The 56,054-nt window shown below is 71.1% G+C and carries 52 protein-coding genes and 1 pseudogene (1 of these 53 running past the window's edge); 24 read left to right on the top strand and 29 right to left on the bottom strand.

Translation table 11 applies throughout. The annotated features are described in order from the left end of the window. The 4 genes from ABZ880_RS11025 to ABZ880_RS11010 all read right to left on the bottom strand — a co-directional run. Positions 1–863: the 5' portion of an LLM class flavin-dependent oxidoreductase gene (locus tag ABZ880_RS11025; RefSeq protein ID WP_361260061.1), read on the bottom strand. The gene continues 256 nt to the left of window position 1, outside the view; 863 of the gene's 1,119 nt are visible here — the first part of the coding sequence; it begins with the start codon at positions 861–863; its stop codon lies off the left edge, out of view. A 124-nt stretch (positions 864–987) separates the two neighbouring features. Beyond that, a complete protein-coding gene (locus ABZ880_RS11020) occupies positions 988–1,758 on the bottom strand; it encodes an SDR family oxidoreductase (RefSeq protein ID WP_361260059.1) in 771 nt (256 codons plus the stop codon). An 11-nt stretch (positions 1,759–1,769) separates the two neighbouring features. Then, positions 1,770–2,717: a TIGR03619 family F420-dependent LLM class oxidoreductase gene (locus ABZ880_RS11015; protein ID WP_361260057.1), complete on the bottom strand. Its 948-nt coding sequence runs from the start codon at positions 2,715–2,717 to the stop codon at positions 1,770–1,772. Then, entirely contained in the window at positions 2,714–3,952 is a 1,239-nt protein-coding gene (locus tag ABZ880_RS11010; protein WP_361260055.1) for an amidohydrolase family protein, read from the bottom strand. Before ABZ880_RS11010 ends, ABZ880_RS11015 begins: the two co-directional genes overlap by 4 nt. Positions 3,953–4,185: 233 nt before the next feature. Here ABZ880_RS11010 and ABZ880_RS11005 point away from each other — a divergent pair, with 233 nt between their 5' ends. Together ABZ880_RS11005 and ABZ880_RS11000 are read left to right on the top strand one after the other, a co-directional pair. Next, positions 4,186–7,137, top strand: coding sequence for a BTAD domain-containing putative transcriptional regulator (locus ABZ880_RS11005; protein WP_361260053.1), 2,952 nt, complete (start codon positions 4,186–4,188; stop codon positions 7,135–7,137). Positions 7,138–7,355: 218 nt separating this feature from the next. Beyond that, positions 7,356–7,541, top strand: coding sequence for a hypothetical protein (locus ABZ880_RS11000; RefSeq protein WP_361260051.1), 186 nt, complete (start codon positions 7,356–7,358; stop codon positions 7,539–7,541). Between the two features lie 70 nt (positions 7,542–7,611). On the opposite strand, the gene ABZ880_RS10995 is transcribed toward ABZ880_RS11000, so the two are convergent. Beyond that, the gene (locus ABZ880_RS10995; RefSeq protein WP_361260049.1) at positions 7,612–9,174 is read right to left on the bottom strand and encodes a FadD3 family acyl-CoA ligase; all 1,563 of its coding nucleotides are present in this window, start codon (positions 9,172–9,174) and stop codon (positions 7,612–7,614) included. A 93-nt stretch (positions 9,175–9,267) separates the two neighbouring features. On the opposite strand from ABZ880_RS10995, the gene ABZ880_RS10990 reads away from it, so the two are divergent. From ABZ880_RS10990 to ABZ880_RS10980, 3 genes are read left to right on the top strand one after another with little or no spacing between them, the layout of a single operon-like run. Continuing rightward, positions 9,268–10,416 (top strand): lipid-transfer protein, encoded by a 1,149-nt coding sequence (locus ABZ880_RS10990; RefSeq protein ID WP_361260047.1) that lies wholly within the window; start codon positions 9,268–9,270, stop codon positions 10,414–10,416. A 6-nt stretch (positions 10,417–10,422) separates the two neighbouring features. Then, on the top strand, positions 10,423–10,839 hold the full coding sequence (locus ABZ880_RS10985) for an OB-fold domain-containing protein (RefSeq protein WP_361260045.1): 417 nt from the start codon (positions 10,423–10,425) through the stop codon (positions 10,837–10,839). Next, positions 10,836–11,615 (top strand): enoyl-CoA hydratase/isomerase family protein, encoded by a 780-nt coding sequence (locus tag ABZ880_RS10980; protein ID WP_361260043.1) that lies wholly within the window; start codon positions 10,836–10,838, stop codon positions 11,613–11,615. Before ABZ880_RS10985 ends, ABZ880_RS10980 begins: the two co-directional genes overlap by 4 nt. Here the strand turns inward: ABZ880_RS10980 and ABZ880_RS10975 are convergent, their stop codons facing one another. The 3 genes from ABZ880_RS10975 to ABZ880_RS10965 all read right to left on the bottom strand — a co-directional run bounded on the left by ABZ880_RS10975 (position 11,616) and on the right by ABZ880_RS10965 (position 15,601). Beyond that, positions 11,616–12,206, bottom strand: coding sequence for a hypothetical protein (locus tag ABZ880_RS10975; RefSeq protein WP_361260041.1), 591 nt, complete (start codon positions 12,204–12,206; stop codon positions 11,616–11,618). 135 nt (positions 12,207–12,341) lie between these two features. Then, positions 12,342–14,687: a serine/threonine-protein kinase gene (locus ABZ880_RS10970; protein ID WP_361260039.1), complete on the bottom strand. Its 2,346-nt coding sequence runs from the start codon at positions 14,685–14,687 to the stop codon at positions 12,342–12,344. Between the two features lie 170 nt (positions 14,688–14,857). Beyond that, complete coding sequence (locus tag ABZ880_RS10965; RefSeq protein ID WP_361260037.1) at positions 14,858–15,601, bottom strand: VOC family protein; 744 nt, start codon at positions 15,599–15,601, stop codon at positions 14,858–14,860. Between the two features lie 123 nt (positions 15,602–15,724). Between ABZ880_RS10965 and ABZ880_RS10960 the strand changes: the two genes are divergently transcribed. Then, positions 15,725–16,372 (top strand): TetR family transcriptional regulator, encoded by a 648-nt coding sequence (locus tag ABZ880_RS10960; RefSeq protein WP_361260035.1) that lies wholly within the window; start codon positions 15,725–15,727, stop codon positions 16,370–16,372. Between the two features lie 61 nt (positions 16,373–16,433). Here ABZ880_RS10960 and ABZ880_RS10955 read toward each other — a convergent pair whose 3' ends face one another. Beyond that, a complete protein-coding gene (locus ABZ880_RS10955) occupies positions 16,434–16,886 on the bottom strand; it encodes an Lrp/AsnC family transcriptional regulator (protein WP_361260033.1) in 453 nt (150 codons plus the stop codon). Between the two features lie 82 nt (positions 16,887–16,968). On the opposite strand from ABZ880_RS10955, the gene ABZ880_RS10950 reads away from it, so the two are divergent. After that, positions 16,969–17,592, top strand: a complete 624-nt coding sequence (locus ABZ880_RS10950) for a LysE family translocator (protein ID WP_361260031.1) — start codon at positions 16,969–16,971, stop codon at positions 17,590–17,592. Between the two features lie 76 nt (positions 17,593–17,668). Beyond that, positions 17,669–17,947: a hypothetical protein gene (locus ABZ880_RS10945; RefSeq protein WP_361260029.1), complete on the top strand. Its 279-nt coding sequence runs from the start codon at positions 17,669–17,671 to the stop codon at positions 17,945–17,947. A 9-nt stretch (positions 17,948–17,956) separates the two neighbouring features. On the opposite strand, the gene ABZ880_RS10940 is transcribed toward ABZ880_RS10945, so the two are convergent. Next, the gene (locus ABZ880_RS10940) at positions 17,957–18,427 is read right to left on the bottom strand and encodes a nitroreductase/quinone reductase family protein (protein WP_361260027.1); all 471 of its coding nucleotides are present in this window, start codon (positions 18,425–18,427) and stop codon (positions 17,957–17,959) included. Next, a complete protein-coding gene (locus ABZ880_RS10935) occupies positions 18,424–19,665 on the bottom strand; it encodes an acyl-CoA dehydrogenase family protein (RefSeq protein WP_361260025.1) in 1,242 nt (413 codons plus the stop codon). The genes ABZ880_RS10940 and ABZ880_RS10935 overlap by 4 nt, the downstream gene beginning before the upstream one ends. A gap of 93 nt (positions 19,666–19,758) precedes the next feature. Between ABZ880_RS10935 and ABZ880_RS10930 the strand changes: the two genes are divergently transcribed. Beyond that, on the top strand, positions 19,759–20,931 hold the full coding sequence (locus ABZ880_RS10930; RefSeq protein WP_361260526.1) for an acetyl-CoA acetyltransferase: 1,173 nt from the start codon (positions 19,759–19,761) through the stop codon (positions 20,929–20,931). A 7-nt stretch (positions 20,932–20,938) separates the two neighbouring features. Here the strand turns inward: ABZ880_RS10930 and ABZ880_RS10925 are convergent, their stop codons facing one another. Then, complete coding sequence (locus ABZ880_RS10925; RefSeq protein ID WP_361260023.1) at positions 20,939–22,252, bottom strand: hypothetical protein; 1,314 nt, start codon at positions 22,250–22,252, stop codon at positions 20,939–20,941. 91 nt (positions 22,253–22,343) lie between these two features. Here ABZ880_RS10925 and ABZ880_RS10920 point away from each other — a divergent pair, with 91 nt between their 5' ends. Next, positions 22,344–23,009, top strand: coding sequence for a pyridoxal 5'-phosphate synthase (locus ABZ880_RS10920; RefSeq protein WP_361260021.1), 666 nt, complete (start codon positions 22,344–22,346; stop codon positions 23,007–23,009). A 3-nt stretch (positions 23,010–23,012) separates the two neighbouring features. Here ABZ880_RS10920 and ABZ880_RS10915 read toward each other — a convergent pair whose 3' ends face one another. From ABZ880_RS10915 to ABZ880_RS10900, 4 genes are read right to left on the bottom strand one after another with little or no spacing between them, the layout of a single operon-like run. Then, positions 23,013–23,873, bottom strand: coding sequence for a GNAT family N-acetyltransferase (locus tag ABZ880_RS10915; RefSeq protein WP_361260019.1), 861 nt, complete (start codon positions 23,871–23,873; stop codon positions 23,013–23,015). Positions 23,874–23,913: 40 nt separating this feature from the next. Beyond that, on the bottom strand, positions 23,914–24,510 hold the full coding sequence (locus ABZ880_RS10910; RefSeq protein WP_361260017.1) for a GNAT family N-acetyltransferase: 597 nt from the start codon (positions 24,508–24,510) through the stop codon (positions 23,914–23,916). A gap of 23 nt (positions 24,511–24,533) precedes the next feature. Next, a complete protein-coding gene (locus tag ABZ880_RS10905; protein ID WP_361260015.1) occupies positions 24,534–24,926 on the bottom strand; it encodes a Zn-ribbon domain-containing OB-fold protein in 393 nt (130 codons plus the stop codon). Continuing rightward, positions 24,923–25,375, bottom strand: a complete 453-nt coding sequence (locus tag ABZ880_RS10900) for a DoxX family protein (protein WP_361260013.1) — start codon at positions 25,373–25,375, stop codon at positions 24,923–24,925. The genes ABZ880_RS10905 and ABZ880_RS10900 overlap by 4 nt, the downstream gene beginning before the upstream one ends. Before the next feature lie 194 nt (positions 25,376–25,569). Between ABZ880_RS10900 and ABZ880_RS10895 the strand changes: the two genes are divergently transcribed. The 3 genes from ABZ880_RS10895 (at position 25,570) to ABZ880_RS10885 (ending at position 30,178) form a co-directional block, all read left to right on the top strand. Next, positions 25,570–27,177 carry a subtype B tannase gene (locus tag ABZ880_RS10895; protein WP_361260524.1) on the top strand — a complete coding sequence of 536 codons (1,608 nt, stop codon included), beginning with the start codon at positions 25,570–25,572 and terminating at the stop codon, positions 27,175–27,177. Between the two features lie 154 nt (positions 27,178–27,331). Beyond that, entirely contained in the window at positions 27,332–28,519 is a 1,188-nt protein-coding gene (locus ABZ880_RS10890; RefSeq protein ID WP_361260011.1) for an NAD(P)/FAD-dependent oxidoreductase, read from the top strand. Positions 28,520–28,672: 153 nt separating this feature from the next. Then, complete coding sequence (locus tag ABZ880_RS10885; protein ID WP_361260009.1) at positions 28,673–30,178, top strand: FAD-dependent oxidoreductase; 1,506 nt, start codon at positions 28,673–28,675, stop codon at positions 30,176–30,178. 77 nt (positions 30,179–30,255) lie between these two features. On the opposite strand, the gene ABZ880_RS10880 is transcribed toward ABZ880_RS10885, so the two are convergent. Beyond that, a complete protein-coding gene (locus ABZ880_RS10880) occupies positions 30,256–32,043 on the bottom strand; it encodes a hypothetical protein (RefSeq protein ID WP_361260007.1) in 1,788 nt (595 codons plus the stop codon). A 258-nt stretch (positions 32,044–32,301) separates the two neighbouring features. Here ABZ880_RS10880 and ABZ880_RS10875 point away from each other — a divergent pair, with 258 nt between their 5' ends. The 5 genes and pseudogenes from ABZ880_RS10875 (at position 32,302) to ABZ880_RS10855 (ending at position 36,675) form a co-directional block, all read left to right on the top strand. Continuing rightward, a complete protein-coding gene (locus ABZ880_RS10875) occupies positions 32,302–34,527 on the top strand; it encodes an acetate--CoA ligase family protein (protein WP_361260005.1) in 2,226 nt (741 codons plus the stop codon). Further along, positions 34,524–35,309, top strand: a complete 786-nt coding sequence (locus ABZ880_RS10870; protein WP_361260003.1) for an enoyl-CoA hydratase-related protein — start codon at positions 34,524–34,526, stop codon at positions 35,307–35,309. Before ABZ880_RS10875 ends, ABZ880_RS10870 begins: the two co-directional genes overlap by 4 nt. 40 nt (positions 35,310–35,349) lie before the next feature. After that, positions 35,350–35,985, top strand: a complete 636-nt coding sequence (locus tag ABZ880_RS10865; protein WP_361260001.1) for a flavin reductase family protein — start codon at positions 35,350–35,352, stop codon at positions 35,983–35,985. A 177-nt stretch (positions 35,986–36,162) separates the two neighbouring features. Continuing rightward, positions 36,163–36,372: pseudogene (locus ABZ880_RS10860) on the top strand (type II toxin-antitoxin system RelE/ParE family toxin); the annotation flags it as partial. Positions 36,373–36,375: 3 nt separating this feature from the next. Then, positions 36,376–36,675, top strand: a complete 300-nt coding sequence (locus tag ABZ880_RS10855) for a helix-turn-helix transcriptional regulator (RefSeq protein WP_361259999.1) — start codon at positions 36,376–36,378, stop codon at positions 36,673–36,675. Between the two features lie 10 nt (positions 36,676–36,685). Here ABZ880_RS10855 and ABZ880_RS10850 read toward each other — a convergent pair whose 3' ends face one another. Beyond that, on the bottom strand, positions 36,686–37,993 hold the full coding sequence (locus ABZ880_RS10850) for an MFS transporter (protein ID WP_361259997.1): 1,308 nt from the start codon (positions 37,991–37,993) through the stop codon (positions 36,686–36,688). Between the two features lie 71 nt (positions 37,994–38,064). Here ABZ880_RS10850 and ABZ880_RS10845 point away from each other — a divergent pair, with 71 nt between their 5' ends. Further along, on the top strand, positions 38,065–39,060 hold the full coding sequence (locus ABZ880_RS10845) for a helix-turn-helix domain-containing protein (protein WP_361259995.1): 996 nt from the start codon (positions 38,065–38,067) through the stop codon (positions 39,058–39,060). A 33-nt stretch (positions 39,061–39,093) separates the two neighbouring features. Here ABZ880_RS10845 and ABZ880_RS10840 read toward each other — a convergent pair whose 3' ends face one another. The 3 genes from ABZ880_RS10840 to ABZ880_RS10830 form a co-directional block, all read right to left on the bottom strand. Further along, a complete protein-coding gene (locus ABZ880_RS10840) occupies positions 39,094–40,143 on the bottom strand; it encodes a Zn-dependent alcohol dehydrogenase (RefSeq protein ID WP_361259993.1) in 1,050 nt (349 codons plus the stop codon). Next, positions 40,143–41,291: an acyl-CoA dehydrogenase family protein gene (locus ABZ880_RS10835; protein ID WP_361259991.1), complete on the bottom strand. Its 1,149-nt coding sequence runs from the start codon at positions 41,289–41,291 to the stop codon at positions 40,143–40,145. Before ABZ880_RS10835 ends, ABZ880_RS10840 begins: the two co-directional genes overlap by 1 nt. 108 nt (positions 41,292–41,399) lie before the next feature. After that, the gene (locus ABZ880_RS10830) at positions 41,400–42,314 is read right to left on the bottom strand and encodes an SDR family oxidoreductase (protein WP_361259989.1); all 915 of its coding nucleotides are present in this window, start codon (positions 42,312–42,314) and stop codon (positions 41,400–41,402) included. 84 nt (positions 42,315–42,398) lie between these two features. On the opposite strand from ABZ880_RS10830, the gene ABZ880_RS10825 reads away from it, so the two are divergent. Continuing rightward, positions 42,399–43,334, top strand: a complete 936-nt coding sequence (locus tag ABZ880_RS10825; RefSeq protein ID WP_361259987.1) for a cyclase family protein — start codon at positions 42,399–42,401, stop codon at positions 43,332–43,334. A 392-nt stretch (positions 43,335–43,726) separates the two neighbouring features. Here ABZ880_RS10825 and ABZ880_RS10820 read toward each other — a convergent pair whose 3' ends face one another. The 4 genes from ABZ880_RS10820 to ABZ880_RS10805 form a co-directional block, all read right to left on the bottom strand. Continuing rightward, on the bottom strand, positions 43,727–44,188 hold the full coding sequence (locus tag ABZ880_RS10820) for an ATP-binding protein (RefSeq protein ID WP_361260522.1): 462 nt from the start codon (positions 44,186–44,188) through the stop codon (positions 43,727–43,729). 486 nt (positions 44,189–44,674) lie between these two features. Next, positions 44,675–45,604, bottom strand: coding sequence for an acyl-CoA dehydrogenase family protein (locus ABZ880_RS10815; RefSeq protein ID WP_361259985.1), 930 nt, complete (start codon positions 45,602–45,604; stop codon positions 44,675–44,677). A gap of 3 nt (positions 45,605–45,607) precedes the next feature. Beyond that, the gene (locus ABZ880_RS10810) at positions 45,608–46,741 is read right to left on the bottom strand and encodes an acyl-CoA dehydrogenase (protein ID WP_361259983.1); all 1,134 of its coding nucleotides are present in this window, start codon (positions 46,739–46,741) and stop codon (positions 45,608–45,610) included. Continuing rightward, complete coding sequence (locus tag ABZ880_RS10805; protein ID WP_361259981.1) at positions 46,741–47,934, bottom strand: amidohydrolase family protein; 1,194 nt, start codon at positions 47,932–47,934, stop codon at positions 46,741–46,743. The genes ABZ880_RS10810 and ABZ880_RS10805 overlap by 1 nt, the downstream gene beginning before the upstream one ends. A gap of 151 nt (positions 47,935–48,085) precedes the next feature. Here ABZ880_RS10805 and ABZ880_RS10800 point away from each other — a divergent pair, with 151 nt between their 5' ends. Further along, the gene (locus tag ABZ880_RS10800) at positions 48,086–49,609 is read left to right on the top strand and encodes an AMP-binding protein (RefSeq protein WP_361259979.1); all 1,524 of its coding nucleotides are present in this window, start codon (positions 48,086–48,088) and stop codon (positions 49,607–49,609) included. Here the strand turns inward: ABZ880_RS10800 and ABZ880_RS10795 are convergent. Both ABZ880_RS10795 and ABZ880_RS10790 read right to left on the bottom strand, forming a co-directional pair. After that, positions 49,593–50,105, bottom strand: coding sequence for an EF-hand domain-containing protein (locus ABZ880_RS10795; protein WP_361259977.1), 513 nt, complete (start codon positions 50,103–50,105; stop codon positions 49,593–49,595). The two genes, ABZ880_RS10800 and ABZ880_RS10795, sit on opposite strands and share 17 nt — an antisense overlap. Positions 50,106–50,273: 168 nt before the next feature. Beyond that, the gene (locus ABZ880_RS10790) at positions 50,274–50,654 is read right to left on the bottom strand and encodes an STAS domain-containing protein (RefSeq protein WP_361259975.1); all 381 of its coding nucleotides are present in this window, start codon (positions 50,652–50,654) and stop codon (positions 50,274–50,276) included. A 314-nt stretch (positions 50,655–50,968) separates the two neighbouring features. Between ABZ880_RS10790 and ABZ880_RS10785 the strand changes: the two genes are divergently transcribed. Both ABZ880_RS10785 and ABZ880_RS10780 read left to right on the top strand, forming a co-directional pair. After that, entirely contained in the window at positions 50,969–51,550 is a 582-nt protein-coding gene (locus tag ABZ880_RS10785; RefSeq protein WP_361259973.1) for a sigma-70 family RNA polymerase sigma factor, read from the top strand. Next, entirely contained in the window at positions 51,547–52,926 is a 1,380-nt protein-coding gene (locus tag ABZ880_RS10780) for a zf-HC2 domain-containing protein (protein ID WP_361259971.1), read from the top strand. Before ABZ880_RS10785 ends, ABZ880_RS10780 begins: the two co-directional genes overlap by 4 nt. A 168-nt stretch (positions 52,927–53,094) precedes the next feature. Here ABZ880_RS10780 and purU read toward each other — a convergent pair whose 3' ends face one another. Both purU and ABZ880_RS10770 read right to left on the bottom strand, forming a co-directional pair. Further along, positions 53,095–53,979, bottom strand: coding sequence for a formyltetrahydrofolate deformylase (purU, locus tag ABZ880_RS10775; RefSeq protein WP_361259969.1), 885 nt, complete (start codon positions 53,977–53,979; stop codon positions 53,095–53,097). Between the two features lie 46 nt (positions 53,980–54,025). Further along, positions 54,026–54,526: a hypothetical protein gene (locus tag ABZ880_RS10770; RefSeq protein WP_361259967.1), complete on the bottom strand. Its 501-nt coding sequence runs from the start codon at positions 54,524–54,526 to the stop codon at positions 54,026–54,028. A 117-nt stretch (positions 54,527–54,643) separates the two neighbouring features. On the opposite strand from ABZ880_RS10770, the gene ABZ880_RS10765 reads away from it, so the two are divergent. Then, positions 54,644–55,951 (top strand): ABC transporter substrate-binding protein, encoded by a 1,308-nt coding sequence (locus tag ABZ880_RS10765; RefSeq protein ID WP_361259965.1) that lies wholly within the window; start codon positions 54,644–54,646, stop codon positions 55,949–55,951. Positions 55,952–56,054: the final 103 nt, after the last annotated feature.

The raw sequence follows: 56,054 nt of genomic DNA, 5'->3' as shown, positions 1-56,054 counted from the left end.
GTCTCCGGCCACACGGGGAACCCCTCGGGCCGCGGGAACGTGTCGTGGTACCGGAAGACGAGTGACGGCAGGTAGTGCAGGCCGCCGTTGACGGCGATCTCGATCGCCTCGGCGTGAGTGGGCGCACAGATCGCGGTCGTCGTCACCATCACGTTGTCGTTGACGAACTCCCCGACCGGCTCCGCGTTCACGACCGCCGTCTTGTACTGCTCCAGCACCCACTCCATGTCGGACACCTTCTGGATGCTGAACCCGAGCACCCCGAGCCCCTTCTGAGCGGCCATGGCGTACGACGGCGGCGACCCCGCCGCGTACCACATCGCCGGATGCGACTTCCCGTACGGCTTCGGCAGGACCTTCCGCGGCGGCAGCTGCCAGTGCTTGCCCTTGAAGCCGACGTACTCGTCCTGCATCCACATCTTCGGGAACTCGGCGATCGTCTCCTCCCAGATCTCCTTCGTGTAGTTCATGTCGGTGATGCCGGGAAGGAAGCCGAGGATCTCGTGCGAACCCGCACCCCGCCCGCTGCCGAACTCGAACCGGTTCCCGGACAGGTGGTCGAGCATGGCGACCTTCTCGGCCACCTTCACCGGGTGGTTGACCTGGGCGAGGGGGTTGAAGATGCCCGAGCCCAGGTGAATGCGCTCCGTCGCGTGGGCGAGGTACCCCAGGAACACATCGTTGGCGGAGAGATGCGAGTACTCCTCCAGGAAGTGGTGCTCGGAAGCCCACGCGTACTTGAAGCCCGACCGGTCCGCCTGGATGACGTACTCGGTCTCCTCCATCAGCGCCTTGTGCTCGGCGAGCGGGTCGGTCTCGGCGCGCTTGCCCACGTATCCCTGTACAAAGAGCCCGAATTCCAAGGCCGTTCACCGTCCCCGGTTCCGATGGTTTCTGACGCTCCGTCAGTTTCGATGGCCAGACTGTCGCACCACCCGCGTGGAGGGTCAATAGCTGATGGACAGTCAGATGGGTCGTCGTCCGTGTTCAGAAGACGCTGACCCCGGCCAGCCAACCCCCGTCGATCACGAACGGCTGCCCGGTGATGTAGGACGAGTCGTCGGAGGTCAGGAACAGCGCGAGCCGGGCCACCTCCTCCGGCCTGCCGATCCGCCCGAGCGGCACGAGCTTGCGGTACAGCTCGTCCAGCGCCCGGCCCGTCTCCTCCGCGTCCGCCCTCGGGTCCAGCTGGGCCGGGTTGGACATCGCGGTGTCGATCGCGCCGGGACACATGGCGTTGACGCGGATGCGCCGGTCGGCCAGTTCAAGCGCGGCGACACGGGTGAGGCCGAGGATGGCGTGCTTGGTGGCGGCGTACGTGCCGACTGCCGCCATGCCCGTCACGGCCGTGTACGAGGCGGTGTTGACGATCGTGCCGCCGTCCTCCATGACCGGCGCGACGGTCTTGATGCCGAGGAAGCAGCCGACCTGGTTGACCCGTACGACCTGCATGAACTCGTCCAGGGGCGTGTCGACGAGGGAGTTGAAGCGCAGGATGCCGGCGTTGTTGACGAGTCCGTCGATACGGCCGTACGCGTTCTTGACGGTGCTCACGGCGGACCGCCACTGGCCCTCCTCGCCCACGTCGAGGTGGATGTACCGGCCGCCGATGTCGCGGGCGAGAGCCTCGCCCTGGTCGTCGAGGACGTCGGCGACCACGACCTCGGCCCCTTCCGCTCGGAACAGGCGGGCCTCCTGCTCGCCCTGCCCGCGCGCCGCTCCGGTGACCAGGACGACGCGTCCGTCCAGCTTGCCCATGCCGTAACTCCTCAGAGGTCGGGGGCCACTTCCGCCCCGAAGGCCGCCATCTGGTCGGTGAGTTCGGTCCGGCTCCGGCAGCGGAACCGCACCTGGATCTGGTGCACGCCCATCTCCCCGTACGCCCGCAGCGACTCGGCGAGTTGCTCCGCACCGCCGGTGAGGGTGCGGCGGCCGACGTCCCAGGTGGGCGTGCCGAGGTAGAGGGGTTCGGTGATGGCGCCGATCACGAAGGGGGCCTCGCCGTATCCGGTAGCGGCTCCGCCGCCGGCGGCCTCCGCACGCAACCGCCGTATCCGCTCGATCTGGGCCGGCAGCCGCTCCCGCGGATCCCCCTGCGGCAGCCACCCGTCCGCCTTCAGTGCGGCCCGGCGCACGGCGGCCGGCGAGGAGCCGCCGACCCACAGGGGGACGTGCTCCTGGGCAGGTCTCGGCAGCTGCCCGAGGCCCTCGAAGTCGTAGAGCTTGCCGTGGTGTTCGGGGAACTCATCGGGGCCGAGGGCGGCCCGCAGCGCGTCGATGCACTCGTCGAGCACGGCCCCGCGCCGCTCGAAGTCCACCGCGAGCGCCTCGAACTCCTCCTGTACGTGCCCGGCCCCGACGCCGAGGACCAGCCGCCCTCCGCTGAGGTGATCGAGGGTGGCGTACTGCTTGGCGGTCAGCAGCGGGTGGCGCAGGCCCACGACGGCCACATGGCTGAGGAGCCGGACGCGCTCCGTCACGCCCGCCAGGAAGGCGAGGGTGGCGACAGGGTCGTACCAGACGGTGCTCATCGCGGCGGCCAGGCGGCGCGGTACGGCCACGTGGTCGCAGCTCGCGACGTAGTCGAAGCCGGCGCGGTCGGCGGTGCGGGCGATCTCGGCGAGGTCGTCCGGGCCGGCTGTCGCCTCCCAGGGCTCGGCGTAGATCGTGCTCTGGGACTGGACGGGCAGTTGTATGCCGTAGGTCAGGGCGGTCATGACCGCCAGAGCCCCTCGGGGGTGAGCCCCAGCAGGTCGATGGCGTTGCCGCGCACGATCCGCTCCACGACCTCCGGGTCCAGGTGGCCCATCTGCGCCTCGCCGACCTCGCGGGACTTGGGCCAGGTGGAGTCGGAGTGGGGGTAGTCGGTCTCGTAGAGGACGTTGCCGAGGCCGATCGCGTCGAGGTTCTTCAGGCCGAAGGCGTCGTCGAAGAAGCAGCCGTAGACGTGCTCGGCGAAGATCTCGGACGGCGGTCGGTGGACCTTGTCGGCGACGCCGCCCCAGCCGCGGTTCTCCTCCCACACCACGTCGGCGCGCTCGAGGATGTACGGGATCCAGCCGATCTGGCCCTCCGCGTACATCACCTTGAGGTTCGGGAAGCGCTCGAACTTGCCGCTCATCAGCCAGTCGACCATCGAGAAGCAGCAGTTGGCGAAGGTGATCGTCGAACCGACCGCGGGCGGGGCGTCCTTGGAGGTGGACGGCATCCTGCTGCTGGAGCCGATGTGCATCGCGACGACCGTGCCGGTCTCGTCGCAGGCGGCGAGGAAGGGATCCCAGTCGTCCGAGTGGACGGACGGCAGGCCCAGGTGCGGGGGTATCTCGGAGAAGGCGACGGCGCGGACCCCGCGGGCGGCGTTGCGCCGTACCTCCGCGGCCGCCAGCTCGGCGTCCCAGAGGGGGATGAGCGTGAGGGGTATGAGCCGGCCCCGGGCCTGCGGCCCGCACCACTCCTGGACCATCCAGTCGTTGTAGGCCTGCACGCAGAGCAGGCCCAGCTCGTGGTCCTTGGCCTCGGTGAAGGTCTGACCGCAGAAGCGCGGGAACGTCGGGAAGCAGACGGCGGACTGGACATGGTTGACGTCCATGTCGGCGAGGCGCTGCGGGACGTCGTAGGAACCGGGGCGCATCTGCTCATAGGTGATGACCTCGAGCTTGATCTCGTCCCTGCTGTAGCCCACGGCGGTGTCCAGGCGGGTGAGGGGCCGCTGCAGCTCCTCGTACAACCACCAGTCGCCCAGCGGTCCTTCGTCGCCGGGGGCACCCATCACGGGACGGAAGCGGCCGCCGAGGAAGGAGATCTCCTTCAGCGGCGCTCGGACCACGCGCGGGCCGGTGTCGAGGTACTTCTTCGGCAGGCGGCTCTGCCAGACGTCGGCGGGCTCCACCGTGTGGTCGTCGACGGAGATGATCAGCGGGAACTCGGTCTGCACTGTCGTCTGGGTGTCCATGGCGGCCACGGTAGCGCTGATCTGACGGTCCGTCAGCTACGCGGATACGGGCTTCTTTCTGCTCGGGTCTGTGCGGCTGCAGCCACTGGCGGCTCCGCCGCGGGGTGCGAAGACCGCGTGAGGGCCTTGTGATATCCCGCGCGCCTGGCTGTGACCGTGCCCTCCACAGCTGACGCATCGGCCTCGGACAAGGCAGACTGACGGAGTTGCACACTGTGTCTAGGGGGGCGGCGATGGACGTACCGCGAGTGCCCGAGCAGAGGCGTCCGGGCTCCTCTGCGGAGTCGGAGGCCCTGCACTTCGGCGTGCTCGGTCCGGTGCGTGCCCGGCGGGGCGAGGAGCGGATCGCCACCGGCTCCCCGATGCAACGTGCCCTGCTCGCCGCCCTGCTGCTGCGCGAGGGCCGGATGGCGACCGCGGCCGAGCTGATCGACGCCCTGTGGGGCGAGGAGCCGCCCTCGCAGGCCCTGGCGGCGGTGCGGACCTACGCCTCGCGGCTGCGGAAGGTGCTGGACCCCGGGGTCCTGGTGAGCGAGTCCGGCGGGTACGCGGTGCGGGGGCTGGCCGAGGGCGCCCTCGACCTGGCGGTCGCGCAGGAGCTCGCCGCCGAGGCGGAGAAGGCCCGCAACGCCGGGGACCTGTGCCACGCCCGCGAGGTGCTCGGCCGGGCGCTGGCGCTGTGGGACGGGGAGGTGCTGGCCGGCGTACCGGGGCCGTACGCGGAGGCCCAGCGGGTCCGCCTGGAGGAGTGGCGGCTCCAACTCCTGGAGTCCCGCCTGGACATGGACCTGGAGCAGGGCTGCCACGCGGAGGCGGTCTCGGAGCTGACCGCCCTCACCGCGGCCCACCCGCTGCGCGAGCGGCTGCGCGAACTGCTGATGCTCGCCCTGTACCGCAGCGGCCGGCAGGCGGAGGCGCTCGCGGTGTACGCGGACACGCGCCGGCTGCTGGCGGAGGAGCTGGGCGTGGACCCGCGGGCTGGGCTCAGGGAGCTGCAGCAGCGGATCCTGCAGGCCGACCCGGGTCTCGCGGAACCCTCCGCCCCGCAGGCCGAACCGGCCGCCGCCCCCGTCCGTCCGGCCCAACTCCCGGCCACCGTCCCGGACTTCACCGGCCGCAAGTCCTTCGTCAACGAACTCGGCGAGGTGCTCGCCACCGCCGAGGGCCGCGTGATGGCGGTGTCGGCGCTCGCGGGCATCGGCGGTGTCGGCAAGACGACCCTGGCCGTGCACGTCGCCCACCAGGCCCGGACGGCGTTCCCGGACGGCCAGTTGTACGTCGACCTGCAGGGCGCGGGACCGCGTGCGGCGGAACCGGAGACGGTACTGGGCTCCTTCCTGCGGGCCTTGGGTACGGCCGACTCGGCGATCCCGGAGTCCCTGGAGGAACGGGCCGCGCTGTACCGCTCGGTGCTGGACGGCCGCCGGGTCCTGGTGCTGCTGGACAACGCCAAGGACGCGGCGCAGGTACGTCCGCTGCTGCCGGGCACCGAGGGCTGCGCGGCCCTGGTGACCTCCCGCGTCCGCATGCTCGATCTCGCCGGGGCGCATCTGGTCGACCTGGACGTGATGTCCCCGGACGAGGCCCTGTCGCTGTTCACGAAGATCGTGGGCCAGGAGCGGGTGGCGGGCGAGCGCGAGGCCGCCCTCGACGTCGTGGCGGCGTGCGGCTTCCTGCCACTGGCGATCCGCATCGCCGCCTCCCGCCTGGCCGCCCGCCGGACCTGGACGGTCTCGGTGCTCGCGGCGAAGCTCGCGGACGAGCGCCGGCGCCTGGACGAACTGCAGGCCGGCGATCTGGCGGTGAAGGCGACGTTCGAGCTGGGCTACGGCCAGCTCGAGCCCGCCCAGGCCCGCGCCTTCCGCCTGCTGGGCCTGGCCGACGGCCCGGACATCTCGCTCGCGGCGGCCGCCGCGGTCCTCGACCTCCCGGTGGAGGAGACGGAGGACCTGCTGGAATCCCTGGTCGACACCTCCCTGCTGGAGTCGGCGGCACCCGGCCGCTACCGGTACCACGACCTCGTACGGCTCTACGCGCGTGCGTGCGCCGAGCGGGACGAGTGGCCGCCGAGCGACCGGGACGCGGCGATGTCGCGGCTGCTGGACTTCTATCTGGCGACGGCGGCGGGCGGTTACCTGATCGAACGGCCCGGCGACCGGCTGGTGGACCACCTGGAGCGGCCCGCATACCCGGGCCTGACGTTCTCGGACCGGCACGCGGCGCAGGACTGGCTGTACGCCGAGGCGGTCCCGCTCCTGGCCTGCGTACGGCAGTCCGCTCGGGACGGATCGCTGCGGCGCGCCGTCGACGTCCTGTGGGCGGCGGTCGACCTGGCCGAGTCGGGGACCAACTCCAAGGAGTACGAGGCGGTCGCGGTGCTGCTGAGGGAGGCGGCCCGGGAGGCCGGGGACCCGCGCACCGAGGGCCGGGCGCTGATGGCGCTGGCCTTCGTCCACCACATCTCGGGCACCATGTTCGACGCGGCCGTCCAGGAGGCGGATCGGGCCACCGAGCTGGCCGAGGCCGCCGACGACCCGCTCACCGGCTGCTGGGCGGCCAACATCAGCGGCGCGATCGCGATGTACCAGAGCCGGTACGAGGACGCCGAGGCGCACTTCACCCGCGCCATCGAGCACTTCCGCCCGCTGGGCGACCGTCCGGGCGAGGCGAGCGCCCTGTGCAACCTGTCGCGCGCGCATCTGGCCACCGGCCGGGCGGAGAGCGCGGTGACGCTGGCCCGGCAGGGCACGGCCATGTACGACGACATGGGACACGACCTGCGGGGGGCCAACGGCCGGTACGCGCTGGGCCTCGCCCTCACGCGCAGCGGGCAGCTGGCCCGGGCCACGGAATGCCTCCAGCAGGCACTCGGCGTCTTCCGGGACAGCCGGCAACACCTCTGGGAAGGCATGACGATCTTCCGTCTCGCCGAGCTCGATCTCACGGCCCGGCGCCCCGCCCAGGCCGCGTCGAACGCGGAGGCGGCGCTGACCCTGCTGCGGAGCATCGGCGGGGAGTGGCGGCGCGGCAACGTCCTCACCGTGCTGGGGCACGCCCTGAACGGGATCGGCCAGCTCGACCGGGCCCAGGTGTGCTGGCGCGAGGCACTCGACATCTTCGAGGGGCTCGGAGCACCGGAGGCGGACGAGGTCAGGAGCCTGCTGACGCCGACGGCGGTCGCCTGAGCCGACCGGCCCGTGGGGCACACGAGTGCCGTTCATCGTTCGTTTATCGCTTCCCGGCATGCTCAGTTGTGTCGGGCCGTCGCGTCGGGGGGCAGACGGAACGGCGCAGAGCCGGGCCTTTAAGGTGAACCGGCCTCAGGATCCGTCCGGCAACCCTCGGGGGAGTTGCCGGACGGATCTTGTCCATCTACCGCACGACACTGCCAGGGGAGCACCAGATGAGCGACGAGAACACCACCGACAACGTGCACGTGACCGACGAGCCGCTGACGGTGACGAGCAAGGAGACCGGCACGGTCACCACCGACAACGTCCACGTCACTGACGAGCCGCTGACGGCGACGGCCAAGGAGACCGGCACGGTCACCACCGACAACGTCCACGTCACGGACGAGCCGGCCTGACGACCAGTCGTCTCGCCACACGGGGATCGGCCGCGGCAGCCCGGAGGGGAGCTGCCGCGGCCGCCGTTCGTCAGGAACCCCGAAGCTCCCCCTTGACCACTTTCCCGCTGGCGTTCCGCGGCAGCTCCCCCACGAACGCCACCTCTCTCGGCACCTTGTAGTTGGCCATCTCCCGCCGGGCCCAGGCGATCAGGTCGTCCGACGTCATCGAGGAATCCGGACGGCGCACCACGTACGCCTTGCCGACCTCCCCCAGCCGCGCATCCGGTACGCCGATCACCGCGACGTCGGCCACGTCCGGGTGCAGGCCCAGGAGTTGCTCTATCTCCGCCGGGTAGGCGTTGAAGCCGCCGACGATGTACATGTCCTTGATGCGGTCGGTGATGCGCAGGTTCCCGGCCTCGTCCAGCACGCCCACGTCGCCCGTGCGCAGCCAGCCGTCCTCGGTGACCACATCCGCCGTCGCCGCCTCGTCCTCGTAGTAGCCCCGCATGACGTTGAAGCCGCGCACCAGGACCTCGCCGGGCTCGCCGACCGGCCCCTCGACCCGGACCTCCGTGCCGGGTATCGCCCGCCCGGACGTCGACGCGATCACCGGCAGCGGGTCTCCGCGCCGGCACATCGTCACGATGCCGCTCGCCTCCGAGAGGCCGTACGCGGTCAGTACCGTCTCCACGCCCAGTTCCCCGCGCAACTGCTCCACCAGCCGCAGCGGCACGACCGCCGCGCCCGTCACCACCAGCCGCAGGGCCGACAGGTCGTGGGTGTCCCGCGCCGGGTGGTCCAGCAGCGACTGGTGCAGGGTCGGCGGGCCCGGCAGCACCGACACCCGTTCCGCCGAGATGTTCGCGAGCGCCGTACCGACGTTGAAGACCGGCTGCGGGATCATCGTCGCGCCGCGCATCAGACAGGCGATCACCCCGGCCTTGTAGCCGAAGGTGTGGAAGAAGGGGTTCACGATGAGATAGCGGTCGCCCTGCCTCAACCCGGCCAGGTCGCACCAGACTTCGTACGCCCGCAGCGTCTGCGCGTGGGTGATCACCGCGCCCTTGGGACGGCCCGTCGTACCGGACGTGAACACGATGTCCGACGGCCAGGAGCCCTGCACCGCCGAGGCGCGCGCCCGGACCGCCGCCTCCGCGACCTCGTCCCCGCTCGCCAGGAAGTCCTTCCAGGTGCGGTAGTCGGCCGGTGCGTCGTCCGACAGCACCACCACCTGCTCCAGGTCCGGCAGCCCCGGCCCCTCCGCCACGGCGCGGCGCAGCGAGGCCACGTAGGACGTGCCCAGGAAGGTGCCGGTCACGAACAGCAGCCGGGCCCCGCTGCGACGCAGCACGTCCGCCGCCTCCGTGCCCTTGAAGCGGGTGTTGAGCGGGACCAGCACCGCTCCCGCCGAGACCGCGCCCAGTGCGGACACGATCCAGTCCAGTGTGTTCGGGGCCCAGATCCCGACCCGGTCGCCCGGCGCGATGCCGTTCGCCATGCACGCCGCCGCCGACCGCTCGACGCGGGCGCCGAGTTCGGCGTACGAGATCCGGGTTCGGCCCTCGACCACCGCCTCGATGTCCGGGTAGCGCTCGGCCGCCGACCGGACCAGTCCCGGAATGCTCCCCCACTCCAGATCACCGCGCACAGCACGCCTCCCATCCCCGGAGCTGACTACCCGTCAGATTAGCTGTACCCTGACGGCCTGTCAGCAGCCCTTCAGCAGCGTGGAGGTGTGCGCATGGCCGCGATCAAGGACGCCACCGCGATAGTCGGCATAGGCCAGACCCCTTTCGCCAAGCACCTCCCCGAGGACGAGAAGACCCTCGCCTGCCGCGCCGTTCTCGCCGCTCTCGACGACGCGGGCATCGCACCCGGCGAGGTCGACGCGCTCGCCTCCTACACCATGGAGGAGACCGACGAGGTGGAGCTGGCGAAGGCGGTCGGCTTCGGTGACCTGACCTTCTTCAGCAAGGTCGGCTACGGCGGCGGCGGTTCCTGCGCCACCGTCGCGCACCTGGCCGCCGCGATCGCCTCCGGGCAGGCCACGGTCGGCGTCGCCTGGCGCTCCCGCAAGCGCGGCAGCGGCCCTCGCCCCTGGACGAACACCAGCGTCCAACTCCCCACCCCGGCCCAGTGGACCCGCCCCTTCGGCCTGCTCCGCCCGGCGGATGAGATAGCCATGCTGACCCGCCGCTACATGCACGAGTACGGCGCCACCCGCGACCACCTCTTCAACGTCGCCCTCGCCTGCCGCAACCGCGCCAACCAGAACCCCGCGGCCGTCATGTACGAGCGCCCCCTGACCCGCGAGATGTACATGACCTCCCGCTGGATCAGCGAGCCCCTGTGCCTCTTCGACAACTGCCTCGAGACGGACGGTGCGTTGGCGTGCGTGGTCGTCTCCCGCGAGCGCGCACGGGACTGCAGACAGTCCCCCGTCTACGTCCACTCCGCCGCGCAGGGGCTCCCCGCCCAGCACCACGGCATGGTCAACTACTGGAACGACGACCCGCTCACCGGCCCCGCCTGGACCGCCGCCCGACACCTGTGGAAACACGCGGACTTCACGCCCCAGGACGTCGACGTCGCCCAGATCTACGACGCGTTCACCGCCCTCGTCCCCCTCTCCCTGGAGGGCTACGGCTTCTGCGCCCGCGGCGAGGGCGGGGCCTTCACCGAGCAGGGCGCACTGGAGACGGGCGGGCGGCTGCCTTTGAACACCGGCGGCGGCGGGCTCAGCGAGGCCTACGTCCACGGCTTCAACCTCATCAACGAGGGCGTCAGACAGCTGCGCGGCACCAGCACCGCCCAGGTCCCGGGCGCCGCCACCTGCCTCGTCACCGCCGGTGAAGGGGTCCCCACCTCCGCCCTGTTGCTGAGGAGTTGAGCGACCATGCTGACCCCCGTCACCGACACCGACGGCGCCCCCTTCTGGGGCTATGCCCGCCAGGGCGAACTCCGCGTCCAGTCCTGCGCCGACTGCGGCGAGCTGCGCTTCCCGCCCCGCCCCTGCTGCCCGCACTGCCAGTCCTTCGGCAGCGAGTGGCACCCGGTCTCCGGCCACGGCCGCATCTGGTCCTACGTCGTCCCCCACCCGCCCCTGCTGCCCGCCTACGCCGAGCAGGCGCCGTACAACGTGATCGTCGTCGAACTCGCCGACGCCCCCCGCATCCGGCTGGTCGGCAACCTGGTCGCCGAGGCCGGCGCACGTCTCGACTCCGTCCCGCCGGAACGCATCCGCATCGGCGCGAAGGTGCAGGTCGTGTTCAGCGGCGACGGCCTCCCCCAGTGGGTCCTGGAGCGCCCGTGACGACCACCGTGGCCCTCACCGCCGACAAGGACACCGGCGTCGCGACCGTCACCCTCGACCGGCCCGAACGCCTCAACGCCATCGACCTCACGATGCGCGACGAACTCTGCGAGATCTGGCGGGAGTTGCGGTTCGACGGCACCGTACGAGCCGTCGTCCTCACCGGCGCCGGAGAGCGGGCCTTCAGCACCGGCCTCGACCGGGACGCGGTCGTGCCGCAGCCCGACTCCCCCTACATGGCGGACGATCCGCTCCTGCGCGTCGGCCCGAAGTCCAACGACCTCTGGAAACCGGTGATCGCCGCCGTGCGCGGCATGGCCTGCGGGGGCGCCTTCTACCTCCTCGGCGAGTCCGACTTCATCGTCGCCGACACCACCGCCGCCTTCTTCGACCCGCACACCTCCTACGGCATGGTCAGCGCATACGAGTCCGTGCTGATGGCCCAGCGGATGCCGTACGGCGAGGCCGCGCGGATGATGCTCATGGGCACGGCGGAACGGCTCTCCGCGCAGCGCGCCCACGACATCGGCCTGGTCTCCGAACTCACGGGGCCCGGCGGTGCGTTGGCCGCGGCGACCGACTGCGCGGCCGTCATCGCCGGCTACCCGCCCGAGGGCGTCCAGGGCACCGTCCGCGCCCTGTGGGCCGCGAAGGAGACCGCCCTGGCCGCCGGGTTCGCACAGGCACCGCACCTGGTCTCGCTGGGCAATCTGCCGGCCGAGCGACAGGCGGAGCTGTTCAACGGGCGGCGGGCCGGGGAGTTCCGGCTGCGATGACTACGAGCCGTACACCTCGGGATCGACCTCGCAGTGGTCGACCTGGTCGATGAGGCCGGAGTAGAGGTAGACCTTGACGGTCGCCCTGCCCTTGGCGGGCACCTCGACGTCGGCGGACTTCTGGACGAGTTCGTTGTCCTGGGCGTCCTTGAAGGTGACGTCGACCCAGTAGTCGACCTCGCGCCCGTTCGGGTTGCCGACCTCGACCGTCGCGTAGGGCTTCTGCACGGTCGCGCAACTCAGCAGCTTCGCCGTGCCGTCCAGCGTGCTGCTGCTTCCCGTGCTCGAGGAGGTGGGCGTGGAACGGTACGTGGGCCGCCGGGTGTACGAACTCCCGCCGCTGCTGCTGCCGTAGCTGCCGTCGTCATCGTCGTCGTAGGAGCTGTCGTACGACCCGCCCCCGGACGTCGACGACGACGAACTGTCGTGATCCTGGCTGGAACTGCTGCACCCGCCCCCGCCGCCGTGCCCGTACCGGCTGCTGCTGTGGCGGCCCTTGGAGCCCTTCGAGCCCGTCGAGAACCCGGTCAGGGCCAGGACCACCAACGCGATGACAGCTGTGAACTTGAGACTGCGCCCCCGTGCGATCATGCCGCAACCCTAGCGATCACCTGTCACGGCCATGTCACCGCATGGCGACCACCACGCACCCGGCGTAGCGTCGGGGTGGGACGGCCGCCGTCCACACCCTTCCGTGCACTTGGTACGACGGCCGTCACCAGCAGCTCAGGTGGTCCGGGCGGTTCCGGTGCCCTTCTCCGCGTCCAGCGCGTACACGCAGCGGTCCTTGCTGCAGGCGTACACGACGCCGTCCTTGACCACCGGCGCCCCGGTGATCTCGCCGCCGGTCGCGAGCTTCCAGCGCAGTCGGCCGTCGTCGGCCTTCAGTGTGTACAGCAGGTGGTCGGTCGAGCCGAAGTGGATACGGCCCTCCGCCACCGCGGGCGCGCCCACGATGTCGCCGCCCGCCTGGAAGCGCCACTTGGGCGTGCCCGTGACCGCGTCCAGGGTGTACAGCCCCTTGCCGCTGCCCACGTGCACATGGCCCGCGGCCACCAGGACCGGGTCGATGGACGACCGGGACTCCGTCGCGATGCGCCAGCGGTCGCGGCCGTCGGCGGCGTCGAGGGCGTAGACCGTGCCGAGGTAGTCGGCGAGGTAGATGCCGCCGCCGGTGACCGCGGGGCCGGGGGCGAAGGTGGGCGGGGAGAGGAAGACCGCCGGGGCCTCGAAGTGCCACTTCACATGGCCGCTCGCGATGTCCAGGGCCAGGACCCGGGTGCCCGCCGACACGTACACATAGCCGTCCGGCGCGGGCGACACCCGTACCGGAACGCCGCCGCAGGAGGCCGCGTCGCCGATCGGGTACGACCAGCGCTCGTCGCCCGTGCGCGCGTCCAGGGCACGCAGGCGGGCGTCCTGCCAGACGTACACCGTGCCCTCGTGGACGGCGGGCCCGGCCTCCGGTGACTCGAAGTCGGTCTGGGCGCCGGTCAGCTCCCACAGCTTCTGCCCGTTGGACGCCTCCCAGGCCTGGACGCCACCGCCGCGCGTGCCGGTGACGACCGTGCCGCGGTCGGCCTGGAGCGAGTACACCCACGCGTCCGTGGACAACCGCCACAGGTCCGCGCCCTCGCGGCAGTCCAGCGCGAACAGCGTCGGCCCGTCGGAGGCGTGGATACGGCCGTCCGCGACCGCCATCGACCAGGCCACGTCCCGTGTCTTGAAGCGCCGGCGGCCGGTGCCGACGTCCAGGGCGTGCACCTCGAAGGAGGTGACGTAGACGAGGTCGCCGGCGACGGAAGGGGTGCCCCACACGTCGTTCGACATACGGAAACGCCACGGGCGCCAGCCGCTCGCCGTCTCCGGGGGCACGGGCGGCGCCGACGGTGCGACGGCGTCGGTGCCGTTGACGCCGGGTCGCGGCTTGGACCAGGAGGCGGCCAGGGCAGCCTCCGGCGGGGGCGCCTTGACTGCCGCGGCACGGACGTCGGAGACGCGGGGGCCGGGGCCGATGGGCACCTGGGCGCCGGCCAGCCGGACCGGGCCGGAGTCGGGGCCGCCGACGGGGACGGGCGCCGGGACGACCGGGTCGCGCGAGGGCGGGGGCGGCACCGGAGCGGGGCGGGCGCCGCCGCCGCTGCGGCCGCCGCCCTGGCCGGGCTTGGCCGCCGGGCGGCCGTTGCGGCGCGACTCGATGAGGGTGACCGCCTTCTCGGGCAGCCACGCCGACGCCGTACCGCTGTCGTCGGAACCGGAGCCGAAGAGGTGGGGGGCCAGCTGGGCCTGGAGGTCGGCGGGGTTGGGGCGGCCCGTCGCCTCCATCTGCATCAGGGACTCGATCAGCGGGCGCAGCTCGTCCGGGAGGCCTTCGAGGTCCGGGCCCTCGCGCAGCAGCATGAAGACGGTCTCGACCGGGTTGGCACCGTGGAAGGGCGGATGCCCGGTGGCGGCGAAGACGAGCATCGAGCCGAGCGAGAAGACATCGCTCGCGCCGGTCACGCTCCGGGAGTCCTTGGCCTGCTCCGGCGACATGTAGGCGGGCGTACCGACGGCGACGTTCGTCATCGTCAAACGGGTGTTCGAGACGCCGGAGGCGATGCCGAAGTCGATCACCCGGGGGCCGTCCTCCACCACGAGGACGTTGGACGGCTTGAGGTCGCGGTGGACGAGTCCGGCGCCGTGGATGGACTGCAGCGCCTCCGCGACACCCGCCGCGAGCCAGCGCACCGCCTGGGCCGGGAGCGGCCCGCACTCGTTCACTATCTCCTCGAGGGAGGGCGCGGGGACGTACGCGGTGGCCAGCCACGGCACGGCCGCACGCGGGTCGGCGTCGACGACGGCCGCCGTGTAGAAGCCGGAGACGGCTCGGGCCGCCTCCACCTCGCGCGTGAAGCGGACGCGGAAGAGCTGGTCCTCGGCGAGCTCGGTCCGGACGGTCTTGATCGCCACGCGCCGGCCGGACGCCGAGCGCGCGAGATAGACCAGCCCCATGCCGCCGGCACCCAGCCGTCCCAGCACCTCGAACGGCCCGATACGCCGCGGATCGTGCTGCGTCAGCTGATCCACCACTTGCCTGCCACCTCCCCGTACAAGCCGCGCCATTCCACATATGTACGCGACCCCGTGCAGCGTCTCACCACCGCACCGCCATGGCGGCACGCACCCCGATTCTTCCTGTCCCGGGCACTGGTTGCGAACCCAGGGGCGAATCGGGGTGTCTCATGCCAAAAACGGATGTTTCACCGCTCGACCGCCCATCTGACCCGCTCCAGCACGGCGAACGACGTCCCTTGATTGTCGGTGACGACCGCCACCTTTCCGTACGACGTCTCGAATGGTGGTGACTGGACGCGCCCGCCGAGCCGGTTCACCGTCCTGAGGGCGGCCTCACACTCCTCGACCGCGAAGTGGACGAGAAAGTGGGGCGGCATTTCGGCCGGAAAGACGTCCGAGACCGCCGCGCGGCCGAAGTCGGGCCTGGCGTCCGGCCCGAACAGGGCGTCGTGGAAGAGGTCGCCGTAGAAGGTGTTGGCGGTCTCGGTGTCGCGGGCGTACAGCTCGACCCAGACGAAGGTGCCGACCTCGTGCCGTCTGCCGAAGCCGGGGTGGCTGTCCGGCTGCCAGAGACCGAAGACGGCACCCTCGGGGTCGGTGACCAGCGCGGCCAGGCCCAGGTCGCCGACCGGTACGGGTGCCGTGACGACCTGGCCGCCGGCCGCCCAGACCCGGTCGGCCAGCGCCTCCACGTCCGGCGTCGCGAAGTACACCGTCCACACCGTGGGCAGCCGCCCGTCCGTCTTGCGCGCCAGTGCGGCGACGGGCTCCCCCTCACGATGCGCCCACACCGAGCCGCCGTACGCGTCCTCGAAGGTCCACCCGAAGAGCTCGCCGTAGAACCGCTTGCCCGCCTCGACGTCGGGAAGCTGCGCGTCCACCCAGCACGGGACGCCCTCTCCGTATGCGGATGCCCTGTTTTCGGCCATACCGCCAAACTAACGGCGACTCACGCACCCCGCAGGACCAGGCACACCTGCCCCTCCCCGCTCAGGCACCCCATTTGCAGTCGGCCGAATCGCGCTCCGATCACCCCTCGGTAAGCTGACGGCATGACAGGACAAGTGCGTACCGTCGACGGCCGCGTGGCCGGCCGGCGTGGGCAGGCGACCCGGCAGAAGCTGCTCGACTGCCTCAGCGAGATGCTCAGCTCCTCCCCCTACCGGGACGTCAAAGTCATCGATGTCGCCCGGAAAGCGGGCACTTCACCCGCGACCTTCTACCAGTACTTCCCGGACGTCGAGGGCGCCGTCCTGGAGATCGCCGAGCAAATGGCCACCGAGGGCGGCCAGTTGACCGCGCTGCTCGAGGGCCGCTCATGGGTCGGCAAGGCCGGCTGGCAGACCGCGCAGGAACTCGTGGACGGTTTCCTGGAGTTCTGGCGCAAGAACGACGCCATCCTGCGCGTCGTCGACCTCGGTGCGGCCGAGGGCGACAAACGCTTCTACAAGATCCGCATGAAGATCCTCAACTCGGTGAACAACTCCCTTGCGGAATCGGTCACCGAGCTGCAGGCCAAGGGCAGGGTCGACAAGGACGTGAACCCGGCGGCGGTCGCCGGTTCGCTGGTCGCGATGCTCGCCGCGGTCGCCTCGCACCAGAAGGGCTTCCAGACGTGGGGCGTCAAGCAGGCCGAACTCAAGCCGAATCTGGCGCTGTTGGTGCACCTGGGTGTGACCGGCAAGAAGCCGACCAAGTAATCCGGCGCCAGTCCTGTCTGGCAGGCGGCGGCTCATCCGACGTGAGCCGCCGCCTGCCGCTCTATGCGGGCAGCGGCCGGTCCCGCACCACGTGCTTCATCACCAGCGTCGAGGTCAGCCGCTGCACCCCGGGCAGCGTCGCCAACCGCTCGTCGTACAGCCGCTGGAAGGCCGCGAGGTCGGCCGTCGCCACCCGCAGCAGGTAGTCGGGCTCGCCGAACAGCCGCTGCGCGTCCAGCACATGGGGAATCTCCGCCAGCGCCCGCTCGAACTCCGCGACCGTGTCCCGGTCCTCCTGCCGCATCGACACGAAGACCAGCGCCTCGAAGGTCAGCCCCACGGCGGCCGGCGCCACCACCGCCCGGTATCCGCTGATCGCCCCCGACCGCTCCAGCTCCCGCAGCCGCCGGTGGCACGGCGAGACGCTCAGCCGCACCCGCGCGGCCAGCTCGGTCACGGTCAGCCGCCCGTCCTGCTGCAGCTCGGCAAGAATCTTCCGGTCCACGTCGTCCATGAAGAAGATATTTGCTCAGAACTCGCGATCATGAGCAAACTTCGACAACACTTTCGGGCCATTCACGCCTAATGTCCCCCACATGGACACCGCACTGCTGCTTTCCTTCCTGACCCTCGACCTCCTGCTGGTCTGTGTGCCGGGCGCCGACTGGGCGTACGCGATCTCGGCCGGCCTGCGCGGACGTTCGGTGGCGTGGGCGGTGGGCGGCCTGGTCGCGGGGTACGCGCTGCACACGGCACTGGCGGTGGCGGGCCTTGCGGTGCTGGTGGCCGGGGAGCCGCGGCTGCTGACGGCGCTGACGGTGGCGGGGGCCGGATACCTGGTGTGGCTGGGGTGGGGCGTGCTGCGCCGGCCGGGCGTGCCGGGGGCGGCCGAAGACCCCGGGGAGGAGGCGTCCCGCGCCCGGGTGTTCCTGCGCGGCGCGACGATCAGCGGTCTGAACCCCAAGGGCCTGCTGCTCTACCTGTCGGTCCTGCCGCAGTTCCTGACCGCCCACGGAGCGCTCCCGGTCCCCGTCCAGACCGCCGCCCTCGGCGTGCTCCACATGGCGTGCTGCGCGGCCGTCTACCTCACGGTCGGCCTGGGAGCCCGGGGCGTCCTGGGCACCCGCCCGTCCGCCGCCCGCGCGGTGACGCGCACGTCGGGGGCGGCGATGCTGGGGATCGGGGCGTTTCTGCTGGTCCAGCGGTTGGCGACGTTGTAGCGGGGTTGAGTGGTTGCCGCCCTGTTTGCGTACGTATGGGCAGGCACTCCGCTACTCCGCGAAAGGAGAGGCGATCATGAACCTCCTGAAGCGTGCGGCCCCGGCCCTTGTGACGGTCGCCTTGATGACCGGCACCGCGGGCCTCGCCGCGGCTCCGGCCTTCGCGGCCCAGCCCGGCGTGGAATGCGACGAGTTCCCCAGCAGCCCCGGGCACTCCGCGCTCTCACCCGGCTCCCCGTTCAACGAGGACGGCGTCTCCGGCACCCACTACGCGGGCGAGCAGCCGCAGAACTCCAAGAACATCCACTCGGTGTCGCAGTACGACGTGGCCTGCGAGAAGGTCTCGGCGCACTGACACCCGGCCTCATCTCCGTACGATCCTGAAAAGCCGTATCTCCCGCTCCACCCGGGCCTGATAAGTGGCGTACGGCGGCCAGAAGGCCAGCGCGGTCTTCCAGGCCGCCGCCCGCTCCTCGCCCTCCAGCAACCGGGCCCGCACCGGAATGTCCGCGCCCTTCCAGCTGACCTCGGCGTCGGGGTGGGCGAGGAGGTTGTGGGTCCAGGCCGGGTGGTCCGTACGGCCGAAGTTGGAGCCGATGAGGATCCAGCTGCGCCCGTCGTTCTCGGGCATGCAGGCGAGTGGCGTACGGCGCGGCAGCCCGCTCCGCGCGCCGGTGGACGTGAGGATCACGCCCGGCAGCATCTGGGCGCTGAGCAGGACCTTTCCGCGGGTGAGCCGGTGGACGGCCCGGTCCAGCGCGGGCACAACGTGCGGGGCGACCTTCACGAAGCCCCGCGTCGACGAGACCTTCTGCACCAGCCGTGCGCCGATCACACCGTCACCTCCCGGCCCTGTCCGAAGAGCCGCGCCGTGTCGGCGGCGTGCGCCCGCAGCCGGTGCACCGGCCCGAAGAGCAGCTCGTCGCCGGAGGCGCGCTTGAAGTAGAGATGCGCCTCGTGTTCCCAGGTGAAACCGATGCCGCCGTGCAACTGGATCCCTTCGGCGGCGGCCCCGCGCAAAGCCTCCAGGGCCTGCGCGAGGGCGAGCCCGCCGACCCGCCCGCCCGTCTCCCGCCACCGCCCTTCCAACGAGGCGCTTCGCGCCGCACCTCCTGATTCGTTCACCGAAGCCCAGGCCGCGTAGTACGCGGCCGAACGCGCCGCCTGCACCTGGACGTACACATCGGCCAGCCGGTGCTTGACCGCCTGGAAGGACCCGATCGCCCGCCCGAACTGCTCGCGCTGTTTCACGTACTCGACCGTCCGCTGCAGCACCCGGTCGGCGGCCCCGACGGCCTCGCAGGCGAGCACGGCGGCTGCGGTGTCGCCGAGCGAGGAGAGCGCGCCGAGGACGTCACCGTCTTCAGCGCCGAGCAACTCGGCCTCGACGTCCCGGATTTGGAGGCGGGCCTGCGGCCGGGTGGCGTCGAGGGCGGTCTGCCGTACGCGCACCAGCCCCGCCGCGTCCCCCGGTACGAGGAAGAGCCGGGTCCGCGACCGCGCAAACCCCCCGGTGTGCGCGGCGACCACGAGCAGCCCCGCGCTGTGCCCGTCGAGCACCTGCCCGGCCTCCCCGTACAACCGCCACCCCTCCCCCGCCCGCCGGGCCTGCACGCCCCCCGCGCGCCCGCCGCCCGCCCACTCCCCGCCGTTGTCGCCGGTCAGCGCGAGGGCGGTGGCCAGGGCGGTGCCGGGGACGGCGAGGGCGGCGGTGAGTGCGCCGGAGGCGAGGCGGGGGAGCAGGGTGGTGCGCTGGGCGTCGGTGCCGAGGGCGAGGATCAGCGGCGCGGCGAGGACGCAGGTCGCGAGGAACGGGGAGGGGGCGAGCACCCTGCCCGACTCCTCGGCGGCCAGGGCGAGTTCGGTGCTCGAGCAGCCGACCCCGCCGTACGCCTCCGGGAGGGCGAGTCCGGGCAGTCCGAGCCGGTCCGCGAGGGCGGTCCACAGCGTCGGGTCGTGTCCGGCGGGGGTGTCGAGGGCGGCGCGCAGCTCCTCGGGGCCGCAGTGCTTGCGGAGCAGTTCGCGCAGGGTGCGGCGGATCTCGTCCTGCTCGGCGGTGAAGCCGGCGTCCATGGCTGTCCCCCTCTTCCCTCCGGATCTGACGGTCCGTCATATTAGGAGCGCCGGAACGAGATGCACAGGGGCAGGAGGCCTCTCATGACTCCCATGGCTCCCGGGGGCCGCAAAGTGGCCGTGGTCGGGGTGTCCCTCTCCGACTGCGGCCGGGTGGACGACGCGACGCCGTACACACTGCACGCCCAGGCGGCCCGCCGAGCGCTGGCGGACGCGGGGCTCGGCCGGGAGGTGGTGGACGGCTTCGCCTCGGCGGGCCTCGGCACGCTTCCGCCGGTCGAGGTGGCCGAGTACCTGGGCCTGCGCCCCACCTGGGTCGACTCCACGGCGGTCGGCGGCTCGGCCTGGGAGGTGATGGCGGCGCACGCGGCGGACGCGATCGCCGCCGGGCACGCGAACGCGGTCCTGCTGGTGTACGGCTCCACGGCCCGCGCGGACATCAGGGCGGGCCGGCGCACGGGCAACCTGTCCTTCGGCTCCCGCGGCCCGCTCCAGTTCGAGGTGCCGTACGGCCACACGCTCATCGCCAAGTACGCGATGGCGGCCCGCCGTCACATGATCGAACACGGCACGACGATCGAGCAGTTGGCGTCCGTGGCCGTACAGGCGAGGGCGAACGCGGCACTGAACCCGGAGGCGATGTTCCGCGACCCGATCACGGTGGACGACGTGCTCGACGGGCCGATGATCGCGGACCCGTTCACGAAGCTGCACTGCTGCATTCGTTCCGACGGCGGGGCGGCGGTGCTGCTGGCCGCCGAGGAGTTCGTACGGGACTGTCGTACGGCTCCGGTGTGGGTGCTCGGGACCGGGGAGCACGTCTCGCATTCCGCGATGTCGGAGTGGGCGGACTTCACGGTGTCGCCGGCGGCGGTGAGCGGGCGGCTGGCGTTCGAGCGGGCCGGGGCGGGGCCCGCGGAGATGGACTTCGCGCAGATCTACGACGCGTTCACGTACATGACGCTGGTGACCCTGGAAGACCTGGGGTTCTGCGGGAAGGGGGAGGGCGGGGCGTTCGTGGAGAAGGGGCGGTTGCTGGTGCAGGGCGGGGAGCTTCCGGTGAACACGGACGGGGGCGGGCTGTCGGCCCAACATCCGGGGATGCGCGGGTTGTTCCTGCTGGTGGAGGCGGTACGGCAGCTGCGAGGGGAGGCGGGAGCGAGGCAAGTCCGGGGCGGAGACGGGGAGTTGCCACGGCTGGGGGTGGCTTCGGGCACGGGCGGCTGGTTCTGTTCTTCCGGGACCGTGGTGTTGGGCCGGGGGTGAACCGGGCTCACCTGCCGACCGTGATCACGGCTTTGTCGTTGGCGGGACGGGGGTCACGGCGGACCGTGCCCGCCTTCGTCGCCGCCTCCGTGTCCTGGACGATCACACTGCCCGTTCCGGGTTCGCCCAGGCGCAGGGTGAACTCGAAGGTGCGGGTCTCACCGGGTGCGAGGTCCTCGATGGGGCAGGTGTAGGTGAGGATGCCGCTCTCGCAGTAGGGGCCGTACTCGCCGTCGTCGATCTCCGTCGTCGGCTGCTTCAGGACGCCGCTGTCGTAGGGCTGACTGAAGACCAGCTCCGCGACGTCGCCCGGGTCGCCGGGGCCGTTGTTGCGGACGGTGAGGCGGAGTTTGCGGATGTCGCCGGGGTCGCCGTGCAGGTCGACGTCGGTGACCTCGTAGTCGGCGTGGATGTCGAGGGTGAGGCGGGTCTCGCTGCCGCCGGACTCGAAGGTGCCGCGCGCCGAGGGCCGGGCCTCGGCCTCCAGGGACGGCCCGTCGCCGAGGTCACCGTTCCTGGACTCCGGCTCGGTGTCGAGGGGCCGGACCTCCGACACGACCGTCCCGGACATCACCGTCTTCGAGGCCCGCACCCGCACCCCGCCCTTCAGGGCGAAGGTCTCCCCCGGCGCGATCCGCACGTCCGGGATACGGCAGACGGCGATGTTGCCTTGGTACTGCTTCGGGTCGAGGTACCGGCAGTTGTCGTACCGCTCGACGAACTCGGCCGCTCCGACGCGGAGTTCGATGTCCAGTCCCCGCACGGGCACGGTCCCGCTGTTCCGCACGACGAGCGGCGTGGTCACCTCGGCGCCCGGACGGACGTCCTTGAACGCCTCGGGGGCCGACACCTCGACGACCGGCTCACCGACGACAACTTTCGTACGGGCGGTGAGCTTCTTGCCGTCCTTCGTGGTGTACGTGAAGCGCACGACCGCGGAGTCACCGGCCTTGGCGCCCTTCGCGGCGACCGGGACGACGCGTTGCGATGCGCCACCGTCGATGAAGACGCCCGAGATGTCACAAGTGACGTGCGCGGCACCGCCCTTGCAGTCCGGCCCGCTCCACCGCAACCAGACGACGCCCACCGACCCGCCGACCACGTCCACGGTGACCCGCCGGGTTCCGGTACGGGGGTAGGGCTCATCGCCGTCGACGCGGACCTGGAACTCCGGTTTGTTCTCGACGGCGGTCTTCTCGCCGTACGGAGGGAGGTAGTACACCTCGGGCGCGGAGAGGGAGGTGGGCTCGTTGCCGGTGCAGGCGGTGAGGACGCCACCGCCGAGCAGGAGGGCGGCGAGGAGGACGGGTGAGCGCCTCACACTGCCGCCTCCTTCGTCTCTACGATCGTCAGGGACTCGCCAACCTACTCCCGCCCCGCCTCGCCTCGAACGGTGAGTGAGAATTCGGGGCATGGGAACCGATCTCCACGACCTGCTGAGGTCACTGCGCGTATGGGACCCGGCGGTCACCGAACTGCCGCCCTTCGACCCGACGACCGCCCCCGCCGAACCGCTCCCCTTGTTCACCACGTGGTTCGCTCAGGCGGTGGCGGCGGGCCAGACCGAGCCGCACACCATGTCCCTCGCGACCTCGGACGAGGCGGGCCTGCCGGACGTACGGATCGTGATGCTGCACGGCGCCGACGAAGACGGCTGGTCTTTCGCCACCCACGCGACCAGCCGCAAGGGCACCCAGCTGGCGGCCCGCCCGTACGCGGCCCTCGGCTTCTACTGGCCGGTCCTGGGCCGCCAGGTCCGCGTCCGCGGCCCGGTCACCGCGGCCCCGGCCGCCGACTCCCAGGGCGACCTCCACGCCCGCTCGACCGGCGCCCTCGCGGCCGCCCTGACCGGCCACCAGAGCGAAGTCCTGGGCTCACTGGAGGAGTTGGCGCGCGTGTCGGAGGCGTCCTGGGAGCGCGCTCAGCGCGAACCGGACGCCCCCGTACCCTCCTGGACCCGCTACCACCTCCAGCCGGACGAGGTGGAGTTCTTCCAGGGCGACGAGCGTCGACAGCACGTACGGCTGAATTACTGGCGGGAGAACGGGGGGTGGGTCAAGCAGCTGCTGTGGCCGTAGGGCTCACGCCGTGAAGTCGTACACCGCGAAATCCGCCACCGGGCGATACCCGATCCGCTGGTACAGCGCGTTGCTCGTCGGGTTGGCCAGGTCCGTGAACAGCAGTACCTCGTCCGCGCCGGAGGCCACCGCGACACGGCTGACCTCGGCCGTCACCGCCCCGGCGTAACCGCGGCCGCGCAGGTGGGACGGGGTGTAGACGGGTGCGACCCGCACCTGGCCGGCGATCATCGGTGTCGCCCCGGCCATGGAGACCGGGCTGCCGTCGGCGTCCTCCCAGAAAGTGACCCCGCCGTAGGCGATGCGCGACTCCGCCCACTCGTCCGCTCGAGAATCCGACATCCCGCCGACCGCCGCGGAGAACTCGTCCTTCCAGCGGACCAGTTGGGCGCGGTCCTGCTCCCCGACGACCCTCGGCCGCCCCTCGGGAGCAGGACCCGGAATCGTCAGTGTGCCGAGCCGGTACAGCCGCTGGCGCTCGTGCAGTCCGGCCGTCGCCCCGGTGTGCCGCTGCCAGGCCTCGGTGAAGGCGGCGGCCGTGGCGCGTTCGCCGGAGACACCGGGCAGGGAGTGGTCGACGGCGGCCAGGTGGACGGCCAGGGCGTCGGCCTCCTCCGGAGTGAGGCGGGTGAGGTACAGACGGAACGGAGGGGTGCGGAAGTAGACCGCCCTGACCTCGCCCTCCCGCTCCAGCACACCGAAGACGGCCGCCCCGTCGCCGTACACCTGCGGACCGCGCGTCCGCAGCGCCTCGGTCACCGTCAACGGCACGGTGTGCAGGGCTGGTTGAGCGTGCAGGAAGGCTCCGGCGCGGGAGAGGAAGAGGTCGAGGTCGTCTGTGCGGTGCCAGTCTCCGGGATGCATGCTCCATGATCCCGTACGCCCGTTCCGGACACCGCCGAATTTACGGGAGCTTCGGCTCCGGATCCGTCCCCACCCGTCCGTGCAGATGCATGTCCCGGAACGCGTCGTGCCGCCCCGCCTCGAACATCGCGCCCCGCAGCGTGCCCTCGAGGCGGAAGCCGCAGCGTTCGGCGATACGGCAGGAGGCGTCGTGGCCGAGGGCGTGGCCCAGCTCGAGGCGGTACAGGCCGAGGTCGGTGAGTGCCCAGTGGGCAGCGAGACCGAGGGCGCGGGTGGCGACACCGCGGCCGCGCGCCTCGGGCAGGACCCAGTAGCCGACGCGGGCGGTGCGGAAGACATGGCTGATGGTGTTGACGCTGATGTGCCCCAGCGTCGTACCGCTCGACTCGTCCGTGATGCGGTACGCGGCGATCGTGCCGTCCACCGCCTCCCGAGCCCGTTCGCGCAGGAACTCCGCGGCTTCGTCCAGGTCGGAGATCAGCGTGAGCGGGGTGTTCCAGCGTCGGAACTCCGGGTCGGTCACCCCGCGCAGCCAGGTCTCGGCGTCGACGGCGGGGTCCCATGGGCACAGGCGCAAGCCGCGGCCGTACAACTCGGGGAAGGGGGAAGGGAGATGCTGCTCGTCGACAGAGGCCATCGGGCCATTCAAGCCGGTACGGCTCACCGCCGCGGCCGGAACACCGGTGCCCCTTCCCGGAAGGTCACCTCCAGCTCCATCCCCGCCCGCAGCTCCCCCTCCCCGTACTCCACGACCTCGGTCATCATCCGCGGCCCCTCCGCGAGATCGACCACGGCGGCGACGTACGGTGTCCGCTCCCCGAAGGGCGGCAGGTCGTTGCGGTGCACGACCGACCAGGTGTAGAGCACGGCCCGTCCGCTCGCCCGCTCCCACGCCACGTCCTCGCTCCAGCAGCGCGGGCAGAACTCGCGCGGGTAGTGGTGCGCCCGCCCGCACGCCCCGCAGCGGCGGATCAGCAGCCGGCCCTCGGCGGCGGCGTCCCAGTAGGTCCGGGTGAAGGCGTCGGCCTCGGGGACGTCGTGGCGCGCGGTCATCCGAACCAGCCCACCGCGGCGTCCACCGACCACACCTGCCACGACATCCCGAACAGCCCGACCACCGACATCAACGCCATCATCGAGTTCTGGCCCTGCTCGGCCACCTCGTGGATCATGAGCGTGAAGTAGAGGACGTTCAGGAGCAGGCCTCCGACCAGGGCGATCGGAGTCAGGAACCCTGCGATCAGGCCGAGGCCCAGCGCCAGCTCCGCGTACACCACCACGTACGCCATCGTCCGCGGCCGCGGCGCCACCACGACCTCGAAGCCGGACCGCACGGCGTTCCAGCGGTGCTTCGCCGCGATCGAGGCCGCCCACTTGATCCCGGTGCCACGCTCGAACCAGGCCTTGCGGTCCTTGTGCCGCCAGCTCTCCAGCCACCACAGCCCGAGGCCTATGCGCAGCACGGCCAGCCACTCAGCGCCACTGAGCCAGATCGAGTCCATGAATCTGACGGTACGTCAGATGAGCGGATCCCGGAAGCCGCCTGTGCGTCCCCGGTGAAGCTGTGGGGTCGCCATGAATGCCCGCGCATTGTTAGCAATTTCGTCGGCACTGTCGCTACCTTCACAGACGCAAGCAGAGAACTCCGAGGGAGCGAACCGTGAAGCACAGGGCAGTCAAGCGCAGGACCGTCGTGATGGGCATCGGAGCCACCGCGGGCGTCGCCGCGGTCGGCGGCGTCGCCCTCAGCGCGCAAGCCTCCAGCGACTCGTCGCCGGCCTCCTCGGACTCGGACTCGCTGGCCTTCGACCCGGACGGCTACACGAAGAAGACGACGACCATCACCGACACGGACGGCAACGAGCACTCCGTGACGTACCACTTCTGGAAGGCGATCACCTACGTCGCCAAGCCGGTGGACGCCACCTACCAGTCACTCATCGTCAGCGCCCCGGTCGAGATCGACGGCAAGACGGTCGACCCGGCGAACGCGCCGATCCTGTTCGCGAACTCCATCGGCGGCTACATGCCCTCCTCCGTGGCGGACGCCACCGAGGTCGGCGGGGGCGGCTCTGCCATGGGCGGCGGCGGTGCCCCCAGCGGCGCCCCCACCGGCAGCGCCGCGCCCAGCGCCTCGGCCTCCAACGCGAACGGCAACACCAACGCCACCGGCGGCGCCACCTCCAGCAACCAGCTGCTCGCCCTGGCCGCCGGCTACGTCGTCGTCGAGCCCGGTGCCCGCGGCCGTACCCTCAAGAACTCCGACGGCGAGTACTACGGCACCGCCCCGGCCGCGATCGTCGACCTCAAGGCGGCCGTGCGGTACGTGAAGGCCAACAAGGGCCGCATCCCCGGCGACGTCGAGCGGATCGTCTCCGCCGGTACGAGCGCCGGTGGCGCCCTGTCGTCCCTGCTCGGCGCGTCCGGTGACAGCCCGATCTACGAGAAGTACCTCAAGGAGCTCGGCGCGGCCGACGCCTCCGACGCGATCTTCGCGGTCGGCGCCTGGTGCCCGATCACCGACCTGGAGCACGCCGACGGCGCCTACGAGTGGAACTGGGGCACCAACGAACTCAGCACCGGCAAGCAGGTCGACCAGACGGTGTCGAAGGACCTGCAGGCGCAGTTCGCCGAGTACCAGGCGTCGCTGAAGCTGCGCGGCCTGAACCGGTTCGGCGCGCTGACCGCCCGGAACTACGACGAGTACCTGGTCAGGCAGTACCTGGAGCCGTCGGCGACCAAGTACCTCACCGATCTGTCGGACGCGGACCGCGAGGTGTACCTGGCGAAGAACACCTTCATCACCTGGTCCGGCGGCAAGGCCACCTTCACCTGGGACGACTTCCTCACCCACGTCGGCGCCCGCAAGAAGACCACCCCGGCCTTCGACGCCTTCGACCTGTCGGCGGGCGAGAACAACGAGTTCGGCGCGGGCACCACCGCGAACCGCCACTTCACGGCGTACGGCGCCAGGAACGACACCACCGGGCTCAGCAGCAGGCGGGTCGCGAGCGACATACCCGAGAAGCTGCACCTGATGAACCCGATGTTCCACCTGGTGGACAAGGTCAACGGCCGCCGCTCGAAGCACTGGTGGATCCGCCTCGGCACCAACGACTCCGACACCTCGCACGTCATCTCCGCCAACCTCGCCGCCGCCGCGGCCGGCCTCGGCGACGAGGTCGACCACCTCTACTACTGGGACCAGGGCCACGGCGCGAACACCGACCCGGGCGACTTCATCAAGTGGATCGCCAAGGTGACGGGCTTCAAGGACAACGGAAAGGCCAAGGCCGGGAAGTAGGCCGGTGAGCGGGTGGGGATGATCGCCGTTTCCACACAACCAGGTGGCCTACGTCACAAGCCCCACCCACTCCTCCTACACGCGTGATCAATCCGAAACCAATTCCCCTCTTGACCGAGACCCATCAACCCGGTGCGTGATTACGCTCGCGCACATGGCCGACTCCACATCGTCAGCGAGCCCCCCGGAGCGCCCCGTCTACGTGATCGGCGGCGGTCCCGGCGGGCTCTCCGTCGCGTACGCGCTGCGCGCCCGGGGCATCCGCGCCGTCGTCCTGGAGAAGTCCGACCGGGTCGGCGCGGCCTGGCGCGGCCACTACGACCGCCTCCACCTGCACACCACCCGCCGGCTGTCGGCCCTGCCCGGCCTGCCCATGCCGCGCCGCTTCGGGCGCTGGGTGTCCCGGGACGACGTGGTGCGCTACCTGGAGAAGTACGCCGAGGCCCATGAGCTGGAGATCGTCACCGGCGTCGAGGTCTCCCGCGTCGAGCGCACCCCCGACGGCACCGGCTGGCTGCTGCACGCCACCGGCGGCCGCGAACTGACCGGCACGGCGGTCGTCGTGGCCACCGGCTACAACCACACGCCGTACGTCCCCGACTGGACCGGGCTCGAGAAGTACTCCGGCGACTTCGTCCACGCCGGCGACTACCGCACCCCCGCGCCCTATGCCGGCCGTGACGTCCTCGTCGTCGGCGTCGGCAACACCGGCGCCGAGATCGCCGTGGACCTGGTGGAGGGCGGCGCCTCGCGGGTGCGGCTGTCGGTTCGCACCGCCCCGCACATCGTGCGGCGCTCGACCGCCGGGTGGGCCGCCCAGTACACGGGGATTCTGGTACGGCGGCTGCCGGTCGCCGTGGTCGACCGGCTCGCGCGGCCGATGGCGAAGCTGAGCGTGCCCGACCTGTCCGAGCAGGGGCTGCCCCGGCCGGAGACCGGGCTCTACAGCCGGGTCAAGGAGGGCGCCATCCCGGTGCAGGACGTCGGCCTCATCGACGCCGTGCGCAAGGGGCGGGTCGAGGTCGTGGCCGCCGTCGACGGGTTCGAGGACGGCAAGGTCGTCCTCGCCGACGGCACCCGTATCTCACCGGACGCGGTCGTCGCCGCCACCGGTTACGCCCGCGCCCTGGAGCGCCTCGTCGGCCACCTCGACGTGCTCGACACGAAGGGCAGACCCTTGGCGCACGGCGCCCGCACCCCGCAGAACGCTCCCGGCCTGCACTTCACCGGCTTCACCACCCCCATCTCCGGCACCCTCCGCGAGCTGGCCATCGACGCCGAGAAGATCGCGAAGGCCGTCGAGAAGAGCGGTGGGGCCGCCCTCTCGCGGCTCCCCGGCTGACGTAGAAGTCCTCAACTCCCTGCAGTACGCCTCCTGTTACTCCTGAGTCAGATGTGACAGGAGCGTTGAAGCGTGCCCTCGTACAGGGCCAGAATGTGAAACCTGCTCACCTTTCTGGCTCCACCGACTTCTCTCCCCCGACGGAGGATGCACGTGGCACGCGAAAGACAGCCCCACCCCCGCACGCTCTCCCGGCGCTCCCTGCTCGGCGGTGCCGCCGCAGCCGCGGGCGCCGTAACCCTCACCACCACCGCGGCCGGCTCCGCGTCCGCGGCAGCCACCCGCGACGTGGACGTCGCGATCGTCGGCGGCGGTCTCGCCGGGCTCACCACGGCCCGCGACCTGGTGGCCGGCGGCAAGACGGTCGCCGTCCTGGAGGCCCGCGACCGCGTCGGCGGCCGGGTCGTCAACCTCTCCCTGGCCAACGGCGGTGTCACCGAGGGCGGCGGCGAGTTCATCGGCCCCACCCAGGACCGCATCAAGGCCCTCGCCGACTCGCTCGGCGTCGCCACCTTCACGACGTACAACACCGGCAAGAACCTGCTCTACAAGGACGGCACGAAGACCCCGTACGCCACCGACGGCATCCTCGGCTCGGTCCCGCCCGTCGACGCGGCCGGTCTCGCCAACGCCGCGATCGTGCAGGCATCGCTGGACGACATGGCCAAGACGATCCCGGTGGACGCGCCCTGGACGGCCGCGAAGGCCGCCGAGTGGGACAAGCAGACCTTCGAGAGCTGGCTGAACGCCCACGCGATCATCCCGTCCGCCAAGTTCCTGCTGGACGTGGCCTGTACGTCGATCTTCTCGGCGCAGCCCCGTGAACTCTCCCTGCTCTTCGTCCTCTTCTACATCGCCGCCGCGGGCAACGAGTCCAACGTCGGCACCCTGGAACGCCTCACCGACACCGCGAACGGCGCCCAGGAGTCCCGTTTCGTCGGCGGCTCCCAGCAGGTCCCGATCAAGCTGGCCGCCAAGCTCGGCGACAAGGTGGTGCTGAGCGCGCCGGTGCGGTCGGTCGTGCAGTCCGGCAGCAAGTACGTCGTGACGGCCGACGGCATCACGGTGACCGCGAAGAAGGTCGTGGTCGCCGTACCGCCCCCGCTGGCCGCGCGCATCACCTTCGACCCGCTGCTGCCGGCCTCCCGCGACCAGCTCGGCCAGCGCCTCCCGATGGGCTCCATCGGCAAGGCGATCGCCGTCTACGACACCCCGTTCTGGCGCGCCGACGGCCTGAACGGCCAGGTCGTCAGCGACTCCGGCCTGGTCCGCTCGACCTTCGACAACTCCCCGCCGGACGCCTCCTACGGCGCCCTGATGGGCTTCATCGAGGCCGACGAGATGCGGGCGTACGACGCCTCGAGCGTCGACGAGGTGAAGACGGCCGTCCTGAAGGACTACGCCACCTACTTCGGCGACAAGGCCAAGTCGCCCACCTCCTTCGTCCTGCAGCGCTGGGACAACGAGGGCTTCTCCCGCGGCGGCCCGGTCGCCTACGCCCCGCCGGGCGTCCTGACCGAGTACGGCGCCGCCCTGCGCAAGCCGGCGGGCGGCATCCACTGGGCGGGCACGGAGACGTCCACGTACTGGAACGGCTTCATGGACGGGGCGGTGCGGTCGGGCGAGCGGGTGGCGAAGGAAGTCATCGCAGCCCTGTGAGCATGGCGAAGGCCCGGTTCCGAGCGGAGCCGGGCCTTCGCCATCTGCCGTACTGCGTACGTCGGTTACCGGCTGCGTCAGTCGCGCTGGAACCGCGCCTTCAGCCGCGGAGCGAACCGCACCGCCGCCACACCCAAGGCCGCCAGACCGGCCGCGAACGCCAGCAGCATGCCCATGCCGCCCGCGCCCGTGGAGGCCAGGATGCCGCCGTCGGTCGAGGTGCCCGAGTCGTCCGTGCTCGTGCCGGTGCCGTCCGAGCTCTCCGACGGGGACGGCGACGGCGAGGCCGACGCGTCCGCGGCGACGACCTCGACCGTGAAGGTGGCCGTGGCGCCCGCGGAGGTGGCAGTGACGGTGTAGGTGCCCTTGCCCCGGCCGGCGATCAGCGTCGGCGCGGTGGCCTTGCCGTCGGAGTCGGTCATGACGTGGACGGTCCGGTCCTCGCCGTCGAAGCGCGGGGCGTCGTCGTCGCCGTCCTCGACCTTGAACGCGACGTCCTTGACGGCGGCGGGCTTGCCGTCCGCGGTCACCAGGGCCTGCAGCGCGTCCTCGAAGGACTCGCCCTGCCCGGCCTGCTGACCGTCGCCCTCGGCGGCCTCGACCTGGTACGCCGTCTTCTTCACCTGCGCTGAGAAGACCGTCGAGGCGCCGTCGGTCTCCGCGCGAACGGTGAACCTGCCCTCCTTGGAGGACCCGGAGATGTAAGGCGTCGCGGCGCGGCCCTTGGCGTCGGTGGCAACCACGATCTGCTGCTGGTGGTTCGCCTTCTCGAACTCGACCCCGAGCTTGTCCGGGTCGTCGATCGTGAACGTCACGCTGACGCCCTCGATCGGGTTGCCGTCCTTGTCCTTGACGGCCACGGCCATCGGCACGAACTCGTAGCCGGGCGCGACGGTCTGGTCGGCGCCGGAGACCTGGGTCAGGTCGGCGACCGCGGGGGCGTCCCACTGGATCACGACGCGGCCGTCGCCGCCGGGGGCGTTGACGCCGCCCTCGGCCACGCCGGAGGTGACCGGGTCGCCCGCGGGGGACCAGAACGGGTCGGTCCGCTCCGGTGCCTTGTAGCCGCCGCTGCCCACCAGGCGGGCGCCGCTCACCCGGGCGGCGTTCGCGTAGCTGCTGCCGCCTCCGCCGCTGCCCGTCTTCACCTCGCTCGGGCTGCCGGGCGTCGTGTCGATACCGGCGCCACCGCCACCGCCCGCGTAACCGGCGCCGCCACCACCGCCGCCCCAGCGGCCCTTGACGCCGGCACCGCCCGCGCCGCCCGCGGAGTGGTCGGCGCCCGCCGCGGCACCGCTGCCGCCCGCACCGCCGGTGCCCCCCTTGGCACCCTTGCCGCCGAGGTCCCCCTCGGAGGCGTCCTGTCCGTTCTCACCGCCGCCGGCGCCCGCGTGGGCGGTGCCCGCGCTGTCGCCCGCACCGCCACCACCGGCGGCGATGAGGACCGCCTCGCCGGAACCGGTGCGGACGCCGGTGCTGTTGCCGCCGGGCTCGGCGAAGCCGCCGCCGGCCGCGCCGCCGCGCGCGTCGCCGTACTCGAAGCCGCCCACCGCGCCGCCGACCTTGAGGGTCAGCGTCTCGCCCGGAGTGACCTTCACCGTGCCCGCGGCGAACGCGCCCGCACCGCCGGTCGCCATGGAGTTCCCGCCGCCGCCCTGCCCCCATGCACGGACGTCCAGCTCGGTCACGCCACCCGGGACCGTGAACTCCTGCACGGCCTTCGTCGAGTCGAACAGCCGGCAGCTCTCGAAGCCCGCCGTCGGCGTGCACGCCTCACCGTCGGCCGAGGCCGCGCTGCCCGCTGCGGCCGCGGACGGCATGCCCGCGAGCCCGAGGCCGGCGGCACCGAGCGTGGCGGCGGCCACGACCGCAGCACCCCGTCTCCAGCCGTTTCGGCGCAGCACGACAGAACCCTGATTCATCGAGTAGTCCCCCCACCTGGGTCAAGCTCCCCCCTGGAGCTTGCAAAAACAGGGACCAGAGTTACCGATCGTATGCAGGTAAGTCCAGTGAGGCAGTTGATTTAAGTTCCCACCAGTTCCTGACACCGCGTCAGTTCAGTAATCTGACAGTGCGTCAGTTATTGCTTCAGTTGTTGCTGTCACACAGGAGCGGGCGGACCGATGCTTGGATCAACCCACGGCACCCTCACCACCGACTCCCGCCGGGCCCGGGTCATCGCCTGCGGCGAGCAGCCCGGTCCCGCCGTCCACGGCAGGCCGGCCGAGGTCGACGACTTCGACGTCAGCGGTCGGCCGCTCTATGCCGACGTACCCGATCTGGACCGGTTCTTCCGCCCCGAGTCCGTCGCCGTGATCGGCGCCTCGGACGCCGAGGGGCGGCCCAACACCGGCATCACCCGCCAACTGGTGGCCTGGGCCGAGCGTGTGGGCGCACGTCTGCACCCGGTGCACCCCACCCGCCCGTCCGTTTTCGGCATACCCTGCTCCCCCTCCGTCGCCGACCTGCCCGAGCAGGTCGATCTGGCCGTACTCCTGCTGGCCGACCCGCTCCCCGTGGTCGAGGAACTGGCCGAGGCCAAGGTGAAGTTCGCGGTCGTCTTCGCCTCCGGGTTCGCCGAGACCGGCGAGGAGGGCGCGGCCGCGCAGGAGCGCCTCGCCGCCGCCGTCGCCCGCTCCGGGATGCGCCTGCTCGGACCCAACACCAACCTCAACGCCTTCGAGCGCTTCCGGGACGACCTCGACGGACCGGCCATCGCCCTCATCACCCAGTCCGGCCACCAGGGCCGCCCCGTCTTCTCCCTCCAGGAACTCGGCATCCGCCTCTCGCACTGGGCGCCCACCGGCAACGAGGCCGATCTGGAGACCGCCGACTTCCTCTCCTACTTCGCCGAGCAGCCCGAGGTCGGCGCCATCGCCTGCTACGTCGAGGGACTCAAGGACGGCCGCTCCTTCCTGCTCGCCGCCGACCGGGCCGCCCGCCGCAAGGTCCCGGTCGTCGCCGTCAAGGTGGGCCGCACCGAGACCGGCGCCCGTACGGCCGCCTCGCACACCGGCAAGCTGACCGGCGCGGACACGGTGGTGGACGCGGCGATGCGGCAGTTCGGCGTGATCAGGGTGGACGGGCTGGACGAACTCCAGGACACCGCCGCCCTGTTGGCCCGCGCCCGGCCGCCGCGCGCCGACGGCGTGGTCGTCTACTCGATCTCGGGCGGCACGGGCGCACACTTCGCCGACCTGGCGACGGAGGCGGGGCTCACCCTCCCGGTCCTCCCGGAGACCAAGCAGGCCGAACTGCACCAGTGGATACCGGAGTACCTGAGCGTGGCCAACCCCGTCGACAACGGTGGACACCCGGTCGGAGACCACCGCGGCCGGAAGATCATCGACGCCATCCTCGACGACCCGGCGGTGGGCGTACTGATCTGCCCGATCACCGGCCCCTTCCCGCCCCTCAGCGACAAGCTCGTCCAGGACCTGGTGGACGCGGCCGAGCGGACGGACAAGCTGGTCTGCGTGGTCTGGGGATCCCCGGTCGGCACCGAGCCGGCGTACCGCGAGGTCCTCCTCGGCTCCTCCCGGGTGGCCACCTTCCGCACCGTCGCGAACTGCATCACCGCCGTCCGCGCCTACCTCGACCACCACCGCTTCGTCGGCCACTACCGCTCCCCCTTCGACGAGGCCCCGCGCACCACCTCGCCCTCCTTCCGCAAGGCCCAGGCACTGATGCGCCCGGGCCAGCAGCTCAGCGAACACGCGGCGAAGCAACTGCTGCGGGCGTACGGCATCCGCGTACCGCGCGAACAGCTGGTGACCAGCGCGGCGGCCGCCGTACGGGCGGCGGGCCTGGTCGGCTATCCGGTCGTGATGAAGGCGTCCGGCGCACAGATCGCCCACAAGACCGAGCTGGGCCTGGTCAAGATCGGCCTGACGTCCGCCAGCCAAGTCCGGGACGCCTACCGGGAGTTGACGGACATCGCGCGCTACGAGGGTGTCTCCCTGGACGGCGTCCTCGTCTGCCAGATGGTGGAACGGGGCGTCGAGATGGTCGTGGGCGTCACGCACGACGAGCTCTTCGGGCCGACCGTGACCGTCGGACTCGGCGGGGTGCTGGTCGAGGTCCTGCACGACGTCGCCGTCCGTGTGCCGCCCTTCGGCGAGGACCAGGCGCGGGACATGCTCCTGGACCTGCGCGGGCGGGCACTGCTCGACGGGGTCCGGGGGCGGCCGCCGGCCGACCTCGACGCACTGGTCGAAGTCGTCCTGCGGGTGGAGCGCATGGCACTGGAGCTCGGGGACGACCTCGCGGAGCTCGACATCAACCCGCTGATGGTGCTGCCCAGGGGGCAGGGAGCGGTGGCGCTGGACGCGTTGGCGGTGTGCCGATGACCGAGGTGCTGCACACGGCCGACGGCCGGGTCTCGTACATCACCCTCAACCGGCCCGAAGCGCTCAACGCCATCACGCCCGAGCAGCGGGAGTACGTCATCCGGTTGCTCGCCGAGGCGTCCGCGGACCCGGACGTGAGGGCCGTGGTCCTCACCGGAACGGGGCGCGGTTTCTGCGCGGGAGCCGACCTGCGGGGTGGCTCGGGGGGCGGTGAGCGGGTGGCCGGTGATGTGGCCCGCATGCTCCGGCTCGGCGCCCAGCGTCTGACCGCGGCCGTGCTGGACTGCGAGAAGCCGGTGATCGCGGCGGTGAACGGCACGGCGGCCGGCCTGGGCGCGCATCTGGCCCTGGCCTGCGATCTCGTACTGGCCGCGGAGTCCGCGAAGTTCATCGAGGTGTTCGTGCGACGAGGGCTGGTCCCGGACGGTGGTGGGGCGTACCTGCTCCCCCGCCTGGTGGGCCCACAGCGCGCGAAGGAGCTCATGTTCTTCGGCGACGCGCTGTCCGCCTCCGACGCCGAACGCCTCGGCCTGGTCAACCGGATCGTCCCGGACGCCGAGTTGGACAAGACGGCTCGCGAGTGGGCGGAACGCCTGGCCGCCGGGCCCACCCGAGCCCTCGCCCTCACCAAGCAACTCGTCAACGCCTCCCTCGACTCGGACCGCGCGACGGCCTTCGCCGCCGAGGCCGCCGCGCAGGAGATCAACATGACGACCGAGGACGCACAGGAGGGGGTACGGAGCTTCGTGGAGCGCAGAAGCCCCGAGTACAGGGGACGTTGACCTTCCCATCTGACGAACCGTCAGCTTCAATGGAGATGTGATGGGACACGCAGGAGCGGCAGCCGCCGCCGTCCGATACCTCAGGTCGGCCAGGACCCCGGCCCCCGTGGAACCGCTGCCACGCCCGGAGCTCCGCTGCGTGGGCGAGGACGAGCGCGTGCCGGTGGACCCGGCGGAGTTCCGCCGCGTGCTCGGCCACTTCGCCACGGGCGTCACCGTCATCACCGCCCCAGCCACCGACGACGCCCCGTTCCCCGCCGGCTTCGCCTGCCAGTCCTTCTCCTCCCTCTCTCTCGACCCGCCTTTGGTCGCCTTCATGGTCGGCCGTACGTCCACGACCTGGCCGCGCATCGCCCGCGCGGGCGTCTTCTGCGTGAACGTCCTGGGCGCCGGGCAGGGCGAGTTGTGCCGGGGCTTCGCGGTGAGCGGTGCGGACAAGTTCGCGGGGGTCGCGTACGACGCGGCGCCGGTCTCGGGCTCGCCGCGGCTGACCGGCACGCTCGCGTGGATCGACTGCACCATCCACGCGGTGCACACCGGCGGCGACCACCTCATCGTGGTCGGCCGGGTGAACGCCCTGGGCACGGGCGAGGCGTCCGACGGACCGCTGGTCTTCCACCGGGGGCACTTCGACCGACTCGACGGCACTTCAGGCGACGACCAGCCACCACACTGAGGTGACTTCGGCCGCGCGCACGGCATCCAGCGGATCACACGGACCCGCCGTTCGTTGTCCCAGGCGCAGGCCTGCGCCCGCGTCACTCGATGGGGTGTACTCCGAGTGATCTACGGCCACACCGGCTAGGCTGTTCATAACGTCGCTGTTATGACGTGGGGTGAAGTAGAGCTGGAGTCGCGCCAGCTGGACGGAAAACTGCGCGAGCTGCGCTTTCACCTCGATACCGACGCGGTACGCATCACCTACTGGATCGCCTCGGGCCGACGGATCATCCTGCTAACGGTGTTCCGCAAGCAACGGATGCGCGAGACCGCGCAGGTCGGCCGCGCTCGGCGGGCCATGGTGCGCTGCATCGAGGAACAGCACACAGTGGACGAGGTGTAAGGCATGAGTGAGCGCCGGAGCTGGCACGAGATGCGGGACGACGTCCTCGCCTCGCCGGAAGCCCAGGAGGCGTACGACGCGGCGCGGATCCGGTTCGAGCTGGGTCACGCCGTACGTGAGCGACGTGAGGCGCTGGGTATGACACAGGCTCAGCTCGCGCAGGCCACGGGTATGCGGCAGCCGGCCGTGGCACGGTTCGAGGCAGGCGGGACCATGCCCACCCTGCCTCTGCTCGAACGGCTCGCCGTCGCTCTCGGCATGCGTCTCCACGTCGGATTCGAACCCCTCGACCGCGCGAGCTGAGGCACCCCACTCAAGCTGCCACCGGCACGGGAACGACCGGCCTCCGCCGGATCACCAACGCCATCAGCGCCGCCGCCGCGCACAGTGCCCCGGACGCGTACCAGACCATGTCGTACGAGCCGAAGACGTCCCGTGCGACACCTCCGAGGAAGGCCACCAGCGCGGCGCCGACCTGGTGGGAGGCGAGGACCCAGCCGAAGACGATCGCGCTGTCGTCGCCGTACTGCTCCCGGCACAGGGCCACGGTGGGCGGGACGGTGGCGACCCAGTCGAGGCCGTAGAAGACGATGAAGAACAGCATCGGCGGGTGCACCGACGGGGCCAGCAGCATCGGCAGGAACAGGAGCGAGATGCCGCGCAGGGCGTAGTAGACGGCGAGCAGGCGGCGCGGTTCGAAGCGGTCGGTGAACCAGCCGGAGGCGACCGTGCCGACCACGTCGAAGACGCCGATGACCGCGAGCAGCGAGGCCGCCGCCTGGATGGGCATGCCGTGGTCGTGGGCGGCGGGCACGAAGTGCGTCTGGATCAGGCCGTTGGTGGAGGCACCGCAGATCGCGAAGGTGCCGGCCAGCAGCCAGAAGGTGCCGGTGCGGGACGCCGAAGACAGGACCTTGACCGCGCGGCGGGCGGCCCCGACCGCGGGCTCCGGCTTCGGCACGAACTCCTTGGCGCCGTACGGCTTCAGACCCACGTCCGCCGGATGGTCGCGCAGCAGCAGCCAGACGAAGGGGACGACCGCGAGGGCGGCGAGGGCCACCGTGACGGCCGCCGGGCGCCAGCTGTGCTTCTCGACGATCCAGGACAGGAGCGGGAGGAAGATCAGCTGGCCGGAGGCCGAGGCCGCGGTGAGGATGCCGGTGACCAGGCCGCGGCGCTCGGTGAACCACCGGTTGGTGACCGTCGCCGCGAACGCCAGCGCCATCGAGCCCGAGCCCAGGCCGACCAGCAGACCCCAGCACAGCAGCAGCTGCCAGGCCGCCGTCATCCACACGGTGAGGCCCGAGCCGAGCGCGATCACGGTCAGGGCGACCGCCACCACCCGCCGGATGCCGAAGCGGTCCATCAGCGCCGCGGCGAAGGGGGCGGTGAGGCCGTACAGCGCGAGGTTGACGGAGACCGCGGCGCCGATCGTGCCGCGTGACCAGCCGAAGTCCTCGTGCAGCGGGTCGATGAGCAGTCCGGGCAGGGAACGGAAGGCGGCGGCGCCGATGATCGTCACGAAGGTGACGGCGGCGACGAACCACGCCCGGTGGATGCGGTGTCTCTTGCCCGGCTGGGTTTCCTGTGCGGTGGCCGCGGCCTCGGTTGTCTGGGTCACGACATAGAGCATCCGTGCTGGGACCGATCGCAACCACTGGCCCGAAGGACAGCATTCGTTAGAATCGGGCCATGGATACGGCCACGGAGTTCCGCCCGCACCGCGTCGTCGTCCTCGCCATGGACGGACTGCTCCCCTTCGAGCTGGGCATCCCGCACCGCATCTTCGGGCGGCCCAAGGACGCACGGGGACGCCGTCTGTACGAGGTCGTGACCTGCTCGATCCGGCCGCCGGGCCCGGTGCGGACCGACGCCGACTTCTCGATCATGGTCGAGCACGGCCCGGAGCTGCTGGCCACCGCCGACACGGTCGTCGTCCCCGCCTCGTACGAACTCGGGCCGGTCTTCGACGAGGGTGTCCTCACCGACGAGCTGGCCGCCGCCCTCGCCCACATCCGCCCCGGCACCCGGCTCGCCTCCATCTGCACCGGCGTGTTCGTCCTGGCCGCCGCCGGCTACCTCGACGGCCGGCGCGCGACCACGCACTGGGCGGAGACCGACCAGCTGCAGCACCTGTTCCCGAAGATCGACGTCGACCCGGACGTGCTGTTCATCGACGACGGCGACGTACTGACCTCCGCCGGCGTCGCGGCCGGCATCGATCTGTGTCTGCACATGGTGCGCCGCGACCACGGCACGGCGGTGGCCAACGAGGTCGCCCGCCGGACCGTCGTGCCGCCGCACCGCGACGGCGGGCAGGCGCAGTACATCCACCGCCCCGTGCCCGACCCGCAGCAGGCGACCACGACCGGGGCCCGCGCCTGGGCCCTGGGCCGCCTGCACGAGCCGATCCAGCTGCGCGACATGGCCGCACAGGAGTCCATGTCCGTACGGACCTTCACGCGCCGTTTCCGCGAGGAGGTCGGCATCAGCCCCGGCCAGTGGCTCACCCAGCAGCGCGTGGAGCGGGCCCGGCAGCTGCTGGAGTCGACGGACCTGTCGGTCGACCAGGTGGCGCAGGACGCAGGGTTCGGTACGGCGCAGTCGATGCGGCAGCATCTGCAGGCGGCGCTCGGGATCACGCCGACCACGTACCGGCGGACGTTCCGGACCCGCGTGAAGGCCTGAGCCTCCTCGGAACACGGCCCTCGGAAGACACCGTCAGAAGGTCAGCACCCCGCGCGCCACCCGCCCCGCCTCGGCGTCCCCGACCGCCTTCTCGAAGTCCTCGACCGGGTAGGTCTCGGTCACCAACTCGTCGAGGAACAGCTGCCCCTGGCGGTAGAGCTGGGCATACAGCGGGATGTCCCGCTGCGGCCGCGAAGACCCGTACCGGCACCCGAGAATCGACTTGTCCAGGAACATCGACGAGACGAGGAAGGACGCCTCCGCGGTGGCCGGCGCCGTACCGAGCAGAACCGCCTGCCCATGGCGATCCAGCAAGTCGATCGCCTGCCGGACGAGTTCGACCCGCCCCACGCACTCGAAGGCATGGTCGACCCCCGTGGGCAGCAGCTCCCGCACCCCTTCGGTGGAGCCCAGGAAGTCGGTCGCCCCGAACTGCCGAGCCACCGCCTCCTTCGCCGGATTCGCGTCCACCGCCACGATCCGCGTCGCACCGGCGATCCGTGCGCCCTGAATGACGTTGAGCCCGATCCCGCCCGTACCGATGACCAGAACGGAGTCCCCCCGGTCCACCCGCGCCCGATTGAGCACGGCCCCGACCCCGGTCAGCACCCCGCACCCGATGAGCGCGGCGGAAGGCATGGGAATGTCCTTCGGAATCCGCACGGCCTGAACGGCCTTCACCACGGTCCGCTCCGCAAAAGCGGAGTTGGAGGCGAACTGATAAATGGGCCGCCCGCCCTGCGTGAACGGCTGCCCCGGCCGCCCGATCGACTGCCGGCACATCGTCGGCCGCCCCCGGTCGCACTCCGCGCACGTACCGCAGTTGGCGAGCGTGGACAGCGACACATGATCCCCGGCCGCGACATGCGTGACCCCGGCCCCCACGGCCTCCACCACCCCCGCCCCCTCATGCCCCAGCACCACAGGAACGGGAAAAGGTATGGTCCCGTCCACCACAGCCAGATCGCTGTGACACAACCCGGCCGCGGAGACGGCGACTTGCACCTCCCCGGGCCCCGGATCCCGCACCTCGAGGTCGTCCACGACCTCGACCCGCTTCCCGTCGAACACCACTCCGCGCATCAGACGACCCCCTTGGGATCCCTCGGCAGGCCGAGCACCCGCTCGGCGATGATCGTGCGCTGAACCTGGTCCGAGCCGCCGTAGATCGTGTCGGCCCGGGAGAAGAGGAACAGGTGTTGGTCACGGTCGAGTTCGTACGGCGACGCTGCCGCCCAGTCCCGCGGCCCGACCCCCGCCGCGGCTCCCCGCACCTGCATCGCAAGCTCCCCGAGCCGCTGATGCCACCCACCCCACAGCAGCTTGGCCACGCTGGGCGCGCCGGCATCCCCCGAACTCCCCAGCGTCCGCAGCGCGTTCCACCGCATGACCCGCAACTCGGCCCACTGCCGCACGAGCCGCTCCCGCACAACCGGATCACCGACCGCCCCGGACTCCACGGCGGCCCGCACAACCCGACCCAACTCCTCGGCAAACCCGATCTGTTGAGCAAGCGTGGAAACCCCCCGCTCGAACCCGAGCAGACTCATCGCGACCTTCCACCCACCGCCCTCACCCCCCACGACATGCTCCGCACGCGCCCGCGCCCCGTCGAAGAACACCTCGTTGAAGTCGCTGGTGCCGGTCATCTGCCGGATGGGCCGCACGTCGACGTGCTCCGGCTGATCCATCGGGACGAGCAGGAAACTGAGCCCGTGGTGGCGCCGCGACCCGGGCTCCGTCCGAGCAAGCACAAAACACCAGTCCGCTTCATGGGCCAGCGACGTCCAGATCTTCTGCCCGGAGATCCGGTAGTAAGCCCCCTCCCGTACGGCCATGGTGCGCACACCGGCGAGGTCGGACCCGGCATTGGGCTCGCTGTATCCCTGACACCAGAGTTCGTCCCCGGCGACGATCGGCGGAAGAAAGCGGGCTTTCTGCTCCTCCGTCCCATGCGCCAGGAGGGTGGGGGCGAGCAGGTTCTCCCCGATGTGGCCCGAGCGCGCAGGCGCCCCGGACCGCGCGTACTCCTCGGCCCAGGCGACCTGTTGGGTGAGGCCGGCGGTGCGGTTGCCGTATCCGCCTTCGGCCCACCCGAGCCCGATCCACCCCGCCTTGCCCAGGGCACGCTCCCAAGCCCGCCGATCCTGCCCGCCCTCGACATGCTCAGAGAGCCACGCCCGGGCCTCCGCCCGAAATACTTCGTCCTCAGCACTGAATCCAAAATCCACGGGGATCTCCTCTTGGACGCGGGCCAGGTGTCCGACCTGAGGGGCGCGGGGAACTGCGCGACAAGCCACAACAGACCCGCACCCGCAACTCAAACCGCACACCCCGAGCTATTGGGCGTTCGGCCGATCTCCCGCCCGCGCCGCCCTCTCCATCGCCTCCAGCCGCGACAGCATCGGCATCGGATCCACCCCGACCGACCCCGGCAAGAACTCCGCGATCGTCTCCGGCGTCCACCCGTCGGAGGCGTACGCCGCGCGCAGCTCCCGCGGCTGAGCCCAAACCGCCAACTTCGGCCCCGCAATCGTGTACACCTGACCGGTGATCCCCTGCTCCCGAGCCTTGTCGGACAGCAGATAGACGACCAGCGCGGCCACATCCTCCGGCTCCCCGATCTCCGCCAACTCCATCGGCACGTTCGCCGACATCCGCGTACGAGCAACAGGCGCCACCGCATTGGCGCTCACCCCGTACTTGTTCAACCCCAGCGCCGCACTCCGCACCAGCGAGATGATCCCGCCCTTCGCCGCGCTGTAATTGGCCTGCGAAACCGACCCCTGATGGTTCCCGCTGGTGAACCCGATCAACGTCCCCGCCCGCTGCTGCCGCATCACCGCAGAAGCCGCCCGAAAGACGGTGAACGTGCCCTTCAAGTGGGTGGCGACCACCGGATCCCACTCCTCCTCGGACATGTTGAACAGCATCCGCTCGCGCAGAATCCCGGCGACGCAGACGACACCGTCCAGCCGCCCGTACGAGGACAACGCGACGTCGACGACCCGCTGCCCACCCGCCATCGTCGACACGTCGTCGGCCACGGCGACCGCGTCCCCGCCCGCGGCCTCGATCTCCTTGACGACGCCCTCCGCGACCTCGCTCGTCGGGGACGCACCGTCCACCGACACCCCGTAGTCGTTGACGACGACCCGCGCCCCCTCGCCCGCGGCCGCCAACGCAACCGCCCGCCCGATCCCCCGCCCCGCACCGGTCACGGCGACGACCTTGCCTGCCAAGAAGTTCCCCACGCCCGGCCCCTTCCCGCGGTTTCTGACGGACCGTTAGATTTTATGACCCGTCAGATACTCGGAGACAAGCCCCGGGGAGGGCCGATGTCGCTGCCGATGCTTCATCCGGAGTTCGACGAGATCGCCAAGCGCGTGAACAACTGGGGCCGTTGGGGCGCCGACGACGAGATCGGCACCCTCAACCTGATCACGGACGAGGTCGTCCGCGAGGCCGCCGCGACCGTCCGCAGCGGCCGCCGCATCCCCCTCGCCCTCCCCCTGCAACAGGACGGCGTACAGACCGGGATGATCCCGGGCCGGGTCAACCCGCTGCACGTCATGGTGCAGATCAACCAGGAACTGTTCGGCCCGGGAACCGTGGCGTGCAGCGACGACGCGGTGACCATGGGCCTGCAGGCGGCCACCCACTGGGACGCACTCACCCACGTCTCGCGCAACGGCAGGCTCTACAACGGCCGTCCCGCGGACACCATCACCCCGCACGGCGGCGCCGAGTTCAGCGGCATCGACAAGGCGCGGCACATCGTCTCGCGCGGGGTGCTGCTCGACGTCGCACGCGCGCATGGCGTCGACCGGTTGGAGGGCGGCCACGCGGTCACCCCCGAGGACCTGGAGGCGGCCGAGGAGTTGGCGGGTACGCGCGTGCGCGCCGGCGACGTCGTGCTCGTACGGACCGGGCAGATCCGGGTGTGTCTCGCCGGGGACAAGCACGCGTACGGCTATCCCTCCCCCGGCCTGTCGATCCGCGCCCCGGAGTGGTTCCACGCGCGCGATGTCGCCGCCGTCGCCAACGACACGCTCACGTTCGAGATCTTCCCGCCCGAGATCGAGGATCTCTGGCTGCCCGTGCACGCGCTCGACCTGGTGGAGATGGGGATGCTGCAGGGCCAGAACTGGAATCTCGAAGAGTTGTCCACAGCCTGTGGAGAAACCGGGCGGTACGCATTCCTCCTGTCCGCGATGCCCGAGCCCTTCGTCGGCGCGACGGGAACTCCGGTGGCTCCCGTGGCCGTTCTGTGAGAGTCGCCGTTCTGTGAAGTGTGTCGGCCGGCGGCGCGCCGCTCCCGCCCCGAGCACGGCACCACGCACCGCCGACCGACTCGGCGCTCCCGCCCCGGCTCCTCCTGGCCCTGAGGGAGCCGACGCCGAATCACGACCCACACTCGTCGAGGGCTCCCGTCACCGAAGCCCTCGTCGTCCCCTCGCGGCGAATCGCTGCCACAAGCGTGATCAAACGGGCACGGCGCGTCAACACCTGTACGGGGATTTATTACTTACGCCCTATTTTCCATGGGTGCGCACGGAAGCACACCGGGCGCATCGCACCCCGCCAAACGAGGCATGACAGCGGTTTCTGCACCCGTACACCTGAGCTGACGGACTTTCCGGCAGGTTCCGCACCCGTGCGCCGGTCACACCGCCTCGAACGCCAGCCCCTCGTACGCCGAAGCGCCGGTCACGCATGCCTCCGCGGCTCCTCTGGACCGGTCGATGCGGTCGAGTTCGCACCAGATGCGCTTGCCCGCGCCTTCGGGGCTCCAGCCCCAGCGGTCGGCGAGACCGTCGACAAGTGCGAGGCCGCGGCCGCCCGTCGCGTCGCCGTCCACACAACGCGGCACCGGGGCGCGGTCACTGGAGTCGGCCACCTCGAGGCGGACGGTGGCCGACTCGCCCGCCACTCCGGGCAGGGACAGACGCAGCACGGCCGGACAGCCGGTGTGCACCACGGCGTTGGTGACCAGTTCGGAGACGAGCAGGATCAGCGTCTCGGCGAGCGGCTCGTCGGCCTCTATCCCGGACCCGGCGAGGCGCGAACGGGCCCACCTCCGGGCTCGCCCCACCTCCGCGGGGTCGGGCCGCACTTCCAGCTGCACCTGAAGCACCTGCACCGCTCACACCATCCGAACCGGCCGACACATGACCTCGCGCCACGCGCGCACCGCAACGAGGGCCACGATCGTAGCCATTTTCTGCATGACCAGAACAACAGCCAGTGCAGAGCCCAGAGCCAGGGTCACGGAACGTGAATCCCTTAAGAGACAGCATGGTTGACGTACAGTCACCTCAACAAGCGCTTCGGGCATATTCCAGCGCGAAGGAGTACCCGTGCGGCATACTGTGCGACGCTCATTGCGGGGACTCGAACAGGCCAGTTCCGGCATCACCCCGGGGGCAACACCGGCACGGCTCGTGCTCGGAACCACTCGCATCCCACAGAAGGTACCGGAGCGGGCGGCCGACTCCAGGACGTGACGGGTCACGCATAGGACACAACCCGATATCAACGCTCCGTAATTCCGGTATGCCACAATCCGCGACATCTGCGAGAGCGCCCTCCGCAACATCGCAGGCCGCCGCTCTCAGGCGACCAGATCGGCCGCGAGCAGCTCCTCACTCTCCGTGTGGCCACCGCCACGTTGCGCCCGCACCCAGGCCCGCTTCAGCAGCAGATGCACCTCGCTCTCCCAGGTGAAGCCCATGCCGCCGTGCACCTGGACGCAGTCCCGGGCACCGCGCACGGCGGCCTCGTCGGCGAGCAGCCGGGCCGCGGCGATGTCGGCCCGGTCGGCGGTGACGGCGGCCGCATAGACCGCGGCACGGGCCACCTCGACGCGCACCAGCAGCTGCGCGCACAGATGCTTGACCGCCTGGAAGGCCCCGATCGGCCGCCCGAACTGCTCGCGCGTCCGGGCGTGTTGCACGGCCAGCTCGCAGGCGCGCGCGGCCGTACCGAGCTGCTCGGCCGCGGTGAGGACCACGGCCACGGGATCGGTCCGCCCCGGCGCCGGCACCCGATGCAGCGGCGTCAACGGATCCACCGACCGCAGCGGTACGGCCCCCTCGGCACCCCGCCGCACGACGTCGGCCTCGTCCATCCACTCCACGATCCGTCCGTCCACGGCAGCCACGACGACCTCCCCGGTGGCCGCACCGGGCACCTCCCCGGCCGCGAGATGCGTCGCCACCAGCGGCCCCGGCACGAGTGCCCGCCCCGCCTCCTCGAACGCCAACACGGCTTCGGGCAGCCCGAGTCCGGCCCCACCGTCGGCCTCGGGCAAACGCAGAGAGAAGAACCCGAGGCCCCCGAGCGCCCGCCACAAGCCCCGATCAAGACGGAACTGAGAATCGCCGGCCGACTGCATGTCTTTCAGGGGCGCGGGGCTGTATACATCAGCGGCTCCGCCGCGGGGCGCGACCAGCCCCCACGCACCCGCAGACGACCGACGACCGACGACATCCCGCACAGCAGCCTGCAATGCCCTTTGCTCCTCGGTCAGTTGAAAACGCACAGCTCACCTCCCCTTCGGCAGCCCAAGAATCCGCTCGGCCACGATGTTCTGCTGAATCTGCGAGGTACCCGCCGCGATGGTGTACGACAACGACGACAGCCGATCGAGCATCCAGGGCCGCTCCAGATCCAGCGAGTCCGGCCCCAGCACCTCCGACGCCGCGTCATACAGCTCCTGACGGGCGTGCGAGTAGCGCAGCTTGAAAACCGAACCCCCCACTCCCGGCACCCCCCCGGAGGCCTCCGCCTCGCTCACGTTCCACTGCGTCAACCGCCACAGCGCCCGGAACTCGGCGTTCAGCCTGCCCAGCCGCCGCCGGAGCACGGGATCGTCCCAGCGGCCGTTGGCCCGCGCCTCCGCGGCGAGTTCGCCCAGCACGCGCCGGCAGGCGACCACCTCGCCCACGAACGCCGTACCGCGCTCGAAGGACAGCGTCACCATCGTCACGCGCCAGCCGTCGTTCTCCTCCCCGACCCGGTTCGCGACCGGCACGCGTACGTCGTCGAGGAACACCTCGGCGAACTCGGCCGATCCGGCGAGGGTCCTGAGCGGCCGTACGGTGATCCCAGGGGCGTCCATCGGCAAGGCGAGCCAGGTGATGCCCCTGTGCTTCGGCGCGTCGGGGTCCGTACGGACCAACAGCTCGCACCAGTCGGCCACTTCGGCATGGGAGGTCCAGATCTTGGACCCGTTCACCACATAGTCGTCGCCGTCCCTGCGCGCGCGGGTGCGCAGCGCCGCGAGGTCGGAGCCGGCGTCCGGTTCGCTGAAGCCCTGGCACCAGACCTCCTCGCCGCGCAGGATCGGCGGCAGCCAGCGCGTCCGCTGCTCGGGCGTCCCCTCGGCGGCGATGGTCGGCCCGGCGTGCAGCAGTCCGACGAAGTTCGCGCCCACGTAGGGCGCGCCGGCCTTCTCGGTCTCCTCCAGGAAGATCAGCCTGGTGGTCGGGGAGGCGTCCCAGTGGACGTCGGCGTACCCGGCGTCGTACAGCATCCGCTGCCAGCCGAGGTCGTGGATCCGGCGGGCGGGCCAGTCGTCCGGGGACGGCTTCGGCGGCAGGGTCGGCAGCACCTTGCCGAGCCACTCCCGCAGCCGCGTCCGGAACTCCTCCTCCTCGGGCGTGTACGACAGGTCCATCAGCGGTCGAACTCCAGGTCCAGCATGCGGATCGCGTTCCCCCGCATCAGCTTGTAGACCGTCTCGTCGTCGAGGCCCTTCACATGGTCGAGGGCGACCTCCTTGGTGTGCGGGAAGGTCGAGTCGACGTGCGGGTAGTCGGTCTCGAAGGTGGCGTTGTCCCGGCCCACCACGTCCAGCGAGGCGACGCCGTGCTTGTCGCGGAAGAAGCAGCAGAACATCTGCCGGTAGTAGTACGTCGACGGCGGCTCCGGGATCAGGTCCCGCACACCGCCCCACGCGCGGTGCTCCTCCCAGACGTCGTCGGCGCGTTCCAGGGCGTACGGGATCCAGCCCATCTGCCCCTCGGAGTAGGCGAGTTTGAGCCGCGGGAACTTCACCAGGACCCCGCTGAACAGGTAGTCCATCATCGAGGCCATGGCGTTGTTGAAGCTCAGCGAGGCCTGGACGGCGGGCGGTGCGTCGGGCGAGGCGGCCGGCATCTGGGAGCTGCTGCCGATGTGCATGTTGACGACCGTGCCGGTCTCCTGGCAGACCGCGAAGAACGGGTCCCAGTAGCCGGAGTGGATGGAGGGCAGGCCCAGGTAGGTGGGGATCTCGGAGAAGGTCACCGCCTTCACCCCGCGCGCGGCGTTGCGCCGGATCTCCGCGACCGCCAGGTCCACGTCCCACAGGGGAATCAGGCACAGCGGGATGAGCCGGCCCCCGCTGTCCCCGCACCACTCCTCCACCATCCAGTCGTTGTAGGCGCGCACACAGGCCAGCGCGACCTCCTTGTCGTGCGCCTCGGCGAAGGTCTGCCCGCAGAAGCGCGGGAAGGACGGGAAGCAGAGACTGGCCTCGACATGGTTGAGGTCCATGTCCTCCAGCCGGGCCTTCGGATCCCAGCACCCGCGCCGCATCTGCTCCCGGGTGATCCCCTCCAGGGTCATCTCGTCGCGGTCGAAGCCGACGGCCGCGATGTTGCGCTTGTAGGGGAACTTCAGGTCCTCGTAGATCCACCAGTCGGTCGGCGGGCCCGCCGGGTCCATCGTGATCTGGTACTTGCCGGCGACGTAGGCGAGCTCACCGATCCCGGCGGTGAGCGGCTGCGGGCCGCGGTCCCGGTACTTCGCCGGCAGCCAGGTCTCGAAGAGGTGCGCGGGCTCGATCACATGGTCGTCGACGCTGATGATGCGGGGCAGTTCGGTCATGGTCCCCTCCGCCGGCACTGGCCGTATCTGATGGATCGTCAGATTACGAATGTGCCTAGCAGGCTAGCCCCGCACCCCTGGACCGACAAGGCGCCGAGCCCTACGCTCTGCCCACGATCTGACTGACCGTCAGCTTCACGAGGGGGCCGCCGTGAACGACACCGCCCATGCGCTCAGCTCGTCCCGCACCCTCTGGGACCTGGTCTCCCGCCGCGCCGACCTCACCCCCGACCGTCCGGTCCTGCTCCAGGACGACCGCTCCCTGAGCTTCGGCGAGCTGCGCACGCGTGCCGAGCGTGTGGCGGCGGGCCTGTACGGCATGGGCGTACGCCCCGGCACAGTGGTCGCCTGGCAACTGCCCACCCGCATCGAGACGGCCCTGCTGTCCTTCGCCCTGGCCCGCCTGGGCGCCGTACAGACACCGGTCATCCCCTTCTACCGGGACCGCGAAGTCGGCTTCGCGCTCCGGGAGTCGAAGGCCGAGTACTTCGCCGTACCCGGGCAGTGGCGGGGCTTCGACCACACGGGGATGGCGCGGCGGCTCGGGGCGAAGGGGATCTTCGAGGCGTACGACGCCGCCGACCTGCCCGACGGTGATCCGGGCGTGCTGCCCGCCGCGCCCGCCGACGGCACGGCCGTGCGCTGGATCTACTGGACCTCGGGCACCACCTCCGACCCCAAGGGCGTGCTGCACACGGACCGTTCGCTGATCGCGGGCGGCTCGTGCCTCGCGCACGCACTGCACCTGTCGGCGGACGACGTGGGCTCGATGGCCTTCCCGTACGCCCACATCGCCGGGCCCGACTACACCGTGATGCTGCTGCTGTACGGCTTCCCGGCGGTGATGTTCGAGCAGTTCGCGCTGCCGGACGCACTGGAGGGCTATCGCAAGCACGGCGTCACGGTCGCGGGCGGGTCGACGGCGTTCTACTCGATGTTCCTGGCGGAACAGCGCAAGCAGCCCGGGCAGAAGGTCATTCCCTCGCTACGACTGCTCGCGGGCGGCGGGGCACCGAAGCCGCCGGAGGTGTACCACGCCGTCGTACGGGAGATGGAGGTGCAGCTCACCCACGGGTACGGCATGACCGAGGTGCCGATGATCACCATGGGGTCGCCGGACGACACCGTGGAGAACCTCGCGACGACCGAGGGGCGGCCGCCGGAGGGGATGGAGATACGGATCGTGGACGGGGAGGTGCGGCTGCGCGGGGAGGCCGTGTGCCAGGGGTACCTGGATCCGGCGCAGACCGCGGAGGCCTTCGACGAGGTGGGGTTCCTGCGCACCGGCGACCTGGGGCATCTGACCGGCAGCGGACATCTGGTGCTCACCGGGCGGCTCAAGGACGTGATCATCCGCAAGGGCGAGAACATCTCGGCGAAGGAGATCGAGGACCTGCTGGCCGCGCATCCGGCCGTCGGGGACGTGGCGGTGATCGGACTGCCGGACGCCGAGCGCGGGGAGCGGGTGTGCGCGGTGGTCGAACAGCCGGAGGGCGCCGCGGAGTTGAGCCTGGAGGCGGTGACCTCGTATCTGCGCGCGGAAGGGCTGTCCGTGCACAAGCTGCCGGAGCAGCTGGAGGTGGTGGACGCCCTCCCGCGCAACGAGACGCTGCGCAAGGTGCTCAAGTACAAGCTGCGCGAGCGGTATTCGGGGAGCGTTACTCAGGGACCGTGAAGTAGCGGGCGAAGGCGGGCACGATCTCCGCCTCGCCGACCCTGCCGTCGCCGTCCGTGTCGAGCGCGGCGGCGGCCGCCTTGGCGATCTCGCCGTCCGCTCCGAGAATGCGCAGCACGCGCGCGGTGTCCTCGACGGTGGCCGTTCCGTCTCCGTCGGTGTCGGCGAGGGCGATGGCCGCGTGCAGGAAGGGGCGGGCGATCTCGGCAAACCGGTCGGGGTTGTCGCGCAGGCGCTTGACCGCGCCGTTCACGAACTCGTCGCGGTTGATGCGCTGGTCGCCGTCCCGGTCCGCTATCCCGGCCATGCCCTGCCAGAACGCCTCGGCGCCGGCGTACAGCGCCTGGCCCTTGTCGGAGCGGGCCGCGACGCCGAACTCGGCGAGCAGCGCCTTGGCCGCGCCGCTGAAGTCCTCGCGGTCGATGTAGCCGTTGCCGTCCTGGTCGAAGGTGGCGAACCGGGCCGCGATCCGGCGCTCGTACTCGCTGCTGACCATGTCTTTCGGGCCGCCTTACGTCATCTCGGGTGCGTCTCGTCGGAGCGTACGACGCGAGGGGGCCTCCGGGCGCGGGAAAGCGACGCTTGTGCCAAGACCGGGGGAATTTCGGGACAACGGTGTGGCACACAAGGGCGATCTGTAACTCTCCGGTGGCTGCCGCCCAGGTCAGGCCGACAGCGGGCCGGCCTCCTCCGCGACGGCCGCCTCCAGGTCGGCGTACACGTCGAACAGGCGCCGGACACCGAGGGCACCCAGGACGCGGTTGACGTGCGAGCCCTCGACCGCGCCCCGGGCCGGGAGTATCAGGCGCAGCCGGCCCTGGCAGGAGCGGATCAGCCGGCGGGCGGCTATGAGCACGCCGACGCCGCTGGAGTCGCAGAAGAAGACTTCGGAGAGGTCCAGCACGAGGCAGTGGCCGCCCTCCGCCACCACGTCGTGCACCCGTTGCCGCAGCGTGGGCGAGGTCACCAGATCCAGTTCGCCCGACACCCGGAGCACGGCCCACTCACCCTGCTCCACGCAGGTCACCTTGAACGCCACCACCATGCCCTTCGCTCGCCGGACCCCCCGCAAACGGAAGTCATCCCTACGCTTCCTTGCAGCGCGGCTGCCCAGCGGCCGTTCCCTGAAACACAGCACCAGAAACGGAAACCGATCAGAAGAGGCTTGTTTTAGTCGCCTTCGATCCTGTTCGATCAGATCTGAACCGGGTAGGCGAAGGTCCACTATCACCTGCAGATCGGCCGGGGGCGCGCATTGCCACAAAGGGGCGTGCGCTGTCGCGGGTGCCGACTACATTCGAGGAGACGGTGGACGCAGGCTGGTCGGAGCACGCGCACAGGCAGGGGTGAGGGGGCCGTATGGCGAAGAAGGACGCACCGCCCCGCTGGGACCGCAAGATGCAGCAGCGACTTGCACGCGGTGAGGCGGCCGCCCTCGGCGAGCTCTACGACCGGTTCGCCTCGCTCGTGCACGGCCTGGCCCACCGCGTCCTCGGCGACGAGCGCGCCGCCGACGGCATCACCCGCGACGTCTTCGCCCATGTCTGGGAGCACCCCGAGGCGTACAACCCCAAGCAGGGTCCGCTGCGCTCCTGGGTCGCCACGCTGACCCACCGCCTGGCCGTGCAGCGGCTGCGCGCCACCGAGACCGCCGCCCTGGCCCAGGGCTCCGGCGGCTCCGCCGAGGAGCTCGAGCGCAAGGTCCGCCGCGCCTCGGTCGCCGCCCGCGCCGACTACATCGTCCAGTCCATGCCCGTCCCGCTGCGCGCCGCCCTGGAACTCGCCTACTTCCAGCGCCGCGACTACCGCCAGACCGCGGCCGACCTCGGCGTCACCGAGGACGAGGCCCGCCGCCGGCTCCGCCTCGGCCTGCAGCTGCTGTCCACCGCCCACGACGCCGGCGCACCCGGGGCACCGCCCGGCTACGGGGGTGCGGCGTGAGCGATGCGGACCGTTTCGACCACGGGGGATTCGAGGGCGAGGACGAGAAGAAGGACGACAAGGACGAACAGCAGGAGGGCTACGGCACCCCGGACGGACCGTCCGGTCCCGGCGATCCCGTCAACGGCGACCGCAATGGCAACGGCCAGGACCCCGACCGATCGCCCCGCATACCGATGCCCCGCGCCTCCGTGGAGGACGGCGGACGACCGCTGCCCGCGCTGGGGGACCTGACGGACCTGACACCGCGGCCGGCCCCGCTCGTCCTGGAGCACCGCGTCCTCAAGTCGCTCCTCGGCGCGTGGGCGCTGGCGGCCTGCTCGCCCGAGGAGGCGACGGCCGTCGAGGAGCACCTCGGCGACTGCGGCTCCTGCGCCGACGAGGCACTGCGGCTGCGCAACGCCGTGGGCCTGCTGCACCCGCCGGAGAGCCTCGACCTGGACCCGGCGCTGCGCACCCGCGTCCTCGACGGCTGCCTCGGCCGGCGCCCGCCGCGCATCCCGGTGCCCGACTGGGCGGCTCCGTACGACGCGGAGACCGCGCGGCTGGACGCCCTGCTGCAGGACATCGGGGACGCCGAGTGGCATGCGCCCGTGCGGCTGCGCTGGTTCAAGGGCGAGGGCCCGACGAGCCGTCGTACGACCGTCGCCGGCGTCATCGCCCACCTTCTCACCGTCGACGGGCTGGTCGCGGTGGCCCTCGGCCTGGACGACCCGCTGGGCAAGGCCGCTGCGGAACACTCCACGCCCGAGGCCCGCACCGAGGCGTACTGGCGCGCCTCGTACTTCCCGCCGACCCGCGGGGTCCGGGGGCCGTGGCGCGAGCAGAGCCACGACCTCGTGCGCACGGTGTCCTTCACGGGCGGCGGTTCCGGCTCGGCACGCCGCGCGGTCTCGTACGGCGACTTCGAACTGCCGCTGCACGACGCGATGCTGGACCGGGCCTTCGAGTGCTGGGTCCACGCGGAGGACATCGCCGAGGCGGTCGACTACCCGTACGGGCCGCCGTCCCCCCGCCACCTCCACCGCATGATCGACCTGGCGGCCCGCGTCCTGCCGAACGTACTCGCCGCCCGCCGCCAGGCCGGCCTGGCGGCGGCGCCCCACCACCACCTCGTCCCGGCGGGCGAGCCGGGCCGCAGCCTCCGCCTGGAGATCGAGGGCCTCGGCGGCGGCGAGTGGCTGATCCCCCTGGACTCCCCCGCGGCCCGGGGCTCGGCGGACCTGGAGGTGGCCCACGTGGCCCTGGACGGCGTGGAGTTCTGCCGCCTGGCGGCCGGCCACGTGTCTCCTGCGGAAGCGGCGGCGGGGCAGGTGGGTGACCGGGAGGCGATCAGGGATGTGCTGTTCGCGGCCGCGTCGTTGAGCCGGATGTAGGGGTGGGTTGCTTTATCGCGGGCGACTGCGGGTGAGTGGGGGCTGGTCGCGCAGTTCCCCGCGCCCCTGAAGAAACCGGGCTCGCCGCAAGGCTTTCAGGGCCGCGGGGAACTGCGCGACCAGCCACAGACAACCCGCACCCGCCCGACGGCCGGAGAACCCGAGCCACTAGGCGAACACAACCGTCCGCCGCCCGTTCAGCAGAATACGACGCTCGGCATGCCACTTCACGGCCCGCGCCAGCGCCTGGCACTCAACATCCCGCCCGATCGCAACAAGCTGATCCGGCGTGACGTCATGCCCCACCCGCTCGACCTCCTGCTCGATGATCGGCCCCTCATCAAGGTCGGCGGTCACGTAATGCGCCGTGGCCCCGATCAGCTTGACCCCCCGGGCATGAGCCTGGTGATACGGCTTCGCACCCTTGAAGCTCGGCAGGAACGAGTGATGGATATTGATGATCCGCCCGCTCAGCTGCTTGCACAGATCGTCGGACAGCACCTGCATGTACCGAGCCAGCACCACCAGCTCGACATCGTTCTCGCGGACAATCGACAGCAGCTGCGCCTCCGCATCCGCCTTCGTGTCCTTCGTCACCGGAATATGGCGGAAGGGAATCCCGTACGACCCCACCAGCTCGGCAAAGTCCGTGTGGTTGGACACCACGGCCGCGATCTCCACCGGCAGCGCCCCGATCCGCGCCCGGAACAGCAGGTCGTTCAGGCAGTGCCCGAACTTGCTCACCATGAGCACGACCCGCATCTTGTCCTCGGCCCGGTTGATCTGCCAGTCCATGTGGAAGGAGTCACCGATCGCCGCGAAGCTCGCCCGCAGCTTGTCCACCGTCACCGGCGCCTCCGCCGAGAAGTGGACGCGCATGAAGAACAGACCCGTGTCGTGGTCCCCGAACTGCTGGCTGTCCTCGATGTTGCAGCCGGTCATGAAGAGATAGCTCGACACGGCGTGCACGATGCCCTGCTTGTCGGGGCAGGACAGAGTGAGGACGTACTGATCGGCGGGGGCCGACGCGGCTCGGCCGGACTGCTCATTCATGCAGGACAGGGTCCCATATACGGCAGTCGGCGCGGGCCGGCGTCCGTCACGCGGACCGGGTCATGATCCGGAGCACCTCGAGGGTCCGCGGCGGCGTGTCCGGGTCCTCCCCGTCGGCCGCGGCCATCCGCACGTGCGCGTCCCTGGCCGCCCGCACCGCCTCCGGCCAGGCCTGGTTCTCCAGGTACGCGGAGACCGGGGCGTCGGGCCCGACCTGGTGCATGATCCGCAGCACCCGCAGCACGGCGGTGTCCACGAGGGCCGCCTCCTGGGAGTCCCGGAAGATCGTGCCGACGTACTTCTCGGCGGACCAGTTGTCCAGCCAGGTGTCCTCGACCAGGCGGTACACGGCGTCGGTGACGTCCCCGTACCCGTCGACACCGGCCAGCCAGACGTCGCGCTGGAACGCCGGATCGGAGAGCATGTGCAGCGCGGAGCGCACATTGCTGCGCCAGCGCCACCATGGCATGTCGTTCAGGGGCATGCCGCCCATGGTGGATGAGCGACGGCCGCGACGGGAAGAGTTCTCCGAACCTTGCACGGTCATCGATCGTACGTTCTTCCTCTCCTCCGCCTCACCGACCCCTGCAATTCACCTTCACGTCACCGATCGATAACCGAGGGTCACCCACGGGTTGGCGATGTGGCGGAAGCGTGTGTGCCCATGACCGGCAGGCGACGCATCCGCAGCACCTTCCTCCCCGCACGCACCCGCCCCGTCAGAGCCACCGCCCTTTCGGCGGGGGCACTGGTGGCCTGTGCGTCGCTCGCCGCCGGTTGCGGGGTCATCCCCGGTGCCACGGGGGGCTCCGGGGACGACTCGATCACCGTCATGACCTGGGCCCCGGAGGAGACCAACGCGACCAACAAACCGGGCATGCCCGCCTTCGCGAAGGCCTACGCCCGCTGGATCAACTCCCGCGGCGGCATCAACGGCCGCAAGCTGAAGGTCCTGACCTGCAACGACCACAACGACAGCGTGGCCGCCGCGAAGTGCGCCACGTACGCCGTCAAGGAGAACGTCGTCGCGGTCGTCGGCTCCTACAGCCAGTACGGCGACTCCTACCTGCCCGAGCTGGAAGGCGCCGGCATCCCCTTCATAGGCGGCTACGGCGTCACCAACTCCGAGTTCACCAGCCCGCTGTCCTACCCGGTCAACGGCGGCCAGCCCGCCCTGCTGGCCGGCCTCGGCAAGGAACTCGCCGCCGGCTGCGGCCCCGTCGCGCTGATCCGGCCCGACAGCATCGCGGGCGACGAACTGCCGCCCATGCTGGACTCCGGTCTGAAGTCGGGCGGGCACGCGGACGCGGTCGACCAGCGGGCGGCGGACGACACCACCGAGTACTCGGGGCCCTCGCAGCGGGCTCTCGGCGCGGTGACCGGCAGCCCGGCGAAGAAGGGGTGCGTGATTCCCGCGCTCGGGGACCGCACCGACACCTTCATGGACTCCTTCCGGCGCGCCCGCGAGGACTACCCGGCGGTGCGCACCGCGGCCACCCTCGACAGCGTCGACCAGACGGTGATCAACGAGTCCGGCGGGCAGTCGGGCCCGTACGAGGGCTCGTACATCACCGGCTGGTACCCGCCTGCGAGCGATGCGCGCTGGGGCGGCATGAAGAAGGTGATCCAGCAGCAGGCCTTCGGCGACAACCGCATCGACGCCGCGGACGCCGGCGTGCAGACGACCTGGATCGCCTACACCGTGTTCAAGGCCGTCGTCGATTCGCTGGGCAGCGGCGAGGTGACCTCTCAGACCGTGCGCAAGGCCCTCGACGACGGGCTGAAGGTCAACACGGGCGCACTCACGCCGACGCTGCAGTGGGGTTCCGAGAGCCGGCTGGCCGGCATCGGCTTCTCCCGCCTGGTCAACGCCGACGTGACCCTCCAGGTCGTACGGCAGGGTCAACTCGTGGCGGCGCAGAAGGGGTTCGTCGACATGACGAAGACGCTGCAGAGCGCGGACGTGAACTGACAGAGCGCGGGCACGGACCGAGGTCCGTGCCCCCCCGCGCGGCCCCCGCTGAGCCGCGGGGGGCCGCGGGGGCGGCTGGGGCCGGGTGTGGGCCTTAGAGTTG

This window comes from Streptomyces sp. NPDC047043 (assembly GCF_040644055.1).
Taxonomy (GTDB): Bacteria; Actinomycetota; Actinomycetes; order Streptomycetales; family Streptomycetaceae; genus Streptomyces.
The sequence above is the reverse complement of the archived record's forward strand: the minus strand, read 5'-3'. Positions and strand labels throughout refer to the sequence as shown.

Excerpts from the sequence above, each read along its gene's own strand:
- ABZ880_RS10990 (WP_361260047.1), top strand. The coding sequence starts at position 9,268 with ATGGCCGCGATCAAGGACGCCACCGCGATAGTCGGCATAGGCCAGACC.
- purU (WP_361259969.1), bottom strand. The coding sequence starts at position 53,979 with ATGAATGAGCAGTCCGGCCGAGCCGCGTCGGCCCCCGCCGATCAGTAC.
- ABZ880_RS10915 (WP_361260019.1), bottom strand. The coding sequence starts at position 23,873 with ATGCATCCCGGAGACTGGCACCGCACAGACGACCTCGACCTCTTCCTC.
- ABZ880_RS10770 (WP_361259967.1), bottom strand. The coding sequence starts at position 54,526 with ATGACCGTGCAAGGTTCGGAGAACTCTTCCCGTCGCGGCCGTCGCTCA.
- ABZ880_RS10875 (WP_361260005.1), top strand. The coding sequence starts at position 32,302 with ATGCTTGGATCAACCCACGGCACCCTCACCACCGACTCCCGCCGGGCC.
- ABZ880_RS10825 (WP_361259987.1), top strand. The coding sequence starts at position 42,399 with ATGTCGCTGCCGATGCTTCATCCGGAGTTCGACGAGATCGCCAAGCGC.
- ABZ880_RS10790 (WP_361259975.1), bottom strand. The coding sequence starts at position 50,654 with ATGGTGGTGGCGTTCAAGGTGACCTGCGTGGAGCAGGGTGAGTGGGCC.
- ABZ880_RS10910 (WP_361260017.1), bottom strand. The coding sequence starts at position 24,510 with ATGGCCTCTGTCGACGAGCAGCATCTCCCTTCCCCCTTCCCCGAGTTG.
- ABZ880_RS10795 (WP_361259977.1), bottom strand. The coding sequence starts at position 50,105 with ATGGTCAGCAGCGAGTACGAGCGCCGGATCGCGGCCCGGTTCGCCACC.
- ABZ880_RS10905 (WP_361260015.1), bottom strand. The coding sequence starts at position 24,926 with ATGACCGCGCGCCACGACGTCCCCGAGGCCGACGCCTTCACCCGGACC.
- ABZ880_RS10955 (WP_361260033.1), bottom strand. The coding sequence starts at position 16,886 with ATGGACGACGTGGACCGGAAGATTCTTGCCGAGCTGCAGCAGGACGGG.
- ABZ880_RS10935 (WP_361260025.1), bottom strand. The coding sequence starts at position 19,665 with ATGGACGCCGGCTTCACCGCCGAGCAGGACGAGATCCGCCGCACCCTG.
- ABZ880_RS11010 (WP_361260055.1), bottom strand. The coding sequence starts at position 3,952 with ATGGACACCCAGACGACAGTGCAGACCGAGTTCCCGCTGATCATCTCC.
- ABZ880_RS10895 (WP_361260524.1), top strand. The coding sequence starts at position 25,570 with ATGGGCATCGGAGCCACCGCGGGCGTCGCCGCGGTCGGCGGCGTCGCC.
- ABZ880_RS11015 (WP_361260057.1), bottom strand. The coding sequence starts at position 2,717 with ATGACCGCCCTGACCTACGGCATACAACTGCCCGTCCAGTCCCAGAGC.
- ABZ880_RS10930 (WP_361260526.1), top strand. The coding sequence starts at position 19,759 with ATGGCTCCCGGGGGCCGCAAAGTGGCCGTGGTCGGGGTGTCCCTCTCC.
- ABZ880_RS10975 (WP_361260041.1), bottom strand. The coding sequence starts at position 12,206 with ATGATCGCACGGGGGCGCAGTCTCAAGTTCACAGCTGTCATCGCGTTG.
- ABZ880_RS10920 (WP_361260021.1), top strand. The coding sequence starts at position 22,344 with ATGGGAACCGATCTCCACGACCTGCTGAGGTCACTGCGCGTATGGGAC.
- ABZ880_RS10965 (WP_361260037.1), bottom strand. The coding sequence starts at position 15,601 with ATGGCCGAAAACAGGGCATCCGCATACGGAGAGGGCGTCCCGTGCTGG.
- ABZ880_RS10845 (WP_361259995.1), top strand. The coding sequence starts at position 38,065 with ATGGATACGGCCACGGAGTTCCGCCCGCACCGCGTCGTCGTCCTCGCC.
- ABZ880_RS10865 (WP_361260001.1), top strand. The coding sequence starts at position 35,350 with ATGGGACACGCAGGAGCGGCAGCCGCCGCCGTCCGATACCTCAGGTCG.
- ABZ880_RS10870 (WP_361260003.1), top strand. The coding sequence starts at position 34,524 with ATGACCGAGGTGCTGCACACGGCCGACGGCCGGGTCTCGTACATCACC.
- ABZ880_RS10805 (WP_361259981.1), bottom strand. The coding sequence starts at position 47,934 with ATGACCGAACTGCCCCGCATCATCAGCGTCGACGACCATGTGATCGAG.
- ABZ880_RS10890 (WP_361260011.1), top strand. The coding sequence starts at position 27,332 with ATGGCCGACTCCACATCGTCAGCGAGCCCCCCGGAGCGCCCCGTCTAC.
- ABZ880_RS10810 (WP_361259983.1), bottom strand. The coding sequence starts at position 46,741 with ATGGACCTGTCGTACACGCCCGAGGAGGAGGAGTTCCGGACGCGGCTG.
- ABZ880_RS11005 (WP_361260053.1), top strand. The coding sequence starts at position 4,186 with ATGGACGTACCGCGAGTGCCCGAGCAGAGGCGTCCGGGCTCCTCTGCG.
- ABZ880_RS10840 (WP_361259993.1), bottom strand. The coding sequence starts at position 40,143 with ATGCGCGGAGTGGTGTTCGACGGGAAGCGGGTCGAGGTCGTGGACGAC.
- ABZ880_RS10985 (WP_361260045.1), top strand. The coding sequence starts at position 10,423 with ATGCTGACCCCCGTCACCGACACCGACGGCGCCCCCTTCTGGGGCTAT.
- ABZ880_RS10960 (WP_361260035.1), top strand. The coding sequence starts at position 15,725 with ATGACAGGACAAGTGCGTACCGTCGACGGCCGCGTGGCCGGCCGGCGT.
- ABZ880_RS10855 (WP_361259999.1), top strand. The coding sequence starts at position 36,376 with ATGAGTGAGCGCCGGAGCTGGCACGAGATGCGGGACGACGTCCTCGCC.
- ABZ880_RS11020 (WP_361260059.1), bottom strand. The coding sequence starts at position 1,758 with ATGGGCAAGCTGGACGGACGCGTCGTCCTGGTCACCGGAGCGGCGCGC.
- ABZ880_RS10785 (WP_361259973.1), top strand. The coding sequence starts at position 50,969 with ATGGCGAAGAAGGACGCACCGCCCCGCTGGGACCGCAAGATGCAGCAG.
- ABZ880_RS11000 (WP_361260051.1), top strand. The coding sequence starts at position 7,356 with ATGAGCGACGAGAACACCACCGACAACGTGCACGTGACCGACGAGCCG.
- ABZ880_RS10765 (WP_361259965.1), top strand. The coding sequence starts at position 54,644 with ATGACCGGCAGGCGACGCATCCGCAGCACCTTCCTCCCCGCACGCACC.
- ABZ880_RS10945 (WP_361260029.1), top strand. The coding sequence starts at position 17,669 with ATGAACCTCCTGAAGCGTGCGGCCCCGGCCCTTGTGACGGTCGCCTTG.
- ABZ880_RS10950 (WP_361260031.1), top strand. The coding sequence starts at position 16,969 with ATGGACACCGCACTGCTGCTTTCCTTCCTGACCCTCGACCTCCTGCTG.
- ABZ880_RS10900 (WP_361260013.1), bottom strand. The coding sequence starts at position 25,375 with ATGGACTCGATCTGGCTCAGTGGCGCTGAGTGGCTGGCCGTGCTGCGC.